Annotated in this window: 47 protein-coding genes and 1 pseudogene; 32 read left to right on the top strand and 16 right to left on the bottom strand. The window is 73.7% G+C overall.

What is annotated here, in order from left to right; genetic code table 11:
• Positions 1–81 precede the first annotated feature (81 nt).
• From V2S66_RS30705 to V2S66_RS30670, 8 genes are all read left to right on the top strand, one after another.
• On the top strand, positions 82–729 hold the full coding sequence (locus V2S66_RS30705) for an HAD family hydrolase (RefSeq protein WP_330800021.1): 648 nt from the start codon (positions 82–84) through the stop codon (positions 727–729).
• Between the two features lie 85 nt (positions 730–814).
• Positions 815–2047: an MFS transporter gene (locus tag V2S66_RS30700; protein ID WP_330800020.1), complete on the top strand. Its 1233-nt coding sequence runs from the start codon at positions 815–817 to the stop codon at positions 2045–2047.
• Complete coding sequence (locus tag V2S66_RS30695; RefSeq protein WP_330800019.1) at positions 2016–3191, top strand: acetoin utilization protein AcuC; 1176 nt, start codon at positions 2016–2018, stop codon at positions 3189–3191. Before V2S66_RS30700 ends, V2S66_RS30695 begins: the two co-directional genes overlap by 32 nt.
• Before the next feature lie 134 nt (positions 3192–3325).
• The gene (locus V2S66_RS30690; protein ID WP_330800018.1) at positions 3326–4159 is read left to right on the top strand and encodes a phosphatase; all 834 of its coding nucleotides are present in this window, start codon (positions 3326–3328) and stop codon (positions 4157–4159) included.
• A gap of 127 nt (positions 4160–4286) precedes the next feature.
• Positions 4287–4499, top strand: a complete 213-nt coding sequence (locus V2S66_RS30685) for a helix-turn-helix domain-containing protein (protein ID WP_176930343.1) — start codon at positions 4287–4289, stop codon at positions 4497–4499.
• A gap of 32 nt (positions 4500–4531) precedes the next feature.
• Entirely contained in the window at positions 4532–4747 is a 216-nt protein-coding gene (locus tag V2S66_RS34730) for a 30S ribosomal protein bS22 (RefSeq protein WP_461949947.1), read from the top strand.
• 157 nt (positions 4748–4904) lie between these two features.
• Entirely contained in the window at positions 4905–5945 is a 1041-nt protein-coding gene (locus V2S66_RS30675) for an NAD-dependent epimerase/dehydratase family protein (RefSeq protein ID WP_330800017.1), read from the top strand.
• Between the two features lie 170 nt (positions 5946–6115).
• Positions 6116–7234 (top strand): lysophospholipid acyltransferase family protein, encoded by a 1119-nt coding sequence (locus tag V2S66_RS30670; RefSeq protein ID WP_330800016.1) that lies wholly within the window; start codon positions 6116–6118, stop codon positions 7232–7234.
• 21 nt (positions 7235–7255) lie between these two features.
• Here V2S66_RS30670 and V2S66_RS30665 read toward each other — a convergent pair whose 3' ends face one another.
• From V2S66_RS30665 to V2S66_RS30655, 3 genes are all read right to left on the bottom strand, one after another.
• A complete protein-coding gene (locus V2S66_RS30665) occupies positions 7256–8578 on the bottom strand; it encodes a DUF5667 domain-containing protein (RefSeq protein WP_330800015.1) in 1323 nt (440 codons plus the stop codon).
• A 205-nt stretch (positions 8579–8783) separates the two neighbouring features.
• Entirely contained in the window at positions 8784–9608 is an 825-nt protein-coding gene (locus V2S66_RS30660; protein WP_330800014.1) for an ECF subfamily RNA polymerase sigma factor, BldN family, read from the bottom strand.
• A 370-nt stretch (positions 9609–9978) separates the two neighbouring features.
• Positions 9979–10944, bottom strand: a complete 966-nt coding sequence (locus V2S66_RS30655; protein ID WP_330800013.1) for an HAD family hydrolase — start codon at positions 10942–10944, stop codon at positions 9979–9981.
• Positions 10945–11027: 83 nt separating this feature from the next.
• On the opposite strand from V2S66_RS30655, the gene V2S66_RS30650 reads away from it, so the two are divergent.
• The 8 genes from V2S66_RS30650 (at position 11028) to V2S66_RS30615 (ending at position 18820) form a co-directional block, all read left to right on the top strand.
• Entirely contained in the window at positions 11028–11282 is a 255-nt protein-coding gene (locus tag V2S66_RS30650) for a glutaredoxin family protein (protein WP_330800012.1), read from the top strand.
• 262 nt (positions 11283–11544) lie between these two features.
• Positions 11545–12225 carry a 3'-5' exonuclease gene (locus V2S66_RS30645; RefSeq protein ID WP_330800011.1) on the top strand — a complete coding sequence of 227 codons (681 nt, stop codon included), beginning with the start codon at positions 11545–11547 and terminating at the stop codon, positions 12223–12225.
• A gap of 131 nt (positions 12226–12356) precedes the next feature.
• Positions 12357–13067 carry a redox-sensing transcriptional repressor Rex gene (locus tag V2S66_RS30640; RefSeq protein ID WP_330800010.1) on the top strand — a complete coding sequence of 237 codons (711 nt, stop codon included), beginning with the start codon at positions 12357–12359 and terminating at the stop codon, positions 13065–13067.
• Positions 13064–14401, top strand: a complete 1338-nt coding sequence (locus tag V2S66_RS30635) for a glutamyl-tRNA reductase (RefSeq protein ID WP_330800009.1) — start codon at positions 13064–13066, stop codon at positions 14399–14401. The genes V2S66_RS30640 and V2S66_RS30635 overlap by 4 nt, the downstream gene beginning before the upstream one ends.
• Positions 14401–15378 carry a hydroxymethylbilane synthase gene (gene hemC, locus V2S66_RS30630; RefSeq protein WP_330800008.1) on the top strand — a complete coding sequence of 326 codons (978 nt, stop codon included), beginning with the start codon at positions 14401–14403 and terminating at the stop codon, positions 15376–15378. The genes V2S66_RS30635 and hemC overlap by 1 nt, the downstream gene beginning before the upstream one ends.
• Positions 15375–17042 carry a bifunctional uroporphyrinogen-III C-methyltransferase/uroporphyrinogen-III synthase gene (locus tag V2S66_RS30625; protein ID WP_330800007.1) on the top strand — a complete coding sequence of 556 codons (1668 nt, stop codon included), beginning with the start codon at positions 15375–15377 and terminating at the stop codon, positions 17040–17042. Before hemC ends, V2S66_RS30625 begins: the two co-directional genes overlap by 4 nt.
• A gap of 191 nt (positions 17043–17233) precedes the next feature.
• The gene (gene hemB / locus V2S66_RS30620) at positions 17234–18220 is read left to right on the top strand and encodes a porphobilinogen synthase (protein WP_330800006.1); all 987 of its coding nucleotides are present in this window, start codon (positions 17234–17236) and stop codon (positions 18218–18220) included.
• A gap of 48 nt (positions 18221–18268) precedes the next feature.
• On the top strand, positions 18269–18820 hold the full coding sequence (locus V2S66_RS30615) for a hypothetical protein (RefSeq protein ID WP_330800005.1): 552 nt from the start codon (positions 18269–18271) through the stop codon (positions 18818–18820).
• Between the two features lie 9 nt (positions 18821–18829).
• Here V2S66_RS30615 and V2S66_RS30610 read toward each other — a convergent pair whose 3' ends face one another.
• The 5 genes from V2S66_RS30610 to argS form a co-directional block, all read right to left on the bottom strand.
• Positions 18830–19489: a class I SAM-dependent DNA methyltransferase gene (locus V2S66_RS30610; protein ID WP_330800004.1), complete on the bottom strand. Its 660-nt coding sequence runs from the start codon at positions 19487–19489 to the stop codon at positions 18830–18832.
• A complete protein-coding gene (locus tag V2S66_RS30605) occupies positions 19486–19686 on the bottom strand; it encodes a DUF397 domain-containing protein (RefSeq protein ID WP_330800003.1) in 201 nt (66 codons plus the stop codon). The genes V2S66_RS30610 and V2S66_RS30605 overlap by 4 nt, the downstream gene beginning before the upstream one ends.
• On the bottom strand, positions 19686–19862 hold the full coding sequence (locus V2S66_RS30600) for a hypothetical protein (protein ID WP_330800002.1): 177 nt from the start codon (positions 19860–19862) through the stop codon (positions 19686–19688). Before V2S66_RS30600 ends, V2S66_RS30605 begins: the two co-directional genes overlap by 1 nt.
• Entirely contained in the window at positions 19859–21106 is a 1248-nt protein-coding gene (locus V2S66_RS30595; RefSeq protein ID WP_330800001.1) for a PP2C family protein-serine/threonine phosphatase, read from the bottom strand. The genes V2S66_RS30600 and V2S66_RS30595 overlap by 4 nt, the downstream gene beginning before the upstream one ends.
• A 96-nt stretch (positions 21107–21202) precedes the next feature.
• On the bottom strand, positions 21203–22972 hold the full coding sequence (argS, locus tag V2S66_RS30590; protein WP_330800000.1) for an arginine--tRNA ligase: 1770 nt from the start codon (positions 22970–22972) through the stop codon (positions 21203–21205).
• A gap of 119 nt (positions 22973–23091) precedes the next feature.
• Between argS and lysS the strand changes: the two genes are divergently transcribed.
• The 3 genes and pseudogenes from lysS to V2S66_RS30575 all read left to right on the top strand — a co-directional run.
• Positions 23092–24879 (top strand): lysine--tRNA ligase, encoded by a 1788-nt coding sequence (lysS, locus tag V2S66_RS30585; protein WP_330799999.1) that lies wholly within the window; start codon positions 23092–23094, stop codon positions 24877–24879.
• A 295-nt stretch (positions 24880–25174) separates the two neighbouring features.
• Positions 25175–31807, top strand: coding sequence for an RHS repeat-associated core domain-containing protein (locus V2S66_RS30580; protein WP_330799998.1), 6633 nt, complete (start codon positions 25175–25177; stop codon positions 31805–31807).
• Positions 31808–32026: 219 nt separating this feature from the next.
• Positions 32027–32179 (top strand): annotated as a pseudogene (locus V2S66_RS30575) (suppressor of fused domain protein); the annotation flags it as partial.
• 49 nt (positions 32180–32228) lie between these two features.
• Here V2S66_RS30575 and V2S66_RS30570 read toward each other — a convergent pair.
• On the bottom strand, positions 32229–33494 hold the full coding sequence (locus V2S66_RS30570; protein ID WP_330799997.1) for an MFS transporter: 1266 nt from the start codon (positions 33492–33494) through the stop codon (positions 32229–32231).
• A gap of 214 nt (positions 33495–33708) precedes the next feature.
• Here V2S66_RS30570 and V2S66_RS30565 point away from each other — a divergent pair, with 214 nt between their 5' ends.
• From V2S66_RS30565 to V2S66_RS30555, 3 genes are all read left to right on the top strand, one after another.
• Positions 33709–34347 (top strand): DUF6758 family protein, encoded by a 639-nt coding sequence (locus V2S66_RS30565; protein ID WP_330799996.1) that lies wholly within the window; start codon positions 33709–33711, stop codon positions 34345–34347.
• 128 nt (positions 34348–34475) lie between these two features.
• Positions 34476–35333, top strand: coding sequence for a PHP domain-containing protein (locus V2S66_RS30560; RefSeq protein ID WP_330799995.1), 858 nt, complete (start codon positions 34476–34478; stop codon positions 35331–35333).
• Between the two features lie 134 nt (positions 35334–35467).
• Positions 35468–36076: a MarC family protein gene (locus V2S66_RS30555; RefSeq protein ID WP_330799994.1), complete on the top strand. Its 609-nt coding sequence runs from the start codon at positions 35468–35470 to the stop codon at positions 36074–36076.
• Between the two features lie 136 nt (positions 36077–36212).
• On the opposite strand, the gene V2S66_RS30550 is transcribed toward V2S66_RS30555, so the two are convergent.
• The 3 genes from V2S66_RS30550 to V2S66_RS30540 form a co-directional block, all read right to left on the bottom strand.
• Positions 36213–36353, bottom strand: a complete 141-nt coding sequence (locus V2S66_RS30550) for a hypothetical protein (RefSeq protein WP_330799993.1) — start codon at positions 36351–36353, stop codon at positions 36213–36215.
• 89 nt (positions 36354–36442) lie between these two features.
• Complete coding sequence (locus V2S66_RS30545) at positions 36443–37330, bottom strand: alpha/beta fold hydrolase (protein ID WP_330799992.1); 888 nt, start codon at positions 37328–37330, stop codon at positions 36443–36445.
• Positions 37331–37530: 200 nt separating this feature from the next.
• On the bottom strand, positions 37531–39696 hold the full coding sequence (locus V2S66_RS30540; RefSeq protein ID WP_330799991.1) for a DEAD/DEAH box helicase: 2166 nt from the start codon (positions 39694–39696) through the stop codon (positions 37531–37533).
• A 389-nt stretch (positions 39697–40085) separates the two neighbouring features.
• Between V2S66_RS30540 and V2S66_RS30535 the strand changes: the two genes are divergently transcribed.
• Positions 40086–40901, top strand: a complete 816-nt coding sequence (locus tag V2S66_RS30535) for a ferritin-like fold-containing protein (RefSeq protein WP_413966521.1) — start codon at positions 40086–40088, stop codon at positions 40899–40901.
• A 73-nt stretch (positions 40902–40974) separates the two neighbouring features.
• On the opposite strand, the gene V2S66_RS30530 is transcribed toward V2S66_RS30535, so the two are convergent.
• Positions 40975–41268 carry a hypothetical protein gene (locus V2S66_RS30530; protein WP_330799989.1) on the bottom strand — a complete coding sequence of 98 codons (294 nt, stop codon included), beginning with the start codon at positions 41266–41268 and terminating at the stop codon, positions 40975–40977.
• Positions 41269–41463: 195 nt separating this feature from the next.
• Between V2S66_RS30530 and V2S66_RS30525 the strand changes: the two genes are divergently transcribed.
• Together V2S66_RS30525 and V2S66_RS30520 are read left to right on the top strand one after the other, a co-directional pair.
• The gene (locus V2S66_RS30525; protein WP_330799988.1) at positions 41464–42072 is read left to right on the top strand and encodes an RNA polymerase sigma factor; all 609 of its coding nucleotides are present in this window, start codon (positions 41464–41466) and stop codon (positions 42070–42072) included.
• Positions 42069–43274: a hypothetical protein gene (locus V2S66_RS30520; RefSeq protein ID WP_330799987.1), complete on the top strand. Its 1206-nt coding sequence runs from the start codon at positions 42069–42071 to the stop codon at positions 43272–43274. The genes V2S66_RS30525 and V2S66_RS30520 overlap by 4 nt, the downstream gene beginning before the upstream one ends.
• A gap of 88 nt (positions 43275–43362) precedes the next feature.
• On the opposite strand, the gene V2S66_RS30515 is transcribed toward V2S66_RS30520, so the two are convergent.
• From V2S66_RS30515 to V2S66_RS30505, 3 genes are all read right to left on the bottom strand, one after another.
• Positions 43363–43593 carry a DUF3107 domain-containing protein gene (locus V2S66_RS30515; RefSeq protein ID WP_330799986.1) on the bottom strand — a complete coding sequence of 77 codons (231 nt, stop codon included), beginning with the start codon at positions 43591–43593 and terminating at the stop codon, positions 43363–43365.
• Between the two features lie 217 nt (positions 43594–43810).
• The gene (locus tag V2S66_RS30510) at positions 43811–44452 is read right to left on the bottom strand and encodes a TetR/AcrR family transcriptional regulator (protein ID WP_330799985.1); all 642 of its coding nucleotides are present in this window, start codon (positions 44450–44452) and stop codon (positions 43811–43813) included.
• Positions 44453–44667: 215 nt separating this feature from the next.
• Positions 44668–44976 carry a hypothetical protein gene (locus V2S66_RS30505; protein WP_330799984.1) on the bottom strand — a complete coding sequence of 103 codons (309 nt, stop codon included), beginning with the start codon at positions 44974–44976 and terminating at the stop codon, positions 44668–44670.
• 121 nt (positions 44977–45097) lie between these two features.
• Here V2S66_RS30505 and V2S66_RS30500 point away from each other — a divergent pair, with 121 nt between their 5' ends.
• The 7 genes from V2S66_RS30500 (at position 45098) to V2S66_RS30470 (ending at position 53824) form a co-directional block, all read left to right on the top strand.
• Positions 45098–46198 carry an alpha/beta fold hydrolase gene (locus V2S66_RS30500; protein WP_330799983.1) on the top strand — a complete coding sequence of 367 codons (1101 nt, stop codon included), beginning with the start codon at positions 45098–45100 and terminating at the stop codon, positions 46196–46198.
• A gap of 8 nt (positions 46199–46206) precedes the next feature.
• Positions 46207–47661 carry a DUF3152 domain-containing protein gene (locus V2S66_RS30495; RefSeq protein WP_330799982.1) on the top strand — a complete coding sequence of 485 codons (1455 nt, stop codon included), beginning with the start codon at positions 46207–46209 and terminating at the stop codon, positions 47659–47661.
• Positions 47662–47759: 98 nt separating this feature from the next.
• Entirely contained in the window at positions 47760–47858 is a 99-nt protein-coding gene (locus V2S66_RS30490; protein WP_330799981.1) for an Ms4533A family Cys-rich leader peptide, read from the top strand.
• A gap of 138 nt (positions 47859–47996) precedes the next feature.
• A complete protein-coding gene (locus V2S66_RS30485) occupies positions 47997–49715 on the top strand; it encodes an ABC transporter substrate-binding protein (protein WP_330799980.1) in 1719 nt (572 codons plus the stop codon).
• A gap of 7 nt (positions 49716–49722) precedes the next feature.
• The gene (locus tag V2S66_RS30480; RefSeq protein ID WP_330799979.1) at positions 49723–50751 is read left to right on the top strand and encodes an ABC transporter permease; all 1029 of its coding nucleotides are present in this window, start codon (positions 49723–49725) and stop codon (positions 50749–50751) included.
• Positions 50748–51737, top strand: a complete 990-nt coding sequence (locus V2S66_RS30475) for an ABC transporter permease (protein ID WP_330799978.1) — start codon at positions 50748–50750, stop codon at positions 51735–51737. The genes V2S66_RS30480 and V2S66_RS30475 overlap by 4 nt, the downstream gene beginning before the upstream one ends.
• Complete coding sequence (locus V2S66_RS30470) at positions 51734–53824, top strand: ABC transporter ATP-binding protein (RefSeq protein WP_330799977.1); 2091 nt, start codon at positions 51734–51736, stop codon at positions 53822–53824. The genes V2S66_RS30475 and V2S66_RS30470 overlap by 4 nt, the downstream gene beginning before the upstream one ends.
• Positions 53825–53905: the final 81 nt, after the last annotated feature.

Here is a 53905-nt window from a genome sequence, read left to right as displayed (position 1 = left end):
ATTCAGAGAAAGCCCCAACACCCGAGTTCTGTCTCGGGGGTTGGGGCTTTCTTGCGTTCTGCCGCCGGGTACCGTGTTCCCGTGCGGTACGAGCTGATCATCTTCGACAACGACGGCGTCCTCGTGGACAGTGAGCCGCTGTCCAACACCATCCTGGCCGGCTATCTGACCGAGCTGGGGCATCCCACGACGTACGACGAGTCGGTCAGGGACTACATGGGCGCGGCGATCCACCGGGTCCACGACGTCGTCCTGGAGCGCAGCGGCCAGGTGCTGCCGGCGGAGTTCGAGGCGACGTACCACGCCCGGGTGTTCGCGGCGTTCGAGCGGGAGCTGCGGGCGGTGGCCGGGGTGGAGGTGGTACTGGAGAAGCTCGCGGCGGACGGGGTGCCGTACTGCCTGGCGTCGTCCGGGAGCCATGAGCGGATCAGGGTGGCTCTGCGGACCACCGGGCTGTACGCGCGGTTCGGGGAGCGGCGGCTCTTCTCGTCGCAGGACGTGGGCCGGGGGAAGCCGGCGCCTGACCTGTTCCTGCACGCGGCGGCGCGCATGGGGGTGGCTCCGGAGCGGTGTGCGGTGGTCGAGGACAGCCCGCTCGGGGTGCAGGCCGCGCGGGCCGCGGGGATGACGGTCTTCGGCTTCACGGCGATGACGCCGGCGGAGCGGTTGCGGGACGCGACGGCGCTGTTCGGGAGCATGGCGGAGCTGCCCGACCTGCTGCTGGGGTGAGCGTGGGGTGAGCCGCGGGCGTGATCGCAATCGTGACCCCCGGCCACCTACTCATCCGTAGCCTCCGCGCCTACCCTCCTCCCTTATGGACGACGCGCTGCCGGTCACCCGGCCTCCGGCCCTGCGGCACGGCCGCGCGGCTCTCGCGGTGAGCTTCTTCGCGCAGGGCGCGCTGTTCGCGATGCTCGTCACCCGTATCCCGGCGATCCAGGACCGGTACGGGATCAGCGACGGGCTGCTGCCGGTGTTCCTGGCGGCGGTGCCGATCCTGGCGGGTGTCGGGAGCGTGGTCACCGAGCAGCTGGTGAAGCGGGTGCGGCCCAGTGCGGTGCTGCGCTGGGTGCAGCCGGTGGTGGGGCTGGTGCTGGTCGGCCTGGGCGCGGGCGACCGGATGTGGACCGCGGCGGTGACGCTGGCGCTGTTCGGGGTGTGCGTGGGCGGTCTCGACGCGTCGATGAACATGCTCGGGGTGAGCCTGCAGCGGGAGTACGGGCAGAGCATCATGCTCGGTTTCCACGCGTCGTACAGCCTGGGCGGCATCCTCGGCGCGTGCCTGGCGTGGTCGGGGGCGCACTGGCACGTCTCGCTGTTCTCGCTGTACGGGCCGGCGGTGCTGGCGCTGATCCCGCTGACGCTGGTCGCGAGCCGCTGGTACCGCGACCAGCGGCCCGCCGCGGAGGCGTCCGGGGCTGCGGGGGCGGCGGGTGCGGGCGGCGGGCAGGTGGTGATGCGGATGCTGCTGCCGCTGTGCCTGGTGATGGCGTTCGCGTACATCGGCGACTCGACGGTCTCCAACTGGTCGGCGAAGTACCTCCAGGACACGCTGCACAGCTCGGAGCAGCTGTCGACGGTGCCGTACGCGGTGTACATGGTGACGACGCTGATCGGGCGTTCGGTGGGCGACGCGGGGGTGCGGAGGTTCGGGGCGGTGGCGGTGGTGCGCCTCGGCACGGTCGTGGCGATGGCGGGGTTCGCGGTGGTGGCGGTGGCGCCCGGGGCGTGGGTGGGGATGCTCGGATTCACGCTGCTCGGGCTCGGGTTGTGCGTGATCGTGCCGCAGACGTTCGCGGCGGCGGGGCGGATGTTCCCCGACGCGTCGGACTCGGCGATCGCCCGGCTGAACATCTTCAACTACGTGGGGTTCCTGGTCGGCTCGCCGCTGGTGGGGGCGCTGGGCGACGCGTGGTCGTACCGCGGGGCGATGCTGGTGCCGCTGCTGCTTGTGGGGGCGACGCTGCTGTACGCCAGGTCTTTCGCGGCGGGGCCCGCCGGGTACGGTGTCGGCCATGAGCGGCCGCGCACAGTTGATGTGGGATGAGCAGGTAACGCAGTACGAATTCGGCCCCGGGCACCCGATGGACCCGGTGCGGCTGGGGCTGACCTGGAGTCTGGTGCGGGCGTTCGGGCTCGACGGGGCGCTGCGGGTGGTGGCGGCGCCGGCGGCCGGGGAGTCGACGCTGGCGCTGGTGCACCGGGCGGACTACGTGGCGGCGGTGCGGCGGGCGTCGGCCGATCCGCGGGGGGCGGACGAGACGGCGTACGGGATCGGGACCGAGGACAATCCGGCGTTCGCGGGGATGCACGAGGCGTCGGCGCTGATCGCGGGGCAGTCGGTGGGCGCGGCGGAGGCGGTGTGGCGCGGGGAGGTGGCGCACGCGGTGAACTTCGCGGGCGGCCTCCACCATGCGATGGCCGGCTCGGCGTCGGGGTTCTGCGTCTACAACGACGCGGCGCTGGCGGTGGCGCGGCTGCTGGAGCTGGGCGCGGAGCGGGTCGTCTACGTGGATGTGGACGTGCACCACGGGGACGGGGTGCAGGCGGCGTTCTGGGACGATCCGCGGGTGCTGACGGTCTCGCTGCACGAGCATCCGCGGACGCTGTTCCCGCAGACGGGGTGGCCGGAGGAGACCGGTGGGCCGGACGCGGAGGGCGGCGCGGTGAACGTGGCGCTGCCGGCGGGCACCGGGGACGCGGGCTGGCTGCGGGCGTTCCACGCGGTGGTGCCCGATCTGGTGGCGGCGTTCCGGCCGCAGGTGGTGGTGTCGCAGCACGGCGCGGACACGCACTTCGAGGACCCGCTGGCGCATCTGGCGGTGTCGCTGGACGCGCAGCGGATGGTCGCGGAGGCGTGCCACGCGCTGGCGCACGAGCACGCGGAGGGCCGCTGGGTGGCGTTGGGTGGCGGCGGCTACGCGGTGACCGACGTGGTGCCGCGGACCTGGACGCATCTGGTGGCGGTGGCGGCGGGGGCGCCGGTGGCGCCGGAGACGCTGGTGCCGGAGGAGTGGCGGCAGGAGGTGTACGCGCGGACGCGGGCGCAGGCGCCGCTGCGGATGACCGACGGGCGCACTCCGGTGTGGGCGTCGTTCGAGGAGGCCGGGTACGACCCGGCGGACCGGCTGGACCAGGCGGTCATCGCGACGCGGCGTGCGGTGTTCCCGCTGCACGGGCTGCTGCCCTAGGGCGGGTCCAAGCGGGTCCGGGCGGGTCCGGGCGGCCTCGGCTGGGCGCCGGTTCCGGTCCGGCTTCACCCGGTCGGGGTGTGTTTGGGGCGTTCTGGCTGCGCGGAGGGCCGGCGGTCGGCACGATCGGCCTCGTGCTGAGTGTGGGCGCGCTTCGCGCGCATCTGGTGGCGGTGGGGTTGGCGGGACGGGTGGCGACGCTCCGGGAGAAGAGCCTGCGCAGCTACGCGCTGTTCGCGGCGCGTGATCCGCGGCTGACCCTGGGGCTCGATCCGCAGGGGCGGTGGGACGCCGGGGAGTTGCTGCGGCTGATGGCGGAGCGGTGCGGGGTGTCGCCGGACCCGGCGCTGACGACGGGGCGGGACACCATCGATCCCGACTGCACGGTGGCGGCGCTGGACGCGTTCGCGGAGCGGCTGGCGCGGGCCGCGCACGACCGCGTGCCGGTGCTGCTGGGCACCGGTCACCCGCATCGCCTGCTCGGTTTCTACGCCTCTTTGGCGGCGGCCCTGTCGGCCGCGGGATGTGCGGTGCTGACCCCGGCGTACGGTCGATGCGTGGACGTGCGGACACAATTCGGCGTACGCGGACACAGACTGCGCTACGTCGGCGGGGTGGCGGTCCTACGTCCCGCGGAGCCGCGGGGGGTCGGCGCCGGGGTGCCGGAGGAGGGCGCGACGGGGGTGCACACCCACTCGCCGCTGCCGGTGCGGGCGGCTCTGGCGGCCGCGGCGGAGGGGGGCGGTCCGCTTCCCCGGCTGGTGATCGGGGACCATGGATTCCTTTGCGGCGCAGGTCAGTTGGGTATCGAGGCGATCGGCCTGGGGGACTGCGACGACCCGGCGGTGTTCGTGGCGGAGGCCGAGGGGCGGGTGGCGGTCGCGGTGCCGGTGGACGACACCGTCCGGTCGGACCACTATCGGCCGATGACACGTTATGTCCTTCATCGGGCGTGGCTCGCACAGTAGTCAACCGTTCGCAACTCCTCTTCCCCACTTGCATCATCCGCCCCTAATCTGTGGGGGAGCGCACATGCCTGTTGGAGTCGCCGGAGGGGAAGCCGGTGGCGTCATGTGCGGAAGGTTCAGGTGTGTCATGGCTGTAACTGAAAGCAGGCCTCTCAACGAGGTCGTATTCCTCACCGTCGCCGAAGTGGCGTCCGTGATGCGAGTGTCGAAGATGACCGTGTACCGGTTGGTGCACAGCGGTCATCTGCCGGCCATTCGCGTGGGCCGCTCGTTCCGGGTTCCGGAGCAGGCCGTCCACGACTACCTCCGCGAGTCCTACGTGGGGGTGGAATCTGCCTGAGAAGGCCCGCAGGAAGGCCCGGTAACGGGCCGGTGACCGTCTGCGTGGGCCTCGGTTACGCTCGTCCGCTCCGGGCGGGTAGGCTTGGCCGACGTAGGTCGTGTGGGCTCGGACGCCCCGCACCGAGTGAAACCGAAGCGAGGGTAGTCGTGGGCTCTGTCATCAAGAAGCGGCGCAAGCGTATGGCCAAGAAGAAGCACCGCAAGCTTCTCAAGCGGACGCGCGTTCAGCGCCGCAACAAGAAGTAGGCGAGCTGGTCGCCGCTCTTCCTGCCCCCTTCCTCCGCCGTCTGGGCGGAGGAAGGGGGCAGTGGCGTTTCGGGTGCCGTTTCGGCGTCCGGGGGCAACATGGTGGCGGTACGGTGGCTGCATCCCCGCAGTACGGCCCCGGAGGAAGGCGCGATACGTGGGCAAGGTGGTGCTCGTCACCGGAGTCGCGCGGCCGCTGGCGGGCCGGTTCGTCCGGCGCGTGCAGCGGGACCCCGAGGTGAGCCGGGTCGTCGCGGTCGACGCGGTGGTCCCCGGGCACGACCTGGGGGACGCGGAGTTCGTCCGGGCGGACATCAGGCAGCCGATGATCGGCAAGGTGCTGGCGCAGCACTCCGTGGACACGGTGGTGCACCTGGACGTGAGCGGCACCGTGCTGGGGTCCGGCGGCCGCACCCAGGCCAAGGAGTCGAACGTCATCGGCAGCATGCAGCTGCTCGGCGCGTGCCAGAAGGCGCCGTCGGTGCGGCGGCTGGTGGTGAAGTCCACGACGAGCGTGTACGGGGCCGCGCCGCGCGACCCGGCGGTGTTCTCCGAGACGACGCCGGTGAAGTCGGTGCCGACCGGGGGTTTCGCGAAGGACGCGGTGGAGGTCGAGGGGTACGTGCGGGGTTTCGCCCGGCGCCGCCCGGACGTGGCGGTCGCGGTGCTGCGGTTCGCGAACATCCTGGGGCCGCGCGCGGACACCCCGCTGGCGGAGTACTTCGGGCTGCCGGTGCTGCCGACGGTGTTCGGCTACGACCCGCGGCTGCAGTTCGTGCACGAGGACGACGTCGAGGGTGTGCTGCTGGTGGCGACGCTGGAGGCCCGGCGGGGCACGCTGAACAGCGGCACCTTCAACGTCGCGGGCGACGGGGTGCTGCTGCTGTCGCAGACCGCGCGGCGGCTGGGCAAGCCGACGGTGCCGGTGCCGCTGCCCGCGGTGACGTGGGTGGGGCGGACGCTGCGCACGGCGGGGGTCACCGACTTCTCGCGTGAGCAGATCAGGTTGCTGACGCACGGCAGGGTGGTGGACACCCGCCAGATGCGCCAGACGCTCGGGTTCACGCCGGCGTACACCACGGCCGAGACCTTCCACGACTTCGCGCTCTCCCGCGGTCCGGGGCTGCTGCCTCCGGCGCTGGTGGCGCAGGCGGTGGACCGGGCGGCCGGGCTGCTGCCCGCGGGCAGGCCGCGGTGAACGGCCCGGGCCCGGAGCCCGTACCGGCAGAGGGGTCCGCACCGGCGGAAGGGTCCGTGCCGGCGGAAAGGTCCGTGCCGGCGGAAGAGCCCGTACCGGCGGAAGAGCCCGTACCGGCGGAAGAGCCCGTACCGGCGGAAGAGCCCGTACCGGCGGAAGGAGCGGAAGCCATGACCGACGCGAAGGTCATCCCGTTCGACGAGGACTCGCGGCGTCGCGCCGCGGGTTCGCGCGGGCGGGGACGCAGGCAGGCGGCTCCGGCGGCGCAGGCCCCGCGCGAAGCGGAGGCCGGGGCAGCGATTCCGGCGCAGGCCGCGGGCGGGCGTCCGCAGGAGGGCCTGGGGGCGTCCGGGGAGCCGGGCCGGGGGCCGGGCGAGGCGGACCCGCCGGCGCCCGCGCAGCCGTCGCTCGGGGACGCCCTGGGGGCGGTCGCCGACCGGCTGCTGGGCGGCCCCTGGGAGCGGAAGGTCGCCTCGGGGCTGGCGTTCCTGCGCCGCCGGGTGAGCGGCGACTACGAGGTCGACGAGTTCGGGTACGACGCCGAGCTGACCGACCAGGTGCTGATGTCGCTGCTGCGGCCGCTGTTCGAGCGGTACTTCCGGGTCGAGGTCAGGGGCATCGAGAACATTCCGGCCGAGGGCGGCGCGCTGGTGGTCTCCAACCACTCGGGGACGCTGCCGATGGACGGGCTGATGGCGCAGGTCGCGGTGCACGACCACCATCCCGCGGGCCGCCATCTGCGGCTGCTCGCCGCGGACCTGGTGTTCATGCTGCCGCTCGTCAACGAGCTGGCCAGGAAGGCCGGCCACACCCTGGCGTGCGCCGAGGACGCGCAGTCGCTGCTGGAGCGCGGCGAGGTGGTCGGGGTGATGCCGGAGGGCTTCAAGGGGCTCGGCAAGCCGTTCTCCGAGCGGTACAAGCTGCAGCGGTTCGGGCGCGGCGGGTTCGTGGCGACCGCGTTGAAGACCGGGGTGCCGATCGTGCCGTGCTCGGTGGTGGGCGCGGAGGAGATCTACCCGATGGTCGGCGACTCCAGGACGATGGCGCGGCTGCTGGGCGTCCCGTACTTCCCGCTGACCCCGACGTTCCCATGGCTGGGGCCGCTGGGCCTGGTTCCGCTTCCGACGAAGTGGACGATCCAGTTCGGCGCGCCGATCCCCACCGACGGCTATCCGCCTGAGGCGGCGGAGGACCCGATGCTGGTGTTCAACCTGACCGACCAGGTGCGCGAGACGATCCAGCACACGCTGTACGAGCTGCTGGTGCAGCGCCGGTCGGTGTTCTTCTGACCGGCGCCGCACCGCCAGGTGTCAGTCGCCTTCGTGGTCGGCGCTGAGGCCCAGGCCCGGCAGGAGCCCCGGCAGCAGCGGCGGCAGCACCACCGAGTGGTCGTCGGGGCCGGTCGGGCTGGGCGTCGGGGTGCCGGGGGCGGTGGAGGCCGGCGGCGGGTCGAGCAGGCCCGAGCCGCCGATCAGCCCGTGCGGGGTGGTGCCGGACGGCGACGGGGTGGGGGACTGCCCGGTGCCGGTCGGGTCCTGGCCGCCGCCGGCGGCCGTCGACTGGGAGGGGCTGGGCGTGCCGGTGCCGTTCGTGCCGGTGTCCGTCCCGCCGTCGCCGTCGCCGCCGCGGGAGGACGGGGTGCGCTCGTCGTGCGGCGCGGGCAGCAGCGGCTGCAGCGGGGCGACCTCCTGGTCTATGGCCGCGAACACCGAACTGACCTGGTCGGACACGTCGGTGAGCTGCGCGGGCAGTTTGCCGCGCAGGTCGCTCCAGCCCTGCCGGTGGGACTCGGCGAAGGTGTTGAGCAGCTCCATGGGCTGGAGTGAGCCGTCCTGCTGGTACGCCTCGGAGAGCAGCCGGTGGCCTTCGGCGGCCTCCTGGTGCATGCCGGACAGGGCCTTGCGGACCTCGGCGACCGACTCGTCGTCGAGGTGTCCGCCGCGGCCGCGGTCCATCAGCCTGCGGGCCTCCTGCATGCGGGTGGAGGCCATGTCGAGGTAGACCTTGCCGCGGGAGGCGTCGCCGCCGGCCATGTCGAGCTTGAGGTCCTCCATGCTGCGCTTGAGGCCGTAGAGGTGGTCGCCGGGCAGCGCGTTGGTGCTGGCCGCGGCGACGCCGCCGAGGGCGCCCGCGGCGACGCCGACGGTCAGGCCGCCGACGGCCAGGCGGCGGGAGAGCCGGGAGCGCGGGGCGAGCTTGCGCAGGCCGGTGGCGCGGTGGCTGCCGGGCCCCTCGGTGCGCTGCTCGGGGACCCGGCCGACGGCGAGGCTGCCGTCGGCGATGGCCTGCTCCATGGCGGCGATCAGCTGGGCCCGCTGGACGGTCTTGGTCTGTGCCGACATGACCGGGCGCGGGAGGGCGCCGAGGGCGTCGGCGAGGGCGAGCAGGGCGGTCTGCTCCGGGTCGGCGCGCCGGTCGGCGGCGTGCGCGGCGCTGTGGGCGCCGTGCGTGCCGTGACCGCCGTGCTGGCCGCCCTGCGGTCCCGCGTGCTGGCCGCGGCCGCCCTGCGGCGTGCCGCCGCCGGGCTCGTCCGCGTCGCCGCCGGGCTCACCGCCGTACTCCCCCGGGGGTGCCTCCTCCAGGGCCTGGGCGAAGGCGTTCGCCCGGCGGTGTGCCGTTGCCTGTCCGATCACCGGCGGCACCTCCTCTCGTCATCCACACTCGACTCCCCGTGCCGCCCGGATGGTTGCGCTCCGCTCCGCCGTGCACCCGATCGGGTGAAAAGCGGGGCTGTGCGCGTGGCACACAAGTGTCTGCATGGGTTGCAACGAGTCCGGGTCCGGTTGGGTTACGCGGGTCTGGTGACCGGGGCGGGGCCGTATGGGGGACACCGGCCGGTCACCGGGCGTCTTCCGGCAGCAGCCGGGCGAGGGTCCGCACGGCACGGTACTGGAGGGTCTTGATGGCGCCCTCGTTCTTGCCCATCACCCGGGCCGTCTCGGCGACCGACAGGCCCTGCAGGAAGCGCAGCGTCACGCACTCCTGCTGCTGCGGGTTGAGCTTGCGCACGGCGGTGAGCAGCGCCTCGTTGGAGAGCGACTCCAGCACGGAGTCCTCGGGGCTGCGCTCGACCTCGTTGGCGTCGAGCATCTCGCCGGTGGTGACCTCCAGCCGGAAGCGGCTGGACTTGAAGTGGTCGGCGACCAGGTTGCGGGCGATGGTCACCAGCCAGGCGCCGAAGTCGCGGCCCTGCCAGGTGAAGGTGCCGATCCTGCGCAGCGCGCGCAGGAAGGTCTCGCTGGTCAGGTCCTCGGCGGTGGCCCGGCTGCCGACCCGGTAGTAGATGTACCGGTAGACGGTGTCGCTGTAGTGGTCGTAGAGCCGGCCGAACGCCTCGGTCTCGCCGTCCTGGGCCCGTTCGACCAGGTCCATCATGCGGCCGCTGTCGGTGTCGGAGGCGGGCCTGCGGGCGTGGGCGCCCTGGGGCGCGGCGGTGGAGGCGGCGGTGCCGCCCTGGCCGTGCCGGGCGGCGGAGCTGCTGCGGGTGCGTCTGCCTGCGGCGGTGCTGATTTCGGCCATGGCGTGGGCAGGGCCGGGGACGGTGGGACCGGACGTGGCGAGGGCGGGCACGGCGTACGCGGGGACTGGGCGCATCAGGCAGTCGATAACCAGTGCGCGCAACGTAGCCAGGCCGGAGGTGCTAACCCCGTCGTGTGGGTACACGGGACTCCCAGAGGCAGAACTTCCATCACGTGCAGTACGGGACCGTTCACCCGTCGTGTTGACGTGTGGGTACCGGATTGCGTCTGAGGAGAATAACGCTTCGTACAGGCGACGCTACACCGAGTTGCTCAAATCGCCGTTTCCGCCACTTCCTGTGCGGATTCACGATCGGTCAATTATCGAACGCGGGGGACGAGTTGACCACTTCTGCTCGTGAAATGGTCGCGGAGAGTGCGTGTTGTGCCCGTGTGGCGGGAGAGGGAAACGGGGTCCGCGGCGGGCGGAAATCGCGCGACCGAGCCGGTTCGGGCCGGATCGCGCCGAAAGCGGGCCGGGGCGCCGCGACGTGCGCGCGCCGCGGCCCGTTCGTTCAGCGCCGCCTGCGGTGGACGGCGATGCCGGCGAGGACGCCGCCGGCGATCGCGCCGGTTCCCGCGGCGGCCGGAATGCCGATCTTCGCGGCCTTGCGGCCGGTCCGGTAGTCGCGCAGCCGCCAGCCCTCGGCGCGGGCGTGCCGGCGCAGGCCGCCGTCGGGGTTGATCGCGTACGGGTGGCCGACCAGCGAGAGCATCGGGATGTCGTTGTGCGAGTCGCTGTACGCCGCGCAGCGCGACAGGTCCAGGTCCTCGGCCGCGGCCAGCGCGCGGACCGCCTCGGCCTTCGCCGGGCCGTGCAGCGGCTCGCCGACCAGGCGGCCGGTGTAGACGCCGTCCGCCGACTCCGCGACGGTGCCCAGCGCGCCGGTCAGGCCGAGCCTGCGGGCGATGATCGTGGCGGTCTCCACCGGCGCGGCGGTCACCAGCCAGACCCGCTGGCCCGCGTCGAGGTGGGCCTGGGCGAGGGCGCGGGTGCCGGGCCAGATCTTGCCGGCCATGTACTCGTCGTAGATCTCCTCGCCGATGGACATGAGTTCCTCGACGCGGTGGCCCTTGACGATGGACAGCGCGCTGTCCCGGGCGTCCTGCATGTGCTCGGGGTCCTCGGCGCCGGCCAGCCGGAAGTACGCCTGCTGCCAGGCGAAGCGCAGCAGGTCGCGCTTGTCGAAGAACTTCCGCTTGTACAGGCCGCGGCCGAAGTGGAACAGCGCGGCGCCCTGCATCACGGTGTTGTCCAGGTCGAAGAAGGCCGCGGCGCGCGGTTCGCCGGGCACCGGGAATGCGGGCTCTGCCGGCTCCGCCGGCGCGGGCGCCTCAGGTCCGGGCGCCTCGGATTCCGGCGAGGGGGGTTCGAGCGTGGCCAACGCGCTCTCCGCGGCCTCCGCCGCGGCCGTGCCGGCCAGCACGCTCCGTTCGGTGGCGGACTGCTTACGGGGGGTGAGCCATTTGAGAGCGGCCATAGCGCGAGCATAACCACGTTGCGGGGCAAGGCTGATGCGCCCGCGAAGCCGTCGCGTGAACGGCGCGCGTCACAATGGCGCACATGACGACTTCGAGGACCGGCAGGACCGTGACGCTGATCGGCAAGCCCGGCTGCCATCTGTGCGATGACGCCCGCGCGGTCGTCGCCAAGGTCGCGGCGGAGACCGGGGCGACGGTGAGCGAGCAGGACATCACGCGGGACGCCGCGCTGTACGAGCGGTACTGGGAACAGGTTCCGGTCGTCCTGGTGGACGGCGAGCAGCACACCTTCTGGCGCGTCGACGAGGAGCGGCTGCGCCGCGCCCTCATGGCCTGACCTCAGCGCATTCCGGGCGCGGCCCGGGGTCTTCGAGGGGCGCGCGGAACTGCGCGGCCGGCCGCGACGACGGCTGCGCGCCGTCACCCGCCCGGAGGGGCGATTGCGGTCGCTGCCGGGCCGCGTGCCGGTGGTGGGTTGCTCGAGCGGTTCCCCGCGCCCCTGATGGGGCGCAAGGCGGGGGAATTACCCGGATGGGGAAGATTCGACTAGTATCGGGGGCGTTTTGTACGGCCGGGGGCGATCGTGAGGAGCGTGCCGAGTGCCCTCGGTCTCAGGCAGGAATCCCGGCGCCCCGCGCGGCTTCGCGGTGGTGGACCTGGAGGCGACGGGGTCGTCCTCGCACCGCCACCGGGTGGTCGAGCTGGCGGTGGTGCTGCTGGACCGCGACCTGGAGCCGCAGGGGGAGTTCACCACGCTGGTGGACCCGCAGGGCCCGGTCGGCCCGACCCACATCCACGGCATCGAGCCGGAACACCTGGGCGGCGCCCCCCGTTTCGCCGGCATCGCCGGCCGGCTGCTGGCGCTGCTGAGCGGCCGCGTGCTGGTCGGCCACAACGTCGGCTGCGACCGGGCGTTCCTGGTCGCCGAGTACGCCAGGATCGGCGTGCGGCTGCCGGACGTGCCGGAGCTGTGCACCATGCGGCTGGCGGCCGAGCGCGGCCCGGCGCCGTACGGGCTGAGCCTGCGGGCGTGCGCCGCCGCGGTGGGGATCACGGACTGGCGTCCGCACGCCGCGCTGGGCGACGCCCGCGCGACCGCGACGCTCTTCGCGCACCTCGCGCCGGGGGTGCGGGACCTGCCCGCGCTGCTGGCGCTGGCGGGCGGCCTGCGGTGGCCGGAGCCGTCTGGTGTTCTGGCCGCGGCCGACGCACTCTGGATGCGGCGAGGCAACGAACCGGCTCGTCGATCGGTGCCGAATGTCCGGCATTGGGGCGCGTGATGCCCATCACTTCCGCCGGGCAAATCGGACACCATCTTTGTGCACGCGTTCACAAAGACATAGCCTGGCGTCCACGGGGCGGCCCCAAAGACCGTGGTCGTCTTCAGCCCAGCTCTACCCGCAGGAGCACCGTGGCAACTGGCCGATCACACCGACCGGCGACTCGTGGCCGAGGGATTCCCGAGGCCACCGTCGCCAGACTTCCGCTGTACCTGCGGGCGCTCACGGCTCTGTCCGAGCGCTCGGTGCCCACCGTGTCGTCGGAGGAGCTCGCCGCCGCCGCCGGGGTCAACTCGGCGAAGCTGCGCAAGGACTTCTCCTACCTCGGCTCGTACGGCACGCGGGGCGTCGGCTACGACGTGGAGTACCTCGTGTACCAGATCAGCCGGGAGCTCGGGCTCACCCAGGACTGGCCGGTCGTCATCGTCGGTATCGGCAACCTCGGCGCGGCGCTGGCCAACTACGGCGGCTTCGCGTCCCGTGGTTTCCGCGTCGCGGCCCTGCTGGACGCCGACGCGTCCCTGGCCGGGCGGCTGGTGGCCGGTCTGCCGGTGCGGCACATCGACGAGCTGGAGTCGATCGTCGAGGACAACCAGGTGTCCATCGGCGTGATCGCCACCCCGGCCGGCGCCGCCCAGGAGGTCACCGACCGGCTGGTCGCGGCCGGCGTCACCTCCATCCTCAACTTCGCGCCCACCGTGCTGTCGGTGCCCGACGGCGTGGACGTGCGCAAGGTCGACCTCTCCATCGAGCTGCAGATCCTCGCGTTCCACGAGCAGCGCAAGGCCGGTGAGGACCGTCAGGAACCCGACGGGGACGTACCCGCCGTGATGCCCGCATGAGTCTCCTGGTCGTCGGCCTGTCCCACCGCACCGCGCCGGTCAGCGTGCTGGAGCGCGCCGCCCTCGCCGAGGACGCCCGCACCAAGCTGCTGCACGACACGCTGGCCGCGGAACCCGCCGCGGAGGCGGTGGTGCTGGCCACCTGCAACCGCATCGAGCTGTACGCGGACGTCGACAAGTTCCACGCGGGCGTCGCCGAACTGTCCACGCTGCTGGCGCAGCACAGCGGCGTCGACCTGGACGAGCTGACCCCGCACCTGTTCGTGCACTACGAGGACCGGGCCGTCCACCATCTGCTGTCGGTGGCCTGCGGGCTGGACTCGATGGTCGTCGGCGAGGGCCAGATCCTCGGCCAGATCAAGGACGCGCTGGCCGTCGGCCAGGAGCAGCACACCGCGGGCCGGATGCTCAACGACCTGTTCCAGCAGGCGCTGCGGGTCGGCAAGCGGGCGCACTCGGAGACCGGCATCGACCGGGCCGGGCAGTCCCTGGTGACCTTCGGCCTGGACCAGCTGGCGCCCACCACCGGCCCGCTGGCCGGCAAGCGCGCGCTGGTCGTCGGCGCCGGCTCCATGTCCTCGCTGGCCGCAGCGACGCTGGCGCGCGCCGGCGTCGCCGCGATCACCGTGGCCAACCGGACCCCGGAGCGCGCCGAGCGGCTGGCCCACCTGCTGACCGAACAGGGCACGCAGGCCCGCGCCGTGGGCATGGCGCAGGTGCCGCGGGCGCTGGCCGGCGCGGACGTCGTGGTGTCGTGCACCGGCGCGACCGGCCTGGTGCTGACCGCGGACGACCTGCGGGCGGCGGTGGCGGGCCGCGCGGACGGCGCCACGCTCGCGGTGCTCGACCTGGCGATGCCCCGGGACATCGACGCGGCCGCGCACGCCCTGGTCGACGTGCACCTGGTGGACATAGAGAGCCTCGCGGCCGCCTCGGCGGACGCCCCGATGGCCGCGGACGTGGACCAGGTGCGGGCGATCGTCTCCGAGGAGGTCGCCGCCTTCGGCGCGGCCCAGCGGGCCGCCAGGATCACCCCGACGGTGGTGGCGCTGCGCGCGATGGCGGCCGACGTCGTGGCGGGTGAACTCGCCCGGCTCGACGGTAGGCTGCCCGCTCTGGACGACAAGCAGCGCGCGGAGATCAGCCAGACCGTGCGCCGCGTCGTGGACAAACTCCTGCACGCTCCCACCGTGCGGGTCAAGCAACTCGCGGGCGAGCCGGGCGGCGCGGGATACGCCGACGCGCTGCGCGAGCTCTTCGACCTGGACCCGCAGGCCGTCGTCGCGGTCAGCCACCCGGCTCAGGTGCCGCAGAACCGAATCGAGGGTCACTGATGAAGAGCGCGGCAGGCGTCCCCCAGGGCGCGGCCCTGCGGCTGGGGACGCGGCGCAGCAAGCTCGCCATGGCGCAGTCCGGGATGGTCGCCGAGCAGGTGCGGCAGGTCACCGGGCGGGACGTCGAACTCGTGGAGATCACCACGTACGGGGACGTGTCCAAGGAGGACCTGGCGCGAATCGGCGGCACCGGCGTCTTCGTGTCGGCGCTGCGCGACGCGCTGCTCGCCGGCGACATCGACTTCGCCGTGCACAGCCTGAAGGACCTGCCGACGACGCCCGCCGAGGGGCTGGTGCTGGCCGCGATCCCGGTCCGCGAGGACCCGCGGGACGCACTGATCGCCCGCGACGGCCTGACCTTCGCCGAGCTGCCGTCCGGCGCCCGCGTCGGCACCGGGTCGCCGCGCCGGATGGCCCAGCTCAACGCGTGGGCACGGTCACACGGCCGGGACATCGAGACGGTCCCGATCCGTGGCAACGTTGACACCCGGATCGGGTACGTTACTTCCGGCAAGCTCGACGCCGTCGTGCTGGCCGCTGCCGGGCTCAACCGTATCGGCCGGCTCGCCGAGGCGAGCGAGCTGATCGCCGTCGACGCCGTACTGCCCGCTCCCGGCCAGGGGGCGCTGGCCGTGGAGTGCGCCGCCTCCGACCCGGAGCTGGCCGCACAGCTCGCCGAGCTCGACGACCCGGTCACCCGGGCCGCCGTGACCGCCGAGCGATCCCTGCTCGCCGCCCTCGAGGCCGGCTGCTCCGCCCCCGTGGGCGCGCTCGCCGACCTGGTGGACGACGGGCAGGTTACCGAGCTGCGCCTGCGCGGCATCGTCGGTACCACCGACGGCGCCACGCTGGTGCAGATGTCCACCACCGGCCCCGTACCGGCATCGGACGAGCAGGCGCGGGCCCTGGGCCGCGACCTCGCCGCCGCGATGCTGGCGAAGGGCGCGGCCGGTCTTATGGGGGAGCGCACACCTTGAACCCCGCCGCCGTCGTTACAACCGATACCGCCGGTGCCGCCGCCGCGGGTCCCAGCGGGACCGCGTCCGGGCACGTCACCTTCCTCGGGGCAGGTCCGGGCGACCCCGGACTGCTGACCCTGCGCGCCGTCGAGGCGCTGGCCCGCGCCGACGTGCTGGTCGGCGACGCGCCCGTGCTGGACGTGGTCCGCGCGCACGCCCGCGCCGACGTGGGCACGGCCGAACCCTGCGCGGAGGGACAGGTGTTGGACCCCGGCACCCAGTTGTCCGCCGTCGCCTCACAGCTTGTCATGTCGTCCGCGCGGACCGGCAAGCGGGTGGTCCGTGCCATCGCCGGGGACCCCGGCATGGACTCCTCGGCCGCCGCGGAGATGCTGGCCTGCGCCCACGCGGGCATCCCGTTCGAGGTGGTGCCGGGCGTCTCCGCCGCGCTCGGCGTGCCCGCCTACGCGGGTGTGCCGCTCAGCGGGGACGTCCGCTTCGTCGACGCGTCCACCGCCTCCGACCGGTGCTGGACCGAGGCGGGCGCGAGCGACGCGACGCTGGTGGTCTCCACCACGCTGCAGACCGTCGCCGCCGCGGCCGCCGAGCTGATCGCCTGCGGCCGCAAGCCCGACACCGCGCTGACCGTCACCGTGGCCGGCACCACGACCCGGCAGCGCACCTGGTCCGCCACGCTGGCCGGCATCGCCGCCGAGCTGAAGGCGACCAAGGCGCTGCCCACGCCCGAGGGGCCGATCGCGGCGATAGCCGTGGTGGGGGAGCGCACCGCGCAGCGCAGGCACCTGTCGTGGTTCGAGACCAAGCCGCTCTTCGGCTGGCGGGTCCTGGTGCCCCGCACCAAGGAGCAGGCCGCCTCGCTCTCCGACCAGCTGCGCTCCTATGGTGCGGTGCCGCACGAGGTGCCGACCATCGCGGTCGAGCCCCCGCGCACCCCGCAGCAGATGGAACGCGCCGTCAAGGGCCTGGTCACCGGCCGCTACGAGTGGATCGCCTTCACCTCCGTCAACGCGGTGAAGGCGGTGCGCGAGAAGTTCGAGGAGTACGGCCTCGACGCGCGGGCGTTCGCCGGGATAAAGGTCGCCGCCGTGGGCGAGCAGACCGCGCAGGCGCTGGTGGAGTTCGGTGTGAAGCCGGACCTGGTGCCCAGCGGTGAGCAGTCCGCCGCGGGCCTGCTCGACGACTGGCCGCCGTACGACCCGGTCTTCGACCCGATCGACCGGGTGTTCCTGCCGCGCGCCGACATCGCCACCGAGACGCTGGTGGCGGGGCTTGTCGAGCTGGGCTGGGAGGTCGACGACGTGACCGCGTACCGCACGGTGCGCGCCTCGCCGCCGCCCGCCGACACCCGCGAGGCGATCAAGGGCGGCGGCTTCGACGCGGTGCTCTTCACCTCTTCTTCGACCGTGCGCAATCTCGTCGGCATCGCCGGCAAGCCGCACAACGTGACGGTGATCGCGTGCATCGGCCCGGCCACCGCGAAGACCGCGGAGGAGCACGGGCTGCGGGTCGACGTGATGGCTCCCGAGCCGTCCGTGCACGCCCTCGCGCAGGCGCTGGCGGACTTCGGCACCGCCCGCCGCGAGGCCGCTGAGCAGGCGGGGGACCCCGTCACCCGGCCCAGCGAGCGCCGCCCCGGCGCCCGCCGCCGCGCCCGCGTCTAGCGCCGCCCCCCGGCCGGCCGCCGCGGCGGCCGGCCGCCGGCCCGGAGGGAACGCCCCCGGGCCGGTCCGCCGCGCCCCGCGCAGCGCCGCCGCGCCCGTTCCCGGGGGGTGAAAAGTCCGACTCGGCGTCGGGAAAACCACGGCGGGGGCGGGCGTACCGTGGAAGCGATTCCTCGTGGTTGGAGACGGATATGACCGGCACGTACGGCGAGTACCCCGGGACGCGGCCGCGGCGGCTGCGGACCACCCCCGCGATGCGCCGTCTGGTCGCCGAGACGCGGCTGAGCGCCGCCGAGCTGATCCTGCCGGCGTTCGTCCGCGAGGGGATCAGCGACCCCGTCCCGGTCTCCTCGATGCCCGGCGTCGTCCAGCACACCCGCGAGACGCTGCGCAAGGCGGCCGTGGAGGCCGCCGAGGCCGGCGTCGGCGGCATCATGCTGTTCGGGGTGCCCGAGGTGAAGGACGCGGTGGGCAGCGCCGGCACCGACCCGGACGGCATCCTCCAGCAGGCGATCCGCGACGTCGTCGAGGAGGTCGGCGACGCGCTCGTGGTGATGTCCGACCTGTGCCTGGACGAGAACACCGACCACGGCCACTGCGGCGTCCTCGACGCGCACGGCCGGGTCGACAACGACGCGACGCTGGCGCACTACGCCGAGATGGCCCGCGTGCAGGCCGACGCTGGCGCCCACGTGGTGGGACCCTCGGGCATGATGGACGGCCAGGTCGGCGTGGTCCGCGCGGCGCTGGACGCGGCGGGTCACCAGGACGTGTCGATCCTCGCCTACACCGTGAAGTACGCCTCCTCCTTCTTCGGGCCGTTCCGCGAGGCCGTGAACTCCTCGCTCAAGGGCGACCGCAAGACCTACCAGCAGGACCCGGCGAACCTCCGCGAGTCGATGCGCGAACTGGCCCTGGACCTCGCCGAGGGCGCCGACATGGTCATGGTCAAGCCCGCGCTGCCCTACCTGGACGTGCTGACGAAGGTCGCCGCCGCGGTGGACGTGCCGGTCGCGGCGTACCAGGTCTCCGGCGAGTACGCGATGGTCGAGGCGGCTGCGGCGAACGGCTGGATCGACCGGGACCGTACGATCGACGAGACGCTGACGTCGATCCGGCGGGCCGGGGCGAACATGATCCTGACCTACTGGGCCACCGAAGTCGCCCAGCGGCTGTAGTTTCGACCGAGGTCCCGTGTCCGCGGACCGGCGAGGGAGGGATACCGCATGAGCCGAGGCATACCCTCGTGGGCCACCGTGACCGGCCTGACCGGCGGCGCGCTGGCCGTGGTCTGCGTGCTCGCGATCCAGGCCAACGGATCGCCGGAGAAGCCGACCGCCGCGGCCCGGCCCACCCCGCATCCCTCGGCGACGGCCAAGCCCACCACCCCGCAGGCGCCGCCGCCGGTGCCGCAGGGCGGCGACACCGGAAAGCGGATCGTCTACTCGATCGGCCAGAACCGCGTCTGGGTGGTGCCGAAGACCGGCCCGGTCGCGTCCTTCCTGGTGCAGCCCGGCACGGTGCCGGCCAAGCCCGGCGTGTACTACGTCAGCAAGCGCAAGCCGACCGGTGTCGGCACCGACGGCGCGACCATCGAGCACGCCGTGTACTTCGAGTACACCGCCGAGACGTGGGTGGCCTTCTCCGCCCCCGTCGACGACAAGGTCGTCGCGCCGGACCCGTCCCTGCACACCGGCGCGGTGCGGGCGCACCGCGCCGACGCGCTGAAGATCTGGAACAACACGGTCAAGGGGTCCACGGTCGTCGTCGTGAAGTGAGATGGCGGCTCACGCCGGCCTCACCGCGAACAGGGCCGCCCGGGGGGACTTCTCCGCGGCTTCCGGCTCGCGGGTGAACCGCGCCCCGACCGGCAGGCCCGCGGCGGCGAGCAGGTCGGCGACCGCCTCCGGCTGCCGCCAGTGGTACTCCAGCGCGATGTCCTGCCCGAACGCCTCGGTGCGCCGGATCAGTTCGTCGCCGGTCTGGAAGACCAGGAGCAGCCGGCCGCCCGGCCGCAGCGCCCGCCGGAACCCGGCGAGGACGCCCGGCAGTTCGGGCGTCGGGATGTGGATGACCGAGTACACGGCCGCGATCCCGCCGAGGCTGCCGTCCGCCACGCCGGCGGCCGCCAGGTCGGTCATCGTGCCCTGGACGAAGCGCTGCGCGGGATACCGCTCCCGGGCCGACTCCACCATTCTCGGCGAGAGTTCGACTCCGGTGACGTCCACGCCGAGCCGCGCCAGGTAGGCGGTGACCTGGCCCGGTCCCGACCCGGCCTCCACCACCGGGCCGCCCCCGTCCGCGGCCACCAGTTCCGCGAACGCGCCGAGCATCGCCTTCTCGTACGGCTTGCCCGCCAGCTCCTCGGCGAACTCCGCCGCGTACGCCCCGGCGATGGCGTCGTAGGAGGTCCTCGTCTCCCGGAGGAAGGCGGCCTCGGCGCTCACCGCTCGGACGTCCGGGCGGAGGCGGTCGCGTACGCCGTGAACTCCGCCCATGCCTCCGGCGTGAAGGCGAGGGTGGGACCCTGCGGGGCCTGTGGGTCCCGCACGTGGATCGCGGCGGAGTGCGCCGCGATCTCGGCGCGGTCTCCGCCGTCGCTGCCGCTGTAGCTGGACTTGAACCACTTCTGCGGGTCGCTCATCACTCTCCTTGCAGCCGCTCCAACAGGCCCTTCACGGCCTCGGAGTTGAGGGCCTGCGCACGCAGCATCGCATAGTTGCGGGCCAGGATGCCGACCTCGTCGGGGTCGTTGACGGTGCGGCGGGCGTGAGCGCGGGAGCGCCGTCGGGCCCGGGCGGCTGTGGACCCGCGGCTCACAGCCGCAGGACGACCAGGGCCGTGTCGTCGGTCGCGCCGCGGGGGGCGAGGAGGTCGTCGAGGAGCGCGTCGGCCATCCGCTCGGCGTCCAGGCCGCAGTGCTCGGTGAGGGCGGTGGCGAGGCGGGCGAGGCCGACGTCGATGTCCTCGCCGCGGCGTTCGATGAGGCCGTCGGTGTAGAGCACGAGGGTGCTGCCGGGGACGAACGGCACGGTCGCCTGGAGCCGGGCCATGTGCTCGGGGCGGGCGCCCAGCGGCGGGTCGGTGGCCTGGTCGAGGAACCGGACGAAGCCGTCCTGGTCCACCAGCGCGGCCGGCGGGTGGCCCGCGCTGCTGTAGGTGACGCTGCGCGCGGTCCAGTCGATGTGCGTGCTGACGGCGGTGGCGCACTCCCCGCCGTCGACGGACCGCGCGTACAGGCCGAGGGTCTCCAGGGCGGCGGCCGGTCCGTCGGTGACGCGGGAGGCCGCGCTCAGCGCGCTGCGCAGCTGGCCCATGACGCCGGCCGCGGACAGTCCGTGCCCGACGACGTCGCCGACGGCGACCGCGATCCGGTCGCCGGGCAGGTCCACCAGGTCGTACCAGTCGCCGCAGACGTTGATCGCGCCGATCGCGGGACGGTAGCGGACCGCGGCGCGGTGGCCGACCGGCTGGGGCGCGGGCAGCATCGCGTCCTGGAGGGCCAGCGCGATCTCGCGCTCGTGGGCGTGGGCGCGGCGCAGCCGGTCGTTGACCTCCTGGAGCTCGCGGGCCCGCATGTACAGCTCGGCCTCCAGCTCGCGCGGCGCCCGGTCGCGGTCGCCGAGGATGCCGCGGGTGCGGATGAAGGCGGTGACCTCCTCGACCCGGTGGAGCACGGCCTGCATCGCGCCGTCGCGGCCGAGGACGGGCACGTTGATGATGCTCCAGTACCGCTCGTCGTAGTGGCCGGGGCGGTCCTGCCGCTCCACGTCGTAGCGCTGGAGGCCCATCGTGTCGCGCTCGCCGGTCGCGGCGACGTGGCGCAGGGACGCGCCGAGGTTGCGGCTGCCGTCGGCCTCCGGCGCGTCCGGCGGGTCGGGGAACAGGTCGAAGATGTTGTGGCCGATGAGGTCCGCGCGGGGGCGGCCGGCCATCCGCTCGTAGACCCCGTTCACGTCGAGGTAGACCAGGTCGGGGCTCAGCAGTGCGACGCCCGCGGGGAGGGACAGGTAGACCTGCCGGTAGTCGACCCCGGGCGCCGGTTGCCCAGCCGGTTCCGTCACGTCACCAGGGTAGGACGGCGCGGCGCACCCCGCCTGCGGCGGCGGGCGTCCGGGGGGACGCCGCCGTCACGCCGCGGGTGTGCGCCGCGGTCGGGGTCAGAGCCGCTCGGGGGTGCGGATGCCGAGCAGCGCCAGGCCCTGGTGGAGGGTGCGGGCGGTCAGGTCGCACAGGAAGAGCCGGTTCTCGACCTGGGCGGGTCCGCCGTCCGCGGTGAGCACCGGGCACTGCTCGTAGAAGGTGGTGAACAGCGACGCGAGCTGGAAGAGGTACGAGGCGAGCCGGTGCGGCTCGTACGTGGCGGTGACCTCGGCCAGGCTGTCCGCGAAGGCGTCGAGGTGCAGGCCGAGGGCCCGCTCGGCGGGTTCCAGGGCGAGCTCGGGGTGGGCGGCCGCGACCGCCGCGGCGCCGGCCTTGCGGAAGATCGACCGGGTCCTGGCGTAGGCGTACTGGATGTAGACGCTGGTGTCGCCGTTGAGCGAGACCATCCGGTCGAGGTCGAAGACGTAGTCCCGGCCGAGCGAGGTCGACAGGTCGGCGTACTTGACCGCGCCGATGCCGACCTGCGCGCCGTTGGCAAGGATCTCGTCCTCGGTCAGGCCGATCTTCTCGCCCTTCTCCCGGACGACCGCGGTGGCCCGCTGGACCGCCTCGTCGAGGAGGTCCTCCAGCTTGACGCTCTCCCCGGCCCGGGTCTTGAACGGCTTGCCGTCCTTGCCGAGCAGGGTGCCGAACGGCAGGTGCCGCACGTCCTCGCCGGTGAGCCAGCCGGCCCGCCGGGCGGTCTCGAAGACCATCCGGAAGTGCAGGGTCTGCCGGACGTCCACCACGTAGAGCAGGGTGTCGGCGTGCAGGTTGCCGGTCCGGTCGCGGATCGCGGACAGGTCGGTCGCCGCGTAGCCGAAGCCGCCGTCGGTCTTGCGGACGATCAGCGGGACGGGTTCGCCGTCCTTGCCCTTGATGTCGTCGAAGAAGACGCACAGCGCGCCGTTGGACCACACCGCGACGCCGGCCTTCTCCAGCAGGTCGCAGGTCTCCACCAGCATGGCGTTGTAGCCGGACTCGCCGACGATGTCCTCGTCGCGGATCTCGATGTCCAGCTTCCGGTAGACCGAGTCGAAGTAGATCTTCGACTCGTCCACGAACCGCTGCCACAGCGCGAGCGTCTCCGGGTCGCCGGCCTGGAGGTCGACCACCCGCCGCCTGGCCCGGTCCTTGAACGCCTCGTCGGACTTGAAGAGCGCGCCCGACGCCTTGTAGAGCCGGTCGAGCCGGGACATCGACGCCTCGCCGGCGTCCGTCTCGCCCTCGGTGTGGTCCAGCTCGTGCGGGTGCTCGATCAGGTACTGCACGAGCATGCCGAACTGGGTTCCCCAGTCGCCGATGTGGTGCCTGCGCACCACCGTCTCGTCGCGGAACTCCAGGATCTTCACGATGGCGTCGCCGATCACCGAGGACCGCAGGTGGCCGACGTGCATCTCCTTGGCGACGTTCGGCTGCGCGTAGTCGATGACGGTGGTGCCGGGGTGCTCCAGCGGGGGCACGCCGAGCCGGCCGTCGGCGGCGCGGGCCGCGAGGTTCGCGGTGATCGCGGCGTCCGCGACGGTGATGTTGAGGAAGCCGGGGCCGGAGACCTCGACGTGGGCGATCACGTCGTCCTCGGGCAGCGCCGCCAGCACCGCGGCGGCCAGCTCCCGCGGGTTGGCCTTGGCCCGCTTGGCCAGGCCCAGCACGCCGTTGGCCTGGAAGTCGGCCCGGTCGCTTCGGCGCAGCAGCGGGTCGGCGCCGTCGGCCGACGGCGCCGCGGCCGTGAGGGCGGCGGACACGCGCTGCTGGAGCGAAGCGGAAAGGGAGGGGACCGAGGCCATGGGGGATGCCGTTCCGTACGAGGCGATGAGTCCCCCCGATTGTCCCACGCAGCGAACCTTCGCCGCGACGAACATATCGGGGGCGCACGGGGAGAGGGGACGCCGGGCGGTCTGGGAGAATGGGGGGACGCCAAGCCCCCCATCCCAGGAAGAAGAGGACCGTGGCTCAGAGCACCGAGGCCGACTGGGTCTCCCGTTTCGCGGACGACGTCATCGCCGAGTCGGAGCGCCGCGCCCCCGGGAAACCCGTCGTCGTCGCGTCCGGGCTCAGCCCCTCGGGGCCGATCCACCTGGGCAACCTGCGCGAGGTGATGACCCCGCACCTGGTCGCCGACGAGATCCGCCGCCGCGGGTACGAGGTGCGCCACCTCATCTCCTGGGACGACTACGACCGCTACCGCAAGGTGCCGGCCGGCGTGCCCGGCGTCGACGCGTCGTGGGCCGAGCACATCGGCAGGCCGCTGACCTCGGTGCCCGCGCCCGCCGGCTCCCCGTACCCGAACTGGGCGGAGCACTTCAAGGCGCAGATGACCGCGGCGCTGGCGGCGCTCGGCGTGGAGTACGACGGGATCAGCCAGACCGCGCAGTACACCGCGGGCGCCTACCGGGCGCAGATCCTGCACGCGATGCGGCATCGCGCGGACATCGACGCGATCCTCGCGCAGTACCGGACGAAGAAGGCCGCGCCGGTCAGGCAGAAGCAGGGCGACAAGCCGGTGGACGCCGCTGAGTTGGAGGCCGTGGAGGGGTCGGGCGCGGCCGAGGAGGACGACGGCGGCGGCGCCGGCGCCGGCGGCATCGGGTACGTGCCGTACAAGCCGTACTGCGCGCAGTGCGGCAAGGACACCACGACCGTCACGGCGTGGGACGACGAGACCACCGAGCTGACGTACACCTGCGCCTGCGGGCACGGCGAGACGGTGCGGCTCAGCGAGTTCGACCGCGGGAAGCTGGTGTGGAAGGTCGACTGGCCGATGCGCTGGGCGTACGAGGGCGTGGTCTTCGAGCCGTCCGGCGTCGACCACTCCTCGCCCGGCTCGTCCTTCCAGGTCGGCGGGCAGATCGTGGGGCCGATCTTCGGCGGGGAGCAGCCGATCGGGCCGATGTACGCCTTCGTCGGCATCTCCGGCATGGCGAAGATGTCGTCGTCGCGCGGCGGGGTGCCCACCCCGGGCGACGCGCTGAAGATCATGGAGCCGCAGATCCTGCGCTGGCTGTACGCCAGGCGGCGGCCCAACCAGTCCTTCAAGATCGCCTTCGACCAGGAGATCCAGCGGCTGTACGACGAGTGGGACGCGTTGCAGCGCAAGGTCGACGAGGGTGCGGCGCTGCCGGCCGACGCGGCCGCGCACGCCCGCGCGGTGGGCACCGCGACGGGTGAACTGCCGCGCACCGCGCGGCCGTTGCCGTACCGCACGCTGGCCTCGGTGGCCGACATCACGGCGGGCGCGCAGGACCAGACGCTGCGCATCCTGTCCGAGCTGGACCCGCGGCGGCCGCCGGCCTCGCTGGCGGAGGTGCGGCCGCGGCTGGACTGCGCGGAGAACTGGATCACCACGCAGGTGCCGGCCGAACAGCGGACCGTGGTCAGGTCGGAGCCGGACGCCGGACGCCTCGCCGCGCTCGGCGAGTCCGAGCGGGCCGCGCTCGCGCTGCTCGCCGACGGCCTGGACTCCCACTGGTCGCTGGACGGCCTCACCGCGCTCGTCTACTCCGTCCCCAAGGTCCAGGCGGGCCTGGCCCCCGACGCCAAGCCCACCCCCGAACTCAAGGTCGCGCAGCGGTCCTTCTTCGTCCTGCTCTACGAACTGCTCGTCGGCCGGGACACCGGCCCGCGGCTGCCCACGCTGCTCCTGGCGGTCGGCCAGGACCGGGTCCGCACCCTGCTGGGGGCGGACGCCGCGTAAGGCCCTGGACCGCGCCGCGCCCCACCCCGAACCGCCCCCCGCACCGACCGTGCGGGGGGCGTTCTTCGTGCGGTGCGGCACGGGAATTTCATTGGCGGCATTACGCCGTCGCGATCAATTGACTTGGCGCAGACCGTGTGGATGCCCGCTTCTGCCGGAATTCAGAGGTCAAGAAGTGGCAAAGGATGGTGAGTGGCGTGAGAAAGAAGGGGCGCGCGGGGTTGTCGGAGGAGCGCCGGTGCAAGAGTGCTTCCCGGGGGCGCGCACCGGGCGGGTCCGCAGGAGGGGGGACGGCGTGAGCCGGTTCCGGTGGCCCAGTGCTGCCCTGGTCGCGACGGCAGGGGTGGCCGCGATGGCCGTGTTGGGGGCGACGGTCCAGCCCGCGGCCGCCGTGCCGCGTACGCAGGCGGTCGCTGACGCGAAGGACGAGCAGGGCCCGACCGGATCGCCGGGCGGCGGCGGCGCGAAGAGCGCAGCCGACGTCCTGGTCAACGGGTACGGCGACAGCTCCGGCTACCACCTGGCGGTCGGGACCGGCGCGGACGGGTACGCCTGGCGCGAGATCGCCGTCATCCGCCCCGGCGACATCGACGACTCCTCCTGGACCGGCTACCAGTGCGTGTCCGGCGACGGCCGCTACGCCGCGGTCGCCGTGCTGCCCGCGATGGCGGTGAACCAGGCCGCCGCACGCGACCACGGCGCGTTCGCGTACTCCGTGGACCTGCGCACCGGGAAGGCCAGGCCGGTCGCGGCGGGCGTCGCGCTGAAATACCACTCGCCGGGCTGCGGCATCGGCGACACGGCCGACTTCACCGTGAACCCCGGGAGCGACGAGCAGCGCACCCAGGTGCTGCCCGTCGACCTGGCCACCGCGAAGGCCGGCGCCCCCTCGGACGTCGCCGGCCAGGTCACCTCGGTGGTGCCCACCGCGGCGGGACCGGTCGGCGTGCTGGGCGGCTCGATCGTCCGGATACCCGCAGGGCCGCAGGCCCGGCCGGTGACCCTCGCCGACGCCGGCGGCCAGGCGTACGACCTGCGCCCGGAGTCCGGCGGCGGCGTGGACTTCGCGGTGCGGCGCGCCGGCGGCGCCGAGCCGTCGCTGCTGCGCCGGGTGCGCGACGGCCGGGTCAGCACCCTCGGCCAGGGCCCCGCCGCCTCGCTGCGGCTGCTGCAGGGCCGCGCCGGGCGGGCCGCCGCGGTCGGCGCGAGCAGCCTCACCCCCGGCTCCGGCCTGCGGAACGTCTCAGCCAAGGGCCTGCCGGGCGGCGTCCAGGCGGTGTCGCTGGAGGGCGACACCGCCATCGGCGCCGGCCCGAAGACCCAGCCCGGCGCCCCGCTGGTGCTGGACACCGGCCGGCACGCGCTGCTGCGGCGCGCCGCCGCTCCGAGCAGCGCACAGCCGGTCACCGCGCTGCCGGGACCGGTGACCGCCTCCGGCGCGGTGCGGCCGGCGGCCGCGGCGACCACCAGGACCGCGGCGACCGCCAGGACCGCGGCGACCGTGAAGAGCCCGGCGACCGCGGCCGTGCAGACCACGCCGAAGTGCGCGGTGGACCGCCTCGCCGAGGACCGCCAGGTGATGCAGCCCTCGGCGAACCAGGTGTCGTGGGCGATCGAGATGGCCGAGCAGGGCCTGCTGACCGGCTCGGCGTACCAGCGCCCGGCGAACTACGCCAACATGGGTCTGGTCGCCTACGCCCCCAACGACGACTTCCCGCGGGTGCCGCTGTCGCACCCGTCGGGCGACACGTGGGACTCGGTGCCGCGCTCGCTGTACGAGGCGATCGTCGCGCAGGAGTCCAACTACAGCCAGGCGTCCTGGCACGCGCTTCCCGGCATCCCCGGCGGCGCCCTGGTCGGCGACTACTACGGCGCCGGCGGCTCGATCTCCCAGATGGACTACGCCAAGGCCGACTGCGGCTACGGCCTCGGCCAGATCACCACCGGCATGTCCGTCGGCGACACCACGTACTCCCAGCACGGGCAGTGGAAGATCGGCGTGGACTACCAGGAGAACCTGGCGGCCGGCCTGCAGATCCTGGAGCGCACCTGGAACCAGCTGTACGCGGCCGGCATCCTGGTGAACGGCGGCGACCCGAAGTACCTGGAGAACTGGTACCTGGCCGCCTGGGCCTACAACTCCGGCATCCAGCCGACCGCCGCCTTCGGCAACACCACCGGCTGCACGCCCAGCGCCACCTGCACCGGCCCCGACGGCACCTGGGGCCTGGGCTGGGCCAACAACCCCGCCAACCCGGACTACCCGCCGACCCGCGCGCCGTACCTGCGCAGCTCGTACGCGGACGCCTCGCACCCGGCGGACTGGCCGTACCAGGAGCGGATCATGGGCTGGATGGGCCAGCCCATCCTGCGCTTCAACTCCGCGGCCTACACCACCCCGACCTACCACGGCGGGAAGAGCTGGCTGCAGATCCCGTCGCCGAACACCTTCTGCACCGTCGCGGGCGACAAGTGCGACCCCTCGGGCGCCAATCCGAAGATGTGCACCCTGTCGGACTCCGAGTGCTGGTGGCACGGCTCGGCCACGCCGATCACCGACTGCGCGACGACCTGCGCGACGAGCGCCTACACGGTCGGCTCCGGATCGGCCGAGCCCGCGGTGCAGAAGCCGCACCCGCACCCGCCGTCCTGCTCGCTGGACACCGCGCACGTGCACGACGAGGGCAGCGGCGCACCGGTGATCGTCGACGAGTCGCAGAGCAAACCGCCGCTGAACCTGGTGGGCTGCGGCTCCTCCAACTGGTCGCAGGGCGGCTCCTTCGCGATGCACTACGGCGCCGACGCGGCCGGCAACCCGGTCGGCGCGATCGACACCCACCAGCTGGGCGTCGGCTTCGGCGGCCACGTGCTGTTCACGCACACCGAGACCGGCTCGAACCCGGCGGAGATCAACACCGGCACCTGGACGCCGACCCTGCCCAAGCTGCAGTACTACAAGATCAAGCTGCACTTCCCGTCCACCGCCGCCTCGGCGACCAACGTCGTCTACAACATCAACCCCGGCGGCGGGGTGAGCCCCTGGAAGATCCGCGTCAACCAGGACTGGGGCTCCGAGGAGTGGGTGACCATCGGCACCTTCGCGATGGAGAACGGCGGCACCGTCACCCTCAGCAACAAGAGCGACATCTCCGGCTCGGGCAACATCAACTACGCCGACTACGACGTCGCGTACGACGCGGTCGCGTTCATCCCCGAGGGCGGCAGCCCCGGCCACCCCATCGGCGGCCCGCCCGGCGTGAAGGACGCCCCGAAGGGCTCCAACCCCTCGTGGGTGCAGTGCGGTTGCGTCAAGCGCACCGCGGGTGACCCGGTCGACACCAGCACCGGGTACTTCGGGGACAGCTGGACCGACCTGGCCACGCCGGGCCGCGGCATGCCGCTGGACTTCACCCGCAGCTACGCCGAGTCCGTCGCCGACCCGGCAGGACCGAACGGCTCACTCGCCGTCAACGGCCCCTTCGGCTACGGCTGGACGTACTCCTACAACCTGTCCGCCGCGACCAACGCCACCACCGGCGCCGTGACGGTCACCCAGGAGGACGGCTCCCAGGTCGGCTTCACCCTCGCCGCCGGCGCCTACACGCCGACCGCGCCGCGCTACGACGCGACGCTCACCAAGTCCGGCAGCGCGTACACCTTCACCCGCACCTCGAAGGACGTCCTCACCTTCGACACCGCCACCGGCCGGCTGACCCAGGAGACCGACCTGGCCGGCTCCAAGTCCTCCCCGGCGTACGCCACGAAGCTGGCCTACGACACCGGCGGCCACCTGTCGACGATCACCGACCCCGGCGGCCGCGTCTACACGCTGACCTGGACCGGCAGCCACATCACCGGCCTGAAGGACACCGCGGGCCGCCAGGTGACCTACGGCTACAGCGCGGCCGGCGACCTCACCGACGTCTACGGCCTCGGCACCACCCGCACCCCCTCGCTGCTCAACGACGACCACACCGTCTACACGTACACCGCCGCGCACCTGATGGCGTCGGTCCGCAAGCCGGTGCAGTACGGCTCGACCGCCACGCCGACCCCGGTGACGTCGATGACGTACGACACCGCCGAGCGGGTGCTCACCCAGACCGACCCGACCGGGAAGACCACCGGCTTCACCTACGGCCCGGACTCCGGCGCCGGGCTGGCGGCGGGCCAGACGCTGGTCACCGACCCCGCCGGGCACAAGACCCTGGACACCTACGCCGACGGCCTGCTCACCTCCGAGACCAAGGGCTACGGCACCTCCGACGCCGGCACCTGGAGCTACACCTACGACCCGGTCAGCCTCGGCGTCACCTCGGTCGCGGACCCCGACGGCAACCTGCAGACCTTCGCCTACGACGACCACGGCAACAGGATCTCCGAGAGCGACGCCCGCGGCTTCACCACCAGCTACGCCTACGACGCCGGCGACAACCTCGTCAGGAGCGTCGACCCGGCCGGCCTGGAGACCACCTACGGCTACGACGAGAGCGGCCACATCTCGGCCGGCGGCACCGGCTACGGCCTGCTCACCAGCGTCACCAAGAAGCCGGTGGACGAGGACTCCGCCACCCCGGCCCGCACGGTGAACATCTACTACGAGGACACCGCCCACCCCGCCGACAGCACCCGCACCGTCGACGCCCGCGGCAACGCCTCGTACAACAGCTACGACACCGCCGGCGACCGCGTCAGCGCCACCGACGCCGCCGGGGACAAGACGCTCTACGGCTGGGACACCGCCCGCGGCCTGATCACCTCCGTGGTCACCCCGATCGGCGCCGCGGCCGGCACCACCACCTCCTGCGTGCCCCCCGCCAAGGGCTGCCTCACCTACGCCCACGACGCGTGGGGCAACGTCACCAGGACCACCGACCCGCTCGGCCACCACGCCGACGCCACCTACGACGCCAACGGCAACCGCACGTCGTCCACCGACGGCAACGGGAAGAAGACCGGCTACGGCTACGACGCCGCCGACCGGCAGACCAGCGTGACCCGGCCCGACACCACCGTCACCCAGACCGTCTGGAACGGCGACGGCACCGTGCAGAAGACGATCGACGCGGCGACCGCCGCCGTCGGGTACGGCTACGACGGGCAGGGCCGGCAGACCTCCCGCACCGACGCGCGCAGCCGCGTCACCAAGGCCGCCTACGACCCCGCGGGGAACCTGCTCACCGTCACCGACCCCGACAACCGGGTCACCACCTACGCCTACGACCCGGCCGGGAACCCGACCTCGGTCGACTACTCCGACAGCGCCACCCCCGACACCACCGCGATCAGCTACGACCCGGCCGGCAACGTCACGTCGATGACCGACGGCAGCGGTACCAGCACCCTCACCCACGACTCCTTCGGCGACGTGACGTCCCACACCGACGGCGCCGGCGCGACCGTCGGCTACGGCTACGACGCCGACGGCAACGCCACCTCGGTGGTGTACCCCGGCTCCGCCCACACCGTCACCCGGACCTTCGACAAGGCCAACCGGCTCAGCGGCCTCACCGACTGGAACAGCAAGGCCACCACCTTCGGCTACAGCGCCGACGGGCAGTGGACGTCGACGGTCTACCCCAACGGGACCACCGCCACCACCGGCCTGAACAACGCCGACCAGTCGCTCACCGACACCCTCGCCAAGGGCGCCACCACCGTCGCCTCGCTCACCTACACCCGCGACAACGCCGGCCAGCTCGGCGGCGAGACCCCCAGCGGGCTCGCCGGAAGCGCCCAGACCTACCTGTACACGGCGAACGAGCAGGTCAAGTCCTCGACGGCCGGGTCCACCGTCACCGGCTTCGGCTACGACGCCGCCGACAACCCGACCCAGGTCGGCGCCGCGCAGCAGGTGTTCGACGCGTCGAACCAGCTGTGCTGGTCGGTCACCGGCACCCGCCCGGCCGGCGCGACCTGCGCCAGTCCGGCCGCCGGCGCCACCACCTACGGCTACAACGCCGAGGGCGACCGCACCACCTCGACCACCGCCGGGGCGACCACCACCTACGCCTACGACCAGGCCGCCCGCCTCACCGGCTTCACCAAGGGCGCGACCACCGCCGGCTACACCTACGACGGCAACGGGCTGCGCACCGGCAAGACCGTCGGGGGCGTCACCACCGCCTACACCTGGGACGACGAGACCACCCCCGACCTGCTCTCCGACGGCGCCACCAGCTACCTCTACGGTCCCGGCGGCACCCCGGTGGAGCAGATCGGGGCGAGCGCCACCCAGTGGTACTTCCACGACCAGCTCGGCTCCACCCGCGCCCTGACCGACTCCACCGGCGCCGTCACCGGCTCGTACGCCTACACGCCGTACGGCACGGTCGCCTCGCACACCGGGACGGCGGCCACACCGCTGGAGTACGCCGGGGAGTACACCGACGCCGAGAGCGGACTGCAGTACCTGCGGGCCCGCTACTACGACCCGGCCACGGGGCAGTTCCTCACCGTCGACCCGTCGGTGCGCAGCACCCTGAGCGCCTACGGCTACACGGCCGGCAACCCGCTCAACCAGGTCGACCCCACCGGCCAGTTCTGGGGGTTCGTCGCCGCGGCCGCCGTCGACCTGGTGGCCGCCGCGAGCCTGCCCGAGATCATCGTGGCGGTCGTCGTCGCCGTGGTCGTGGTGGCGGCCGTCTACTACACCGCGAGCGTCATCAACGACCGCATCAACAGCTGGGGGGACTCCTACGGCCCCTCGACCAGCTGGGACGACAACCCGGGCGTCGCGCAGAGCAAGGGCGGCCAGCAGAACAAGAGCGCGAAGCAGCTGACCGCCGCGGAGGAGGAGGCACTCAAGGCGGAGAAGGAGGGCCGGCCCTGTGACCAGAAGATCCTCAAGGCGGCCAAGCAGAAGGTCAAGTACAACCAGAAGGTGAACGAGCAGACGCGCAACGCGCAGAAGCGCAAGAGCAAGTAGGGCAAGCGGGGGCTGTGTGGGGGGGGGGGGCCGGGGGGGGGCGGGGCGACCCCCCCCCGCCCGGGGGGGGGGGGGGGGGGGGGCGGGGGGGGGCGGGGGGGGGGGGGGGGGTGGGGGGGGGGGGGGGGGGGGGGGGGGGGGGGGCGGGGGGGGGGGGGGGGGGGGGGGGGGGGGGGGGGGGGGGGGGGGGGGGGGGGGCCCGGGGCCCCCCCCCCCCCCCCCCCCGACCCGGTGCGCTTCCTGCCGCTGCTGCCGATGACGCCCAACGAGGCCGCCTGGAAGCGGGTGCACGGCGCGGCCGCGCTCCAGGACCGCTGGCTCGCCCGCGGCACCGACCTGCGCGACCCGCTGCGCGCGTCGGTCGCGCTCTAGCGGCGAACCGCCGGCGCTCCCGCGGCGCTCCCGCAGCGCCCGTGCGGCGTCACGCCGGCTGGGACGCCGGGGCCTCGTGGGCCGGGCGCGGCGAGCGGGCGACGACGTCCTCGCCGTGCACGACCGTCAGATGCCGGCGGCGTACCGCGATGACGCCCGCGCCGGCCAGCGCGGCCAGCGCGGCGACGACGAACGGGATGTGGATGTCCGTCCACTCCTCGATCTTCGGCGCGAGGTACGGGGCCGCCGCCGCCGCGAACCAGCGGACGAAGTTGTACCCGGCGGAGGCCACCGGGCGCGGCGCGTCCGAGACGCCGAGCGCCAGCTCGGTGTACACGGTGTTGTTCAGGCCGATCAGCGCACCGGAGACGATCGTGCAGACGACCGCGGTGGTGTGGCTGCCGTAGCCGAGCACCACCAGGTCGGCGGCGAGCAGCACCAGCGAGCCGCCCAGCACCCTCAGCGAACCGAGCCTGCCCTGCAGCCGCGGGGCGACCAGCACCGAGAAGACCGCGAGCAGCACGCCCCAGGCGAAGAAGACGGCGCCCGAGCGGTAGGGCGACATGTTCAGCACGAAGGGGGTGAAGGCCAGCACCGTGAAGAACGCGTAGTTGTAGAAGAACGCCGAGGCCGCCGCGGAGGCGAGGCCCCGGTGGCCGAGCGCCTTGATCGGGTCGAGCAGCGAGGTGCGGGCCGCGGGCCTGGGCTGCTCCTTGAGGAAGAAGGCGATCGCGACGAAGCCGATGGCCATCAGCGCGGCGGTGCCGAAGAACGGGTAGCGCCACTTCATGTCGCCGAGCACCGCGCCGAGCAGCGGCCCGCAGGCCATGCCGAGGCCGAGCGCCGACTCGTAGAGCAGGATCGCCTGGGCCGCGCCGCCGCTGGCCGCGCCGACGATGACGGCCAGCGAGGTGGAGACGAACAGCGCGTTGCCCAGGCCCCAGCCGGCCCGGAAGCCGACCAGCTGGGAGACCGAGTCGGAGGTGCCGGCGAGTCCGGCGAAGACCACCACCAGGGCGAGCCCGGCCAGCAGCGTCTTCTTGCCGCCGATCCGGCTGGAGACGAAGCCGGTGACCAGCATGGCCACGGCGGTGATCAGGAAGTAGCTGGTGAAGAGCAGCGAGACCTGGCTCGGGGTGGCGCTCAGGCCCTTGGCGATCGAGGGCAGGATCGGGTCGACCAGGCCGATGCCCATGAACGCGACGACGGCCGCGCCCGCGGTGGCCCACACGGCGGTCGGCTGGTGCAGCAGGCCGGTCCGCTCCCTCGCGGCGGCCTCGCCGCTGTTCCTGCCCGTGTCCAACTCGGTGTCCATGCCCGAATCCCTTCTCGCCCGGGGACGGCGACGGAAGTAGTTGTGGTGTACACATATTAGGTTGGTATTAGCAACTAATGCAACCGCCGACGGTGCGGACACCGTGCACCTTGTGGTGCCGGAGTGGTCTACGGGGGCGATCCTGCGGTCGGAACGGGCCCGGACGGGTGATCGTCCTTGACGCGGGCACAGGCCAGGAGGACCGTGGGGCCTTATGAGGGGCGAACCCAGTTGCCCGAAGTGCGGTGGCAGGGTCCGTGTGCCCGGACTCTTCTCCGACTCCTGGCAGTGCGCGGCGCACGGGGCCGTGTATCCGCTGCAACCGGTGGTGCCTCCCAGCGTCGAGGCCCTCGGCGTCGTGGTGAACCGTTCGCAGGTGCCGGTCTGGATGCCCTGGCCGCTGCCGGTCGGCTGGCTCTTCTCCGGCGTCGCCACGGTGGGCGACGACCGCAGCGGCGGCCGGGCGACCGCGGTCGTCTGCTCAGGGCCCGGACCGCTCGGGGGCCCGGGAGAACTCATGCTCATCGCCGAGGAGCTCGGCGTCGGCCTCGGTGCGCGTTTCGCCGGCATCGACGGGCCCGACCCCGGACCGGCCATGTGCGTCGACAAGCCGCCGCACGCCAAGGTCCTCGCGGCCGGCCGGCCCACACCGCTCTGGCACGTCGGCGGCGCCCCGGCGGACCGGGTGGTCTTCGCCGGCGAGGCCCGCGGGCTCTGGCTCTGGGCGGTCGTCTGGCCCGAGGAGACCGGGCTGCTGATGTACGACGAACTGGTCCTCACCGACCTGCGGGACGCCGGCGCCGAGGTCGACCTGCTGCCGTGCGGGGCGCTGACGCCGCGCCTGCTCAGCTGAGCCGCCGAGGCCGCGTCGAGCGGGGTCTGCCGGGACCGGGCCTGCCGTCGACGGGGCTGCCGTCGACGGGGATGGCGCACGCTATGCTGGCGCCCGTCCCCCCGCCCTGACGTCCCACGGAGTGAACTGTGCGTATCGACCTGCACACGCACTCCGCCGCGTCCGACGGCACGGACACCCCGGCGGACCTGGTGCGGAACGCCGCCGCCGCCGGACTGGACGTGGTCGCGCTGACCGACCACGACACGGTCGCCGGCCACCGCGAGGCGGCCGCGGCGCTGCGCGGACTGGACGCCCCGCTGACCCTCGTCACCGGCGCCGAGCTGTCCTGCGAGGTCGGCGGCATCAGCATGCACATGCTGGCCTACCTCTTCGACCCCGCCGACCCCGACCTGCACCGCGAGCGCGAACTCGTCAGGGACGACCGGGTGCCGCGGGCCCGCGCGATGGTCGCCAGGCTCCAGGAGCTGAGCGTCCCGGTGACCTGGGAGCAGGTCGCCGCGATCGCCGGCGACGGCTCGGTGGGACGGCCGCACATCGCCACCGCCATGGTCGACCTCGGCGTCGTCGCCACCGTCTCCGACGCCTTCACCGACCAGTGGCTCGCCAACGACGGCCGCGCCTACGTGCCCAAGCACGAACTCGACCCCTTCGACGCGGTGCGGCTGGTCAAGGCGGCCGGCGGCGTCACCGTCTTCGCGCACCCCGGCGCCCACAAGCGCGGCGAGACCGTGCCGGAGCCGGTGATCGCGGAGCTGGCCGCGGCCGGGCTCGACGGCCTGGAGATCGACCACGTCGACCACGACGAGCCCACCAGGGCCCGGCTGCGCGCACTGGCCGCGGACCTCGGCGTGCTCGCCACCGGGTCGAGCGACTACCACGGCAGCCGCAAGCCCGTACCGCTCGGCGCCTGCGTCACCGACCCCGAGGTCTACCGGGAGATCGCCCGGCGCGCGACCGGGGCGCAGCCCATCTCGGCGGTCTAGCGGTCCACGTCCGCACCGCCCTCCCGCCCACCGCCCGCGCGCCTCGCACAGCAGCCACCGCCTGCGCCCGCGCACCGGCCCCTCGCCCGCGCCCCGGCCGACCGGGGTGCTTCCGTACGACTGGAAGCTCCACCATGTTCGACGTCACCCTCTTCGGCTCCGTCTTCGTCACGCTCTTCGTGATCATGGACCCGCCCGGCATCACGCCGATCTTCCTCGCGCTGACCTCCGGCCGCGCCGCCAAGGTGCAGCGCCGGATGGCCTGGCAGGCCGCGTCGGTCGCGCTCGGCGTGATCACCGTCTTCGGCATCTGCGGCCAGCAGATCCTGGACTACCTGCACGTCTCGGTGCCCGCGCTGCGGGTGGCCGGCGGGCTGCTCCTGCTGCTGATCGCGCTCGACCTGCTCACCGGCAAGGCCGAGGAGCCGACCCAGACCAAGGACGTCAACGTCGCCCTGGTGCCGCTCGGCATGCCGCTGCTGGCCGGGCCCGGCGCGATCGTCACGGTCATCCTCGCGGTCCAGCACGCGGACGGCTTCGCGGCGCAGACCTCGGTCTGGCTGGCGATCATCGTGATGCACGTGGTGCTCTGGCTGACCATGCGGTACTCGCTGGCGATCATCCGGCTGATCAAGGAGGGCGGCGTGGTGCTGGTGACCAGGCTCTCCGGCATGCTGCTGTCCGCGATCGCGGTCCAGTCGGTGGCCAACGGGATCTTCGGCTTCATCCACGGCGAGGGCTGACGCCCTGCGGCGGGCGCCGCGGGACCGCCGCACCCGTCCGGACATGCGAAAGCGCCCCGTACGTCCATGCTGTACGGGGCGCCGTTGCGTGGGCCGCCTGCGGGCGGTGCCGCTCAGTGCGGGGAGCGGATGTGCGTCAGTCCGCCGGGCGGATGTAGATACGCTGGCCCAGGGCGGCTGCCTGCTGGACCACCTCGTTGACTGCGGCAGCGTCCACGACGGTGCTGTCGACGGCGCTGCCGTCTATGTCGTCGAGTCGCATGATCTCAAAGCGCATGGGGCTTCTCCCTTCGTCGCGCGTTACATGTGTGGTCAACGAACACCCCCTTCAAACTATTCCCTACGCTAAAGAAACTCTTATCCGGCCTAACTACCTGCCGGCGGCCGCCGGGACGCCCCGTTCCAGAACGCGATCAGCGCGGCCGCCGTCTCGGCCGGACGCTCCGCGTTGGGGGAGTGCCCGGCGCCCTCGATCACCACGCGCCGCGCGTCCAGCCGGACCGCCATCTCGTCCATCCACGCCACCGGCCAGGCGTAGTCCACCTCACCGGACAGTACGAGCTTCGGCAGCGGCACGGCGGCCAGTTCGCCGACCCGGTCCGGTTCTGTCATCAACTGGCGTGCGGTGGCGATCAGTTGTTCGGGAACGGTGGTCACCCACCGCCGGTGCAGGAACTCCTCCAGCCAGGAAGGGAGTTCGGGCCGGGCGCCGTTCTCCGCGTCCATCGCGCGCATCGCCTGCCAGGCCGACTCCATGTCGGTCGTCGGCAGGAAGTCGACCGCCATCCGGGTGCGGACCTGCTGCTCGGCGCAGACCGCGGCGGGCCCGGAGCTCATCAGCGTCAGCGAGGCCCAGGGGCCGGCGCCGCCGCCCTCCTCCAGCACGGCTGCCCGCACGATGTGGCCGCCCAGCGAATGGCCCAGCACGTGCAGGGGGCGCACGCCGAGCGCGTCCGCCACCGCACGCACGTCCGCGGCCAGCTCCTTCTGCGCGTACGCCGCCTCGTCGCGCGGCCCCGGGGTCTCGTGCTGGCCGCGGCCGTCCACAGCCACCACCCGGAAGCCGGCGGCCGTCAGCGGCGCGAGCAGGTCGAGGAAGTCCTCCTTGCTGCCGGTGTACCCGGGCACCAGCAGGGCGGCCCCCCGCTCCCGCGCCGCGGGCACCGCGTCCACCACCGCGAACTCGCCGCGCGAGGTGCGCAGCGCGCACGGGGTGGCGTTCGGCGGCAGGGCCAGCGAGGTGGGTCGGCTCATGCGCTGAGGCTACGCGTCCCGTATGTCCACCGGGTTGCCGTCGATTTTCCCCGCGCGCCGATCCGCGCCGATCCGCGCCGATCCGCGCCGGTCCGCGCGGTTTCGCGCCCGGCGGCGCCGCCCGGAGCCGGACGCACCACCGCCCCGGTGGGCCGGGAGGACCGGCCGCCGGGGCGGTGGTGACGTGACGGGACCGCGGATCAGTCGGTGGCCTCCACGGCCGCGGCGGCCTTGCGGGTGCGGCGGCGCGGCGTCTTGGCCACCGGGGCCTCGGCGTCGTCGGCGGCCACGGCGGCCACGGTGTCGGCGGCGTCCGCCGGAGCGGGCACCGTCGCGGCGGCCTTGCGGGTGCGGCGGCGCGGCGCCTTGGCCACCGGGGCCTCGGAAGCCTCGGCGTCCACCGCCTCCGCCGGGGCGGGCACGGTCGCGACCGCGGGGGCCGCGTCGTCCGGGGCGTCCACGGCCACGGCGGCCTTGCGGGTGCGGCGGCGCGGGGCCTTGGCCACCGGGGCCTCGGAGGCCTCGGCGTCCACCGCCTCCGCCGGGGCGGGCACGGTCGCGACCGCGGGGGCCGCGTCGTCCGGGGCGTCCACGGCCGCGGCGGCCTTGCGGGTGCGGCGGCGCGGCGTCTTGACGGCCGGCTCGGCCGCGACGGCCTCCTCGACGACGACCGGCGCCGGCGCGGCGACGGCCTCGGCCAGGGTTTCGGCGGGCGACTGCGCCGGCGACTCGGCGACGGCGACAGCCGTCACGGCCTCGGCGGACACGCCCCCGGTGCGGGCGCGGCGGCGCCTGCGGGGCGCCGGGCGCAGCGCCTCGTCGGTCCCGGCCGCGGCGGTGTCCGCCACGGTGTCCACGCTCTGCGGAGCGCCGGCCGCCTCCTGCACCGCGCTCCCGCCGCGGGTACGGCGCCGCTGGCGCGGCGTCCGGGTCCGCGCGGGACGCTCCTGCTCGGCGGAATCGGCGCCCGCGGGCGCGGAAGCGCCCTTGGGACGGCCGCCGTCCCGCGCGCCGCGCCCACCGCGCGGCCCGCGTGCGCCGGTCTCGCCGAGGTCCTCGACCTCCTCCGCGTCCAGGCCCGCCCGGGTCCTGTCGGCCCGCGGCAGTATCCCCTTGGTGCCCTCGGGGATGCGGAGCAGCTCGTAGAGGTGCGCGGAGGTGGAGTACGTCTCCTCCGGGTCGGGGAACGGCAGGTCGAGCGCCTTGTTGATGAGCTGCCAGCGCGGGATGTCGTCCCAGTCCACCAGGGTGAGCGCGATACCCGAGGCGCCGGCCCGGCCGGTGCGGCCGATCCGGTGCAGGTACGTCTTCTCGTCCTCGGGCGTCTGGTAGTTGATCACGTGCGTGACGCCCTCGACGTCGATGCCGCGGGCGGCGACGTCGGTGCAGACCAGCACGTCCACCTTGCCGTTGCGGAACGCCCGCAGCGCCTGCTCGCGGGCGCCCTGGCCGAGGTCGCCGTGCACCGCGCCGGAGGCGAAGCCGCGCTTCTCCAGCTGCTCGGCCACGTCGGCCGCGGTCCGCTTGGTGCGGCAGAAGATCATCGCGAGGCCGCGGCCCTCGGCCTGGAGCACCCGGGAGACCAGCTCCACCTTGTCCATGGAGTGCGCGCGGAAGACGTGCTGGGTGGTGTTGCGCACCGTCGCGCCCTCGTCGTCCGGCGCGGTGGCGCGGATGTGCGTGGGCTGCGACATGTAGCGGCGGGCCAGGCCGATGACCGCGCCGGGCATGGTCGCCGAGAACAGCATGGTCTGCCGGCGGACCGGCAGCATCGCCATGATCTTCTCGACGTCCGGCAGGAAGCCGAGGTCGAGCATCTCGTCGGCCTCGTCCAGCACCAGGCTCTTCACGTGCTTGAGGTTGAGCTTCTTCTGGCCCGCGAGGTCCAGCAGCCGGCCGGGCGTGCCGACGATCACGTCGACGCCCTTCTTCAGCTGCTCGACCTGCGGCTCGTAGGCGCGGCCGCCGTAGATCGCGGCGACCCGCACGTTGCGCACCTTGCCGGCGGTCAGCAGGTCGTTGGTGACCTGCTGGCACAGCTCGCGGGTGGGCACCACGACGAGCGCCTGCGGGGCGTCGGTGAGCTGCTCGGCGGTGGCGCGGCCGGCTTCGACGTCGGCGGCGACGGTGACCCGCTCCAGCAGCGGGAGGCCGAAGCCGAGGGTCTTGCCCGTGCCGGTCTTGGCCTGGCCGATGACGTCGTTGCCCGCGAGGGCGACCGGGAGCGTCATCTCCTGGATGGGGAAGGGGGTGATGATGCCGACGGCCTCGAGGGCCTCGGCGGTCTCGGCGAGGATGCCGAGGCTGCGGAAGGTCGTGGTGGTCAGGATGTTGCCTCTTCTGTGAGACGCGGCACTGTGCGGCAAGGGGGGTCGAGCAGCCGGCACACCGTAGGGAAACGGCGCCGGTCACTGACCGCGCAGATGGTGACGTGCGGCCGTAGGCCGGCCGCGGGGGCGCGGGACCGCTGCCCTCGCTCATGCCGCGAGTGGGCCCCTCCCGATGGCGGGAGGGCGGTCGGTTCGGAGCCGATCGGGCCACCGACCGGGCATCCAGGTGTTGCACACGTCGCCCGCCGGATGATCGCAGAACGCGCCGATTACCGACAGGTGCATTACCACCATACCCCCGAAACACGTAGCTGCACCCGATCAAATGTTTCGTTCGGGACTGCATCGCCGTGCGGCGGGCCGCCGCGGGGCGATGGACGGCGCGCTCACCGCTGTGCTCCCGGCGTGCCGGGACCTTGGCTATTGTGCGCAGCATGGAGACGCCTGACGAGACCGCCGCAGTGCCGACCGCCGAGCCGACAGCCCAGCCCGCAGCCCAGCCCGCGGCGCAGCCGGCCGCCGAGCCGGAGTCCGGGCCCGCCGCCACCGGGGTCGCCGCCCAGGACTGGGCCTCGGCGGCCGCCGAGCCGCAGTACCGGGCCGCCGTCGTGGACCTGCTCGGCGCGCTGGCGTACGGCGAGCTGGCCGCGTTCGAACGGCTCGCGGAGGACGCGAAGCTCGCGCCGACGCTGGAGGACAAGGCGGAGCTGGCGGCGATGGCCGCGGCCGAGTTCCACCACTTCGAGCGGCTGCGCGACCGGCTGGCCGAGGTCGGCGAGGCGCCGCACCAGGCGATGCAGCCGTTCGCCGCCGCGCTCGACGGATTCCACCGCCAGACCGCCCCCTCCGACTGGCTGGAGGGCCTGGTCAAGGCGTACGTCGGCGACTCCATCGCGTCCGACTTCTACCGCGAGGTCGCGGTCCGCCTCGACTCCGACAGCCGCACCCTGGTCCTCGCCGTGCTGGACGACACCGGGCACGCCACCTTCGCGGTGGAGAAGGTCCGCGCGGCGATCGCCGCGGACCCGCGGGTCGGCGGCCGGCTCGCGCTGTGGGCGCGGCGGCTGATGGGCGAGGCGCTCTCCCAGGCGCAGCGCGTGGTCGCCGACCGCGACGCGCTCTCCACGATGCTCGTCGGCGGCGTGGCGGACGGCTTCGACCTGGCCGAGGTCGGCCGGATGTTCTCCCGGATCACCGAGGCGCACACCAAGCGGATGGCGGCGCTGGGCCTGGCCGCCTGACCGCGGGCCGCCTTCCCGGACCTCGGGGACGCGCCCCGCGCGGGCGCCTCACGGACGCGCGTCCGGCAGCCGCTCAGGCGCCGGACGCGCGGACCTTCGAATGGCGCGAATGGCGCCCGCGCCGCGCCGCCGGCCTGGCCAGCAGGCTGAGCAGCGCCACCGCGGTGCCGAAGGCGGCGGGCAGCGTGGCCGCCAACTCGGCGCCGCCGAGGACGGTGTGCGTCACCAGCCCGCCCACCAGCCCCGCCACGGCGCCCGTGGCGAACGGCAGCGGACCGGCGGGCAGCCGCGCGGGGAGCAGGCGGCCGGCCGCCCATGCGGCGAGCAGCCCGAGCGCGGCATAAGCGGCGGCTTCCCAGAACAGCATCCTGATCCCTCCGGTGGTACGTCGGGCACGGACCGGTCCGTACGGTCCTACCCCCACCGGGCCCCGGACAAAACGGTGTTGGGCCCGACGCGGCCCGTCCCCACCCGTCCGTGTGAACCCGCCGGCGGCCTTCGGGCAACAAGGGGTGAGCGTCGCCCCGGCGCTCGGCGCGAAGACCGGCGGACGGAGCCCTGTGTGATCGCCCCTCTTGAGCATCCCCCTGCGGGCGCCCTCGACGACGCGGACCTGATAGCGAGATCGACCGCGGAGCCCGAGGCGTTCGCGGAGCTGTACGACCGCCACGCGGCCGGCCTGCACCGCTACGTCCTGCGCCGGCTCGGCGCCGGGCCGGCCGACGACGTGGTCGGCGAGACCTTCCTGATCGCCTTTCGGGAGCGCGCCCGCTACGACGCCGCCCGCCGCGAGGCCAGGCCCTGGCTGTACGGCATCGCCGCCCGGCTGATCGGCCGGCACCGCAGGAGCGAGGTGCGCGCCTACCGGGCGCTGGCCCGTACCGGCGTCGACCCGGTCGCGGCCTCCTGGGCCGACAGCGTCGAGGGCCAGGTGGCCGCGCAGGCGGCCCGCGTCCCGCTGGCCGCGGCGCTCGGCGCCCTGTCCGACGGCGACCGGCACGTGCTGCTTCTGGTCGCCTGGGCCGACTTCTCGTACGACGAGGTCGCGACCGCGCTCGGCATCCCCCTCGGCACCGTCCGCTCCCGGCTCAACCGGGCCCGCAAGAAGATGCGCGCCGCCCTCGGCGGCGTCGACCCCACCCAGCCGACGGAACCGGAGGACCAGCGGTGAACGACCTCGACGACCGCACGGACAGCGGCGCGTCCCGCGCCGACGACACCGACCTGACCGCGCTGCGCGCCCTGCGCGGGGACGCGCCGCAGGCAGGCGCCGCCGCTCTGGCGGCCGGGCGGTGGCGGCTGACGGCCGCGGCCGCACAGGAGTCGCAGGCGGGTCCTGCCCGCGCCGGCCGGACCCGGTGGAACTGGCTCCCGGTCCACCCGGTGGCCCGCCGGGCGCTGCTCGCCGGCGCGACGGCCGCGGCGCTGGCCGCGGGCGTCCTGGTCGCGCTGCCGGGCGGCGGCTCCGGGACCCGCGACCAGGCGTCGCACGGTCCCGAGACCGTCGCCACGGTGCTGGCGGCGGCGGCGGCCACCGCGCAGAACACCCCGGCGGTCAGGCCGCGCCCCGAGCAGTGGGTGCTGCACGACGAGGTCGGCTGCATGAACCGCAAGTGCGGCTACAACCCGACGTGGGTGCACGGCGCGGGCGACCTGTGGGCGGCCCCGCGCGAGCCGGTCGCCTTCACGCCGAAGATCGACATGGAGAAGTCCTTCCCCGACAGGTCCGGCCGCGCGCAGTTGCGCTTCGAGCCGATCGCCGCCTACGACACCCTGTCCCGGCTGCCGACGGAGCCGCACGCCCTGCTCCGTCGGATCTCCACCGACCCGCGGTTCCGGGCGGCCACGATCGCGGCCCAGTTCCCGACGGGCCTGACGAGCGGCGTCAGGAACGGCGAGCGCGTGACCGTCCTGGCCCCGGTGAAGCCCCCGCCGGTCCCGGCGACGCTCACCCCCAGCCAGCAGTTCACCAACATCGTCGAACTCCTGCACGAGATGCCGGTGATCCCGGCGCGGATCGACGCGGCGCTCTACCGCGCGCTCGCACTGATCCCGGGCCTGCGGCTGCTCGGCGAGCCGATGGACGACGCCTACGGCCGGCCCAGCACCACCCTGGTCATGGACTACGCGTTCACCTTGCACCTCTCCGACGGGGGGAAGATCGTCAACCACTTCACCCAGTACCTGTTCCTGAACCCGCGGACCTACGCCTACCAGGGCTCACTCGCGGTGTCCCACGACCAGGGCAAGGACTGGCCCTGGGAGTACGCCCGCAGGGCGGTGGGTGTCACGGACACCGCCGGCACGCTCCCGGGCGGCGCGCTGTGGCGGCCGTACCCGCTCGCCGTGCCGGGCCCGGTGCCCGGCCGCTGAGCGGAAGCGTCCCGCACACGGCGAAAGGGGGCGGCGTCCCGGCTCAGGCCGGGACGCCGCCCCCTTCGGGCACGCTGTGGTGCAGGCGTCAGAGCGACGCGCCGAAGCCCACCCGGCGGGTGGCGGGCTCGCCGATCTCGACATAGGCGAGGCGGTCCGCGGGGATGAGCACCTTGCGGCCGTGCTCGTCATCCAGCGACAGCAGCTTGGACGCACCGCTGAGCGCGTCGGCCACCGCCTTCTCGACCTCCGCGGCCGACTGCGCGCTCTCGATGCTGATCTCGCGCGGCGCGTGCTGCACGCCGATCTTGACCTCCACGGCTGGGTTACCTCCGATGGTCTGCGGTGTGCGCGGTTGATCGCGCCGTACGCAGCAAAGCCTAGCCCGGCGGGCAGGTCCGGAATCGGCGGACGGTCCACGCCGTGAGCGAACACGCGCGGACGGTCCCGGATCGGGCGGGCGCAGCCGCCCCGGCGCCCCCTGCCGGCCGCGGCGGCCGAGCCGCGCAGTGCCGGTCGGTGCCGGTCGGTGGCGCTCAGTGGTGGGCGTCGGTGCCGTGCAGCGGGAAGCCCGCGATGCCGCGCCAGGCCAGCGAGGTCAGCAGCTGTACCGCGGTGTCGCGCGGCACCTCGCTGCGGGACGCCAGCCAGTAGCGGGCGACCACCTGGGAGACGCCGCCGAGGCCGACGGCCAGCAGCATGGACTGCTCCCTGGCCAGCCCGGTGTCCTCCGCGATGACCTCGCTGATCGCCTCGGCGCACTGCAGCGAGACCTTGTCGACCCGCTCGCGCACCGCCGGCTCGTTCGTCAGGTCGGACTCGAAGACCAGCCGGAAGGCGCCGCCCTCGTCCTCGACGTAGGCGAAGTAGGCGTCCATGGTCGCCTCGACGCGCTTCTTGTTGTCCGTGGTGGAGGCCAGCGCGCTGCGCACCGAGTGCAGCAGCGACTCGCAGTGCTGGTCGAGCAGTGCGAGGTAGAGCTCCAGCTTCCCGGGGAAGTGCTGGTAGAGGACCGGCTTGCTGACGCCCGCGCGCTCGGCGATGTCGTCCATCGCGGCCGCGTGGTAGCCCTGGGCGACGAAGACCTCCTGCGCTGCCCCCAGCAGCTGTTCACGCCGCGCCCGGCGGGGCAGACGGGTGCCACGGGGCCGCGCCTGAGCCTGCTCGATGGCTGTCACGCCGCCTCCCAAGATCTCGAAACGAACCGATCAGGAAACTGATCGACGAACCGATGGACGAACCGGTCGGCCTCGCGGCCGACGAACCGCATCGTCACTGCGACGGCCATCGTACTTTTCGGTAACGACCCTGTGCGCGGTGCGGGCGGACATTCTCACTTCCTGGGACCACGGAGCGACAGCCCCGCACGTCGGCGGCGTCGCACGGACGCGATTCACCGGTAGTCCTCCTCGTCCACGCCCGCCACCCGGCGCTGCTCGGCGGTGTCCGCCGGGTTGGCCTCACCGTCACGGTCGGCCCGGCCCGCGGTCGCCGGCTCGTCGTCCTGCGGGAGCAGGTCGGCACGCTGCTCCGCGCTGTCCGCCTCGGGGGCCTCCAGGTTCCGCTCGGCGTCGGGCTCCCGGTCGGCGTCCCGCCGGTCCTCGCCCTCCAGCGCCTCCTCCATCGCGTCCACCTCCCGCCGGACGCTCTCGATGCCGTCGATCCCGTCGATGCCGCGGATGTTCTCGATCCCCTCCGACATGGCGCCTCCGTCCCTCGGACCTGCTCGTGTCCCTGCTTCCAGCCTGCGCCCCTTCTGGCTTCTCACCACTTGTGGCAGCGAACACGCGCTCGCACACGTGATCGTCTCGTAACATCGGACCATGCGATCGACCGATTCCCCCTCGCCCGCGGTGGAGCCGGCGGCCGCGGCACCGGTGGCCGCTCCCGCGCCGGGACCGGTCCTGGCGCCGGGGGAGTCGGCCCGCACCGTGCGGCTCCCGGGCTACAGCCTGCTCGTCCGCTCCCGGGACCGCGCCCCGCGTCCGGCCGGCGCGGACAGCGCCGCGGCCGGACCCGCGTTCTTCGTGCACGGCCTCGGCGGCTCCTCGCAGAACTGGTCCGCGCTGATGGCCGCGCTCGCCGGCACCGTCCAGGGCGAGGCGCTGGACCTGCCCGGCTTCGGCCACTCGCCCCCGCCCGACGACGGGAACTACTCGATCGCCGGGCACGCCCGCGCGGTCGTGCGGCTGCTCGACCGCGAGCGGCGCGGTCCGGTCCACCTCTTCGGCAACTCCCTCGGCGGCGCGGTCGCGGTCAAGGTCGCCGCGGCCCGGCCCGACCTGGTCGGCACCCTCACCCTGGTCTCGCCCGCGCTGCCCGAGGTGCCGCCGCAGCTCACCGCCTGGCCCACCGGCCTCATCTCGGTGCCCGGCCTGCCGCAGCTGTACATGCGGGCCACCCGCGGCTGGACCCCGGAGCGGCGCACCTCGGCGCTGATGGCCCTGATCTACGGCGATCCGGCGCTGGTCGGCGAGCCGGTCAGGCTCGCGGCGGTGCGGGAGTACCAGCGGCGCCTGGAGCTGCCGTACTTCTGGGACGTGCTGGTCCGCTCCACCCGCGGCATCGTGGACGCCTACACGCTCTCCGGCCAGCACGCGCTGTGGCGCCAGGCCGAGCGGGTCCTGGCGCCGACCCTGCTGGTGTACGGCGGGCGGGACAAGCTGGTGTCGGCGCGGACCGCCCGGCGGGCCGCGACGACCTTCAGGGACGTGCGGCAGCTGCTGATCCCGGACAGCGGGCACGTGGCGATGATGGAGCACCCCGAGCTGGTGGCCCGCGCCTTCCGCGACCTGCTGGAGGAGCTGGCCCACCGCGACGGAGCGGCCGGCACGGCGCGGACGGGGACCGGCACGGACGCGTGGACGGACCCCGGACCGGGGACCGCCGCGGGTCCCACGAGCGCTGCGGCGACCGGGAGCTGATCGAAGGCGTGGGAAGACACAGTGCGCGCGACGGCCAGGACGGCCGGGACAACCCGGTCGCGGGCGGCGCCCCCCTCCCGCCGGCACTGCCCAGCGGCGCCGGCGCGGGCACCGGACGCCGCCGCCGCGGCGGCGCGGCCGAGGACACCGGCGGCTTCGCGGTCATCGGCCCGCGCGACCTCGCCGCCCGCGGCCAGGAGCACCCCGAGCACCGCGAGCACGGTGCGTGGGGCGGTTCCGGCGGCTGGTCGGGGCAGGTCATGGGCCGCCCCGGCCGCTCGGCCGGCGCGCACGGCTCCGCGCTCGACCCGGTCGAGGAGTGGGCCGAGGACTGGGCCCCCTACGACACCGCGGAGCTGATGGCGCCGACCCGCGACGGCGCGACGGGCGGGCCTGGCCGCCAGCAGCCCCGGTCCGGCGGCCCCGGCGGCGGGCGGACCGTCCCGCGGCCGCGGCAGGAGTTCGTGGACGCCTTCGACGCGCCGGCGCCCGCCCGGCCGCCGCGCGCCGTCACCGCGGTGCGCGGCGGCGGGGCGCAGCAGCACGGCGACGGCTCCGGCGGCTCAGACGGCGACGGCGGCGACGGCGGCGGGAGCGGCGGGAGCGCCGCGGGGGCCCGTCCGGGCCGGGGCGGCGGCAAGGGCCGCACGCTCAGCGGCATCGCGGCGGCGGCCGTGGTGACGGTGCTCGCGGTGGTGGTCGGCGGGCAGGTCGCGAGTGAGAAGCAGCACACCGCCAAGGGCGCGGGCGCCGGCACGGACGCCGACGGCGTCCCCCGCGCCGCCACGGGCGAGGCGTCGAGGTCGCAGCAGCGCACCCAGGCCACCGGTGCCCCCACGGCCTCCGCCGCGGCGACGCCGGCCCCCACCTACGACCAGCTGATGGCCGAGCAGTTCCCGCTGGACCCGAAGCTGAGCCTGTCGGGGGCCTTCGTGACGGTGCCGGGGCACCAGGCCGCGCCGGGCCGCGGCAAGGTGATGCGGGTCAGGGTGGACGTGGAGAAGGGGCTGCCGCTCGACCCGCTGCTCTTCAGCGACACCGTCTTCAAGACCCTGAACGATCCGCGCAGTTGGGGACACGGCGGCGCGATGACCTTCGAGCGGGTGTCAACGGGCCCCGCGGACGTGGTGGTCACCCTCGCCAGCCCCGGCACCACCGCGCGCTGGTGCGCGAAGTCCGGTCTGGACACGTCGGTTGAGAACGTGTCATGTGACTCCGCGTCAACCCCGCGCACGATGATCAACGCCTACCGGTGGGCGCAGGGCGCCGCGACCTACGGCCCGCGGCTGATGCACGCCTACCGCCAGATGCTGATCAACCACGAGGTCGGGCACCGGCTCGGGCACGACCACGTGGGGTGCCCGAAGGCGGGCGCGCCGGCCCCGGTGATGATGCAGCAGACGAAGTTCCTGTCCCTCGACGGCGGCCCCACCTGCAAGCCGAACGCCTGGCCGTTCCCGTAGGCCCGTCGGCCGCCGGGCCGGCCGCTTATAAGTGAGCCTTATCGCTTCCCCTGATCCGGCTTTGACATCCAGGGGTGCTTCGCTGCACTCTTCTGACCATGCCGCAGCGCCACGTGGGTCCCACTGATCGCGCCAGTTTCGAACTGGCGCTGATCGGCGTGGCCGCGCACTGCGTCGCCGACGTGCACTGTCGGTGATCATCGCCTCCCCGTCCGCCGCGTAGAGGCGCGCCGAAGCGCGCAGCCTCCGCCCCGGGCCGGTTCCGGTCAGGTCCGCCTGCCCCCGGCGCGTCCGCGCGCCGCTCTCCCCCTGCCATGCCTGTGAAAGGTTGCACGATGCGTCATCTGTCCGTTACGTCCCGCCAGGTGGGCGTGATAGCCGTCGGTCTGGCCCTTGCCGGAGGGGCCGTCGCCTGCGGCCCCAAGAGCGGGGGTGACGCGAAGGGCGGCGCGGACGCCGCCCCGCACAAGGGCGGCACCCTGTACGTGCTGAACAACCAGCCGCAGGAGGACTTCGACCCGGCCCGGCTGTACACCTCCGGCGGCGGCAACGTGCCCTCGCTGGTCTACCGCACGCTGACCACCCGCACCCGCGCGAACGGCGCGGCCGGCGCCAAGGTCGCGCCGGACCTGGCGACCGACACCGGCGAGCCCAGCCAGAACGCCACCGTGTGGACGTACCACCTCAAGGACGGCCTGAAGTACCAGGACGGCACGCCGATCACCACCGCCGACATCAAGTACGACATCGAGCGGTCCTTCGCGCCCGAGCTGTCCGGCGGCGCCCCCTACCTGCGCGACTGGCTGGTCGGCGCGGCCGGCTACCAGGGCCCGTACAAGGACCCCAAGGGCCTGTCCGCGATCGAGGTGCCCGACGCGAAGACCATCGTCTTCCATCTGAACAAGCCCGAGGGCGAGTTCCCGCTGCTGGCCACCCAGACCTCCTTCGCGCCGGTCCCCAAGGCCAAGGACACCGGCACCAAGTACGCCGAGCACCCGGTGTCCTCGGGCCCGTACGAGGTGGTCAGCAACGAGAACAACGGCGAGCACATCGTCCTCAAGCGCAACCCCAACTGGTCGGCCGCCTCGGACAGCCAGCGCAAGGCCTACCCGGACACCATCGACGTGCAGTCCGGCATCGACCAGGCCGTGATCAACCAGCGGCTGTCCGCGGGCGTCGGCAAGGACGCGGACGCGGTCACCACCGACACCAACCTCGGCCCGGCCGAACTCGCCAAGATCAGCGGCGACAAGAACCTGGCCTCCCGGGTCGGCACCGGCCACTTCGGCTACACCGACTACATCGCGTTCAACCCCAAGGTGAAGCCGTTCGACGACATCAAGGTGCGCGAGGCCATCGCCTACGCGGTCAACCGCACCACCGTCGTCAACGCGCAGGGCGGCTCCTCGCTCAACGACCAGGCCACCACCTTCCTGCCGGCGCAGCCGTCCTTCGGCTACACGCCGTACGACCCCTTCCCGGCGGGTCGGACCGGTGCCCCGGACAAGGCCAAGGAGCTGCTCAAGCAGGCCGGTTACCCGAACGGGCTGACCGTCACGCTCACCCACGAGACCACCAAGGGCGACGAGCAGGGACCCGAGGTCGCCACCGCCGTGCAGGAGGCGCTCAAGCTCGCCGGGATCAACGTCAAGCTCGACGGCGAGGAGCACAACGCCTACGGCGACAAGATCCACAACGTCTCCACCGAGCCCGGCTTCTTCCTCACCGGCTGGGGCGCCGACTGGCCGTCCGGCGGGCCGTTCCTCGGCCCGATCTTCGACGGCCGGCAGATCGTCAAGGACGGCGACAACTACAACAACGCCCAGCTGAACGACCCTTCGGTGAACAACGAGATCGACGCGATCAACAAGATCACCGACCTCAAGGCGGCGGCCGCCCGCTGGGGCGCGCTGGACAAGAAGATCGGCGGGCAGGCGCTGACCGTGCCGCTGTACCACCCCGTCTACAAGCGGCTGTTCGGCAAGGACATCAAGAACGTCGTGATCAGCGACTGGACCGGAGTGCTCGACATCTCCCAGGTCGCGGTGGCGTGACCCGGCCGTGACCACCGAAGCACTCGCTGCCGCCGGGGGCGGCGCCGCACCGGGGCCCGACGCCTCGGCGCCGGCGCCGCCCCCCGGGGCCCGGCAGGTCTGGCGACGGCTGCGCGCCCAGCGCGCGGCCGTCGCCGGCGGCGCCGTCATCGTCCTGTTCGTCCTGGTGGCGGCCGCCGCCCCGCTGCTCGCCGCGCTCGAAGGCCAGGACACCACCAGCTACCACGCCGCGCTGGTGGACTCCGCGTCCGGCGGCGTGCCGCTGGGCACCTTCGGCGGCGTCAGCCCGCACCACTGGCTCGGCGTCGAACCCGGCACCGGCCGCGACATGTTCGCCCGGCTCGCCTACGGCGCCCGCGTCTCGCTGATCGTCGCGCTCGGCGCGACCGTCCTGCAGGTGCTCTTCGGCGTGCTGTTCGGCCTGCTCGCCGGGCTCGGCAGGCGGTTCGTCGACGGGCTGCTCAGCCGGATCACCGACGTCTTCGTCATCATGCCCGCCCTGGTCTTCGCCATCGCCCTGCTCGCGGTGGTGCCCAGCGGCTTCCCCCGCCCGGTGCTGCTGATGCTGGTGCTCGGGCTGCTCGCCTGGGGCGGCATCGCCAAGATCGTCCGCGCCCAGGTGCTGACCCTGAAGTCGCTCGACTACGTGGCCGCCTCACGGCTCGCCGGGTCCAGCGGCTGGCGCACCGCGCGCCGCGAGCTGCTGCCGGCGCTCGTCGCGCCGGTGCTCACCTACGCGGCGATCCTGCTGCCCTCGAACATCGTCTCCGAGGCGGGCCTGTCCTTCCTCGGCATCGGCGTCACCCCGCCGACCCCCTCCTGGGGCCAGATGCTCTCCAGCGCGACCACCTGGTACCAGGCCGACTCGGCGTACGTGCTGCTGCCGTCGGCGCTGCTGTTCGCCACGACCCTGGCGTTCACCGTCTTCGCCGACGGCGTGCGCACCGCGCTCGACCCGCGCGCCGCCAGCCGGCTGCGGATCGGCACCGGCCGGCGCGGCCGCGGCCGCCGGAAGAACGGTGAGGACGCCCGATGACCGCCTTCCTCGTACGGCGCGTCCTGCAGGCCGCGCTGGTCCTGCTGGTGCTGGCCGCGGTGCTCTACGCGGTCTTCTACCTGGCCCCCGGCGACTCCGCCCGGCTCGCCTGCGGCCCCAAGTGCTCCACCGCGCAGGTCGAGCAGATCCGGCAGCAGATGGGCCTCGGCGACCCGGTCTACGTGCAGTTCTGGCACTTCCTCCAGGGCATCGTGGCCGGCCACGACTACAGCACCGGCACCGGCACCCTGCACTGCGCCGCGCCCTGCCTCGGCCAGTCCTACCGCAGCGGCGACCTGGTCACCCACCTGATCGCCGTCAAGCTGCCCGCGACCGCATCGCTCGCGCTCGGCGCGATGGTGCTGTGGCTGGTCATCGGCATCGGCACCGGCATCCTGTCGGCGCTGCGCCGCGGCACCGTCGTCGAGCGGCTGCTCACCGGCCTCACCCTGGCCGGCACCGCGACCCCGGTGTTCATCATCGGCATCCTGCTGCTGCTCGTCTTCTGCTCCTGGCTGCAGTGGCTGCCCTACCCGGCCTACGTCTCGCTGACCGACGACCCCCAGCAGTGGGCCTGGAACCTGCTGCTGCCGTGGCTCGCCCTCGCCCTCATCGAGTCCGCCAAGTACGCCCGGCTGACCCGCAGTTCGATGCTGGAGTCGCTGGCAGAGGACCACATCAGGACGTTCCGCGCGTACGGCGTCTCGGAGGGCGCGATCATCCGCAGGCACGCGCTGCGCGGCGCGGTCGCCCCGGTGATCGCGCTGTCCGCGCTCGACCTCGGCACGATGTTCGGCGGCGCGCTGCTCACCGAGACGCTCTTCGGCATCCCCGGGCTCGGCCAGAAGCTCGTCGAGTCCGTCCAGCAGAAGGACCTGCCGGTGGTCGTCGGGATCGTGCTGGTGATGGGCCTCGCCGTGGTGGTCGCCAACGTGATCGCCGACCTGCTGTACGCCGTGGCCGACCGGAGGGTGGTGCTGGCATGACGACGCCCCTGGTGGAGGTCGCGGGCCTGCGGATCGAGTTCCCGACCGAGAGCGGTCCCGTCACCGCCGTGGACGGACTGGACTTCACGCTCGCCGCGGGCGGCGCGCTCGGCCTGGTCGGCGAGTCCGGCTCGGGCAAGAGCGCCACCGCGTACGCCCTGCTCGGGCTGCACCGCGGCACCGGCGCGCGGGTCACCGGCACCGTGCGGGTGGCCGGCACCGACCTGCTCACCGCCTCGGACGAGGAGCTGCGCGCGCTGCGCGGCGGCACCGCCGCGATGATCTTCCAGGACCCGCTGTCCTCCCTTGACCCGTACTACGCCATCGGCGACCAGATCGCCGAGGTCCACCGGGTGCACCACAAGGTGTCCAGGGCGGCGGCGCGGGCCCGCGCGGTGGCGGTGCTCGACCAGGTCGGCATCCCCGACGCCGCCCGGCGCGCCCGGTCCCGGCCGCACGAGTTCAGCGGCGGCATGCGGCAGCGCGCGCTGATCGCCATGGCGCTGGCCTGCGAGCCGCGCCTGATCATCGCCGACGAGCCGACCACCGCGCTGGACGTCACCGTCCAGGCGCAGATCCTCGACCTGCTCCACGAGCTGCGCGCCGAGGCCGGCGTCGGCCTCCTCCTGGTCACCCACGACCTCGGCGTGGCCGCGGGCAGCGTCGACGAGCTGCTGGTCCTCCGCGACGGCGCCGCGGTCGAACGCGGCCCCATCGCCGACATCCTCCACACCCCCCACGACCCCTACACCCGCGCCCTCGTCGCCGCGGTCCCCCGCCTCGCGGCGCCGGTTACGGTCGGGGCGGCGGGCCGCCCCCGTGCGCGTGGCGCGAGCGGCGCGGCGGGGGCCTCGGGTCCCGCCGGCGAGGCCGGTGCGGACAGTGCGCCGGGCGGCACGAGCGGGCCCGGCGCGGCCGACTCGCTCGGCGCGAGCGGCGCGGCGGTGGCGTCGGCTCCCGTTGCCGGGAGCGGGACGACCGAGGCAAGTGGTGCGGCTGGCAGTGCCGGTGCGGCCGGCGGGACCGGGACGGCCCGCGCGGCGGGTGCGGACAGTGCACCGCGTAGCGCGAGCGGAACCGGTGCGACCGGCGGGGACAGTGCGCCGGGCGGCGCGAGCGGGTCCGGCGGCGGCGGGACGGAAAGTGCGGCCGGGACGGCGAGTACGAAGGGTGCGACCGGGGTGGTCGGGCCGCGGACCGGCGGGGTGCTGGGCGCGTCCGGGCGGGGCGAGAACTCCATCGAACCGGCCGCGGAGCGGCCCCTGCTGGAAGTCACCGGTCTGCGCCGCGAGTTCGGGCGCGGCCGAACGTCCCTCGTCGCGGTGGACGACGTCTCGCTCACCGTGCGGGCCGGCGAGACGCTGGGCGTGGTGGGGGAGTCCGGCTCGGGCAAGACGACGCTCGGCCGGATGCTCGTCAGGCTGCTCGACCCGAGCGCCGGCAGCATCCGCTACCGCGGCCGGGAGATCGCCGGACTCGGCGACAAGGCGCTGCGCCCGCTCCGCCGCGAGCTGCAGATGGTCTTCCAGGACCCCGTCTCCTCGCTCAACCCCCGCCGCAGCATCGGCGAGTCGATCGCCGACCCGCTGCGCGCGGCGGGCGGCCTGAGCGAGCGGGAGATCGTCACGCGGGTCGGCGACCTGCTGGAGCGCGTCGGCCTCGACCCGGCCTGGTACCACCGCTACCCGCACGAGTTCAGCGGCGGCCAGCGCCAGCGCGTCGGCATCGCACGGGCCCTCGCGCCCGCGCCGAAGCTGATCGTCTGCGACGAGCCGGTGTCCGCGCTCGATGTCACCACGCAGGCACAAGTGGTCGCGCTGCTGGGCGAGTTGCAGCGGGACCTCGGCCTGTCGATGGTGTTCGTCGCGCACGACCTCGCCGTCGTCCGCCAGGTCAGCGACCGCGTCGCGGTGATGCGCGGCGGCCGGATCGTGGAGACCGGCACGGTCGACGAGGTGTACGACGCGCCCCAGGACCCGTACACCCAGGCCCTGCTGGCGGCCGTTCCGGTGCTCGATCCGGCGGACGCGGCGAACCGCAGGGCGGACCGCAGGGAACTGCGGAGGGTGATGGCGACCACACCATAGGTCACCTAAACGCGTGGCAGTGGGAGAAGTTACGTCTCTTCACCCCTTTTGGTGGGGGGGGGGGGCCCCCCCCCCCCCCCC

Origin of the sequence: Actinacidiphila polyblastidii (assembly GCF_036353415.1) — a bacterium.
GTDB classification, from domain to species: Bacteria; Actinomycetota; Actinomycetes; order Streptomycetales; family Streptomycetaceae; genus Actinacidiphila; species Actinacidiphila polyblastidii.
The sequence above is the reverse complement of the archived record's forward strand: the minus strand, read 5'-3'. Positions and strand labels throughout refer to the sequence as shown.

Coding starts and splice junctions, on each gene's coding strand:
- V2S66_RS30605 (WP_330800003.1), bottom strand. CDS start 19,686: ATGAGCGACCCGCAGAAGTGGTTCAAGTCCAGCTACAGCGGCAGCGAC.
- V2S66_RS30505 (WP_330799984.1), bottom strand. CDS start 44,976: ATGTCGGAGGGGATCGAGAACATCCGCGGCATCGACGGGATCGACGGC.
- argS (WP_330800000.1), bottom strand. CDS start 22,972: ATGGCCTCGGTCCCCTCCCTTTCCGCTTCGCTCCAGCAGCGCGTGTCC.
- V2S66_RS30700 (WP_330800020.1), top strand. CDS start 815: ATGGACGACGCGCTGCCGGTCACCCGGCCTCCGGCCCTGCGGCACGGC.
- V2S66_RS30530 (WP_330799989.1), bottom strand. CDS start 41,268: ATGCTGTTCTGGGAAGCCGCCGCTTATGCCGCGCTCGGGCTGCTCGCC.
- V2S66_RS30565 (WP_330799996.1), top strand. CDS start 33,709: ATGAGGGGCGAACCCAGTTGCCCGAAGTGCGGTGGCAGGGTCCGTGTG.
- V2S66_RS30550 (WP_330799993.1), bottom strand. CDS start 36,353: ATGCGCTTTGAGATCATGCGACTCGACGACATAGACGGCAGCGCCGTC.
- V2S66_RS30695 (WP_330800019.1), top strand. CDS start 2,016: ATGAGCGGCCGCGCACAGTTGATGTGGGATGAGCAGGTAACGCAGTAC.
- V2S66_RS30650 (WP_330800012.1), top strand. CDS start 11,028: ATGACGACTTCGAGGACCGGCAGGACCGTGACGCTGATCGGCAAGCCC.
- V2S66_RS30545 (WP_330799992.1), bottom strand. CDS start 37,330: ATGAGCCGACCCACCTCGCTGGCCCTGCCGCCGAACGCCACCCCGTGC.
- V2S66_RS30685 (WP_176930343.1), top strand. CDS start 4,287: ATGGCTGTAACTGAAAGCAGGCCTCTCAACGAGGTCGTATTCCTCACC.
- V2S66_RS30490 (WP_330799981.1), top strand. CDS start 47,760: ATGCCGCAGCGCCACGTGGGTCCCACTGATCGCGCCAGTTTCGAACTG.
- V2S66_RS30555 (WP_330799994.1), top strand. CDS start 35,468: ATGTTCGACGTCACCCTCTTCGGCTCCGTCTTCGTCACGCTCTTCGTG.
- V2S66_RS30500 (WP_330799983.1), top strand. CDS start 45,098: ATGCGATCGACCGATTCCCCCTCGCCCGCGGTGGAGCCGGCGGCCGCG.
- V2S66_RS30655 (WP_330800013.1), bottom strand. CDS start 10,944: ATGGCCGCTCTCAAATGGCTCACCCCCCGTAAGCAGTCCGCCACCGAA.
- V2S66_RS30485 (WP_330799980.1), top strand. CDS start 47,997: ATGCGTCATCTGTCCGTTACGTCCCGCCAGGTGGGCGTGATAGCCGTC.
- V2S66_RS30670 (WP_330800016.1), top strand. CDS start 6,116: ATGACCGACGCGAAGGTCATCCCGTTCGACGAGGACTCGCGGCGTCGC.
- V2S66_RS30570 (WP_330799997.1), bottom strand. CDS start 33,494: ATGGACACCGAGTTGGACACGGGCAGGAACAGCGGCGAGGCCGCCGCG.
- hemB (WP_330800006.1), top strand. CDS start 17,234: ATGACCGGCACGTACGGCGAGTACCCCGGGACGCGGCCGCGGCGGCTG.
- lysS (WP_330799999.1), top strand. CDS start 23,092: ATGGGGGGACGCCAAGCCCCCCATCCCAGGAAGAAGAGGACCGTGGCT.
- V2S66_RS30635 (WP_330800009.1), top strand. CDS start 13,064: ATGAGTCTCCTGGTCGTCGGCCTGTCCCACCGCACCGCGCCGGTCAGC.
- V2S66_RS30470 (WP_330799977.1), top strand. CDS start 51,734: ATGACGACGCCCCTGGTGGAGGTCGCGGGCCTGCGGATCGAGTTCCCG.
- V2S66_RS30475 (WP_330799978.1), top strand. CDS start 50,748: ATGACCGCCTTCCTCGTACGGCGCGTCCTGCAGGCCGCGCTGGTCCTG.
- V2S66_RS30615 (WP_330800005.1), top strand. CDS start 18,269: ATGAGCCGAGGCATACCCTCGTGGGCCACCGTGACCGGCCTGACCGGC.
- hemC (WP_330800008.1), top strand. CDS start 14,401: ATGAAGAGCGCGGCAGGCGTCCCCCAGGGCGCGGCCCTGCGGCTGGGG.